The sequence below is a fragment of the Pseudomonas sp. BF-B-15 genome (assembly GCF_019946675.1).
GTDB classification, from domain to species: domain Bacteria; phylum Pseudomonadota; class Gammaproteobacteria; order Pseudomonadales; family Pseudomonadaceae; genus Aquipseudomonas; species Aquipseudomonas migulae.
The window spans coordinates 1-49602 of sequence record NZ_JAGYFZ010000040.1; the positions used below are offsets into that span (position 1 = coordinate 1).

Genomic DNA, 49602 nt, shown 5'->3' on the forward strand with positions numbered 1-49602 from the left:
CCCCCACCCCCATAAAAAAAATCTCACGCGTGAGCTATTGAGCACAGCGAAAATTGCCTGTAGTGTTTCTCACGCGTGAGTTTTTCACAACGAGGTCAGCACCATGAACAGCAGCTCTCCATCAGATCCGCCTTCCGGGTCTGTGAACGATTCAGCAAGCCGCAAGGGAGAGCGCTCGAAACCGTCCGCGAAAAAACCGTCGAGCTTCTACATGAAGCAGATGCGCGCGGGCCTGGGTGCCGCCGGTTATGTAAAACACGAGACTTGGGTGCTTCCCGAAAACCGAAGCCTGCTCAAGCAGATGGAGAAACAGCTACGCCAACCGATCCTGGCTGGCTCATTCATGTCGGAGAATTACATGAGCGCAGGTAACAACTGGAACATCGATCGCCTCTACAGCGCCCTTCAAGCCCTGGACGAAGTGGTCTCGAACGACATCACCCTCTCCCTCGTCCAAGGCTCCGAATCCAGCATCAAGCTGGAAATGAACGACTTCGGTGGCTTGCCGATTTACATCGCGGTTGTGGGCGACCAGATCATCGTCGATACCGTGCTGGTCGACGTCGAGTCGATCAAGGACGTGCCGGCCTTCAATGATGCCGTGCTGCGCAGCCGGGAAATGTTCCCGCTGTCGTCGATCGGCATCGAGTCCATGCCTAACGGGCAGGTCGTTTACAACATGTTCGGCGCACTCAGCTCCGACTCGAGCCTGACCAACGTCGTGACCGAGGTCAAAACCCTCGTCGACAACGTGCAGCGCGCCAGCGAAGCCTTCGAACGTTTTTTCAATTAATTATTCGGGAATCAGGGAAAATCCAATGACTCAGTCCATCTGGAGCAAATTGTTCACCGCACTGCGTGGCGGTGCCAATGAAGTCGGCGAATCGATCGTCGACCAACAGGCCCTGCGCATCCTCGACCAGGAAATTCGCGATGCCGACAGCGCGCTGGCCAACGCCAAGCGTGAGCTGGTCACCATCATGGCCAAGCACAAACTGTCTGCTGATCGCGTCAGCGAGTACAACGCCAAGATCAAGGACCTGGAATCCAAGGCGCTGGCCGCCATTCAGGCCAACCGCGAAGACCTGGCACTGGAAGTGGCCGAAGCCATTTCGACCCTGACCAACGAGCTGGATGTCGAGCAGAAGCAGGCCACCGAATTCGGCGGTTATGCGGACAACATGCGCAAAGACATCACCAAGGCTGAAAGCCGCATCAAGAGCCTGCGTCAGCAAGTAGACATGGCCAAGGCCCGCGAAAGCGTACAGAAAGCCCAGGTCAGCGCGTCCATCGCCAGCGGCGGCGCCAACGGCAAACTGGAAACCGCAGTCGGCACGCTGAACCGCTTGCAAGCCAAGCAGCAGCAACGCGCCGCTGAACTGGAAGCCCAGGACCAACTGGCCGATCAATCGACTGGCACCGACCTGGAGCGCAAACTGCGCGAAGCCGGCATCACGCCGGACGCGGGCAGCGCCAACGCGATCCTGGAGCGCCTGAAGCAGAAATCGGCTGAGTAACCCACTCAGTCGCAGATGCATAACCTGTGGGAGCTAGCCTGCCAGCGATTACGGTTTGTCAGGCGACATTAATGTTGACTGACACTCCCTCTTCGCGAGCAGGCTCGCTCCCACATTGGATATGCGTTTCAGTTTTTCGTTGAATCGAGGTCAAGGATGGATGCCCTGAAGGGTTTCAAGACAATCGCCAGCCTCGCCATTTTCATGGTGGCGCTGCAACTGCTCAACGTTGCGACCGGCTACAGCCTTGTGGCATTCGGCCTGGTGCCGAGAACAGCCCACGGACTGGTCGGTATCATCACCTCGCCTTTTTTACACGCGTCCTTTGCGCACCTCAGCGCCAACCTGATTCCCTTCCTGATTCTGGGCACCCTGGTCATTGTCGACGGGCTCAACCGGTTCCTGGCCGTCAGCGCGATCATCATTCTGCTGGGCGGCGCACTGGTCTGGCTGTTCGGGTTTTCCGGCGTGCACATTGGCGCCAGCGGCTGGGTATTCGGGCTGTGGGCCTACCTCCTGTCCCGCGCCTGGTTTCACCGCAGCTGGGGCAACCTGATCACGGCCAGCGTCGTGGCGCTGCTCTATGGCGGCCTGGTCTTTGGCTTCCTTCCGCGTCAGGGTGTGTCCTTCGAAGGACATCTCTTTGGGGCGCTCGCCGGATTTATTGCAGCCAAGGTACTTTTCTCTGCGCCGCGCAGCAGGTTTAATGCCGCCGGTTAACCGCACTTGAGCATTCAGACGCCGAGGCGATAACGTCGCCAGGAATGAGTACCCACGGAGTCAGGGACGAAATGTCGATTTTCCTTTTATTGCGCATGTATGCCTCGTCCCTCTTCCACCGATTCGGTTGGGCGGGACTGGTCATCGCCTTGGCCGTGCACCTGACCACGGCGTATCTGGGCCTGGTGTTGCTGGGCGAACAGCACCTCACCGCCCCCGCCACGTTTACCTACTTCTATCTCACCACCACGCTTACCGTAGGCTATGGCGATCTCGCGCCACAGACATCGGCGGGGCGCATTTTCGTGGCCACCTGGGTCATGCTCGGCGGCATTGCGCTGCTGACGGCAGCCATCGGCAAAACCACCAGCAGCGTTATCGATGTATGGAGAAAAAGCATGAAGGGCAAAGGTGACTACACCGGCAATGTCGGGCATACGGTGCTCATCGGCTGGGAAGGTGCATCCAGCGAACGGGTCGTTGAGTTGTTGCTTCAGGATGAAACCTCCAACGACAACCTGATCGTCATTTGCGATTGCACCCTTGAAGAAAACCCCATGCCTGGCCAAGCGTCCTTCATCAAGGGCGAAAGCCTGTCCTCGGTGGCGCTGCTACTGCGCGCTGGCGTTCCCGGTGCCGAACGCGTTCTGGTGCGAACCCATTCAGACGACCTGACCCTGGCCACCGTGCTGGCGGTCAATCAACTGAAGCCTGTCGGGCATGTGGTCGCCCACTTCAATGACAGTGAAATCGCCTCGCTCGCCAGCGCCTACGCCCCCAGCCTGGAATGCACATCAAGCATGGCCATCGAGATGCTTGTGCGCGCGTCCCAGGACCCCGGCTCGTCCGTGGTCATCAACGAATTGCTGTGCGTGGGCCAGGGCGCGACCCAATACCTGATGAAACTGCCCGATACGTTTAACGCGACCTTCGGCGATCTGTACACGCAGATGAAAGAACGTCACAACGCCACCCTCATCGGCTACCGCGCCAAGGGCGCCCGACAACCATCGATCAACCCGCCTGGCGCCACACGCGTCGAGGGCGGCGAGCTCTTCTACATCGCCTCCACTCGCCTCAAGGAAATCTCCAATGGGATGGTTTAAACAGTTGTTGGGGCTTGAGGCCCCGAACGCGAATTCAGAATCGAAATGGACCGCCAGCGAAACCCAACCGGCCGCCGGCCCGCTGGGTCTGGCACTGGGCAAAGGCGTGATGTTCGACAGCACGCTGCAATTGTTGCTCGACGAAAAAACTGCCGTGGCCATTCCCGGCTCGCAGCAGATCTGGAGCAACGGCACCATTGACCTCGGGCAGTCGACCTGGCTGTCGCGCTACTACATGAACGACGAAGACTACTGGCTGCAAGTGCACACCACCGGCGACATCGCCGGCCAGGTCGAGTCGGTGATCCTGTTCAACTACCTCAGCTACATCACCATCAGCAGCGAAGCGGAGCTGCGTCGTCTGGCCGGCCCGAATAGCCTGATCGGGCTGCCGACCTACACCCACAACGGCGTCGAATACACCCGCGAATGGGGCACCGAGAATGGCCAGACTGAATTGGTGGCGTTGAGCGAACAGCTGAAAAACCCGGATGAGTCCTACAGCGTCGAGCACCGTTCGATGCTGTACGCCCGCGAAACCGGCCTGACCGACCGCCGCGAATTCCTGCTGTTTTCTGTCGAAGAAGACGCCGAAGGCACGATCAGCTTGAGCACTTCGCTGGGCATTTCGCTGTACACCACCGACCTGAACACTTTTTAAAAAGGAAGAAACCCCATGCTAGAAGCGCTCTCCGTCTCCCTGAACAAAGCCGCCGTGCTCGGGTTTGTTGCGTACATCCTCGGCGCCGCCGTGCTGTTCGCGCTGTTCCAGTTCATCTACACCCGCATCACCCCGCACAAGGAATTCGAGCTGATCCGTTCGGGCAACGTCGCGGCTGCAATCGCCCTGGGCGGTGCGGTCATCGGTTTCGCGATTCCGGCCAGCAACGTGATCGCCTACTCGGTCAGCCTCCTCGACTTCGTGGTCTGGGCAGTCATCGCCGCGTTCGTGCAATTGTTGGCGTTCCTGATGACCAGCCTGGTGCTCAAGGGCACCTCCGAGCGCATCAAGAAAGGTGAAATCGCCGCCGGCATCTACGTGGCAGCCGTGGCCATCAGCGTCGGCATGTTGAACGCCGCCTGCATGACCCCTTCCTCGAACTGATCGCGCACGGAGCTCCCGATGAAACGAAGCAAGTACGTTCAGCTGTCGCTGGCAGCCTCGGTCGCGATGGCGATTTCGGGCTGCGGGCCGACGGAAAAAACCTACTCGATGCAGAAAAAGTACAACTTCCAGTCCGTGCAGCAATGCGCCGATGAAAAACTTCCGGTGGACGTCTGCTCGGACGCCTTCATGACCGCCATGGCCGAACATCGACGCATTGCACCGGTGTACGACAACCAGGCCGATTGCGAAGCCGACTTCGTCGCCGACTGGTGCCAGCAGGACTCCGCCGGCAAGTTCATCCCCAAGCTCGGCGGCTTCGAACTGACCGCCAATGGCGAGGTGACGCAATCCCAGGTGGACGCCGCCAAAGCGCAATTGCCTGCCTCGGAAGCGAACAGTGGCGGTTCGGGATTCTCCGGCACCAGCCTGCTGACCGGCCTGCTGATCGGCAACATGCTGAGCAACAACCGCAACAGCTACTATTCCGAGCCGGTGTACCGCTACCGCGACGACCGTGGCAGCTATTCGTCTTCGACACTCGGCCAGCGGATTTCGAAAGGTTCGACCTTTACCAAATCCAATCAGGCGCGATACGGCAGCAGCAACTACGCCGACTCGATTCGTTCCGCCAGCAAACCGGTGTCCGTTGCCTCCTCCACTTCCCGTGGCGGCTTCGGCAGCAAAGCCAGTGCGCGCAGCGGCTGGGGTGGCGGCGGGTCGAGCAGTTAAGGAAACAGGGCCATGAAGAAAATCCTCTGCGCAGAGCGTCATGACTGGAAACAGACCGCCGAAAACCTCGGCTTTCTGTTCCACACCATCGACGACGAACCCTATTGGGACGAGAGCGCGTACTACCAGTTCACACTCAAGCAGATCGAGAACGATCTCGAAGACCCGACCACCGAGATCCATGAGATGTGCATGGACCTGGTGGCTCGCGTGGTGCAGAGCGAGGAGTTGCTGGAACGCCTGAGCATTCCGGCAGCGTTCTACGACCTGGTTCGTACGTCATGGCTCGAAGGTCATCCGCATCTGTACGGGCGCATGGACTTTTCCTACAACGGCAACGGCCCGGCCAAGCTGCTGGAGCTCAACTACGACACGCCGACCAGCCTCTACGAAGCGGCGGCGTTCCAGTGGGGCTGGCTGGAGCAGTGCATTGAGCGTGGTTTGTTGCCCAAGAACGCCGACCAGTTCAACAGCATCGACACCAAGCTGCATCAGGCCTTTGCTCAACTGCAGATCACGCAGCCCTTCTATTTCGCCTCGATGAAAGACTCGGTCGAGGACAAGGGCACCACCGATTACCTGCGGCTGGTTGCGGAAAAAGTCGGCATCGAATCCCGTCACATCGACATCGAAGACATTGGCCTCACCAGTGACGGACGTTTCGTCGATCTTGAAGATCGCTGGATTCCTCACCTGTTCAAACTGCACGCCTGGGAGTTCATCTTCCACGAGCCCTTTGGTGCAGCGATTGCCCAGAGCGATACGCAGTTTTTCGAACCGGCCTGGAAATCCATCATCTCCAACAAAGGCATCCTGCCGCTGCTGTGGGAATTCAACAAAGGCCATCCGAACCTGCTCGCCGCCCACCTGGATACCGCCCCGAACAAAGCGGTGCCCAAGGGTTGGGTGCGCAAGCCATTCTTCTCGCGGGAAGGCGCCAACATCGAGCTGCAAACAACGGACGGTCTGATCGTGAAAGAGGATGGGCCCTACACGGATGCGCCGTTTATCCTTCAGGAGTTCGCGCCGCTGCCGAAGTTTGGCGATAGCTACACGTTGATCGGCTCCTGGGTGATCGGCGATCAAGCCGCGGGCATCGGTGTGCGCGAGGACAACAGCCTGATTACCAAGGATTCCAGCCGATTCTTGCCGCACCTGATACTCGACTGAACATTTACCGTCAGTGAAAAAGCCCGTTGCCATGCATCGGGCGTCGGGGTGAAACAGGTGTAAACCCGATCAAGGACCCGACAACCACAAGACTTACCGCTGAAAAGCCGGATAATGGCGGCCAAATCGTCTAGCCCGTTATTCTGGTACCCCCCCATGGAAATCAAGGTCAACTTTCTCGACAACCTTCGGCTTGAAGCCAAGTTCGACGACTTCACGGTGGTGGCCGACCAACCAATCCGCTACAAGGGCGATGGCTCGGCACCCGGTCCGTTCGACTACTTCCTGGCTTCGTCGGCGTTGTGTGCGGCGTATTTCGTGAAGTTGTACTGCAGCACACGCAATATCCCCACGGATAACATCCGCCTGTCGCAGAACAACATTGTTGACCCGGAAAACCGCTACAACCAGATTTTCAAGATCCAGGTCGAGTTGCCGGCGGACATCTCCGACAAGGACCGCCAGGGCATCCTGCGTTCCATCGACCGTTGCACCGTGAAAAAAGTGGTGCAGGCCGGGCCTGAGTTTGTGATCGAAGAAGTGGAAAACCTCGACGCCGATGCCCAGGCGCTGTTGATGCCTGCTTCCAGCTCAGAGGCGAGCACTTACATTGCCGGCAAGGATCTGCCGCTGGAACAAACCATCGCCAACATGTCGGCCATCCTGGCGGACCTGGGCATGAAGATTGAAATCGCCTCGTGGCGCAATATCGTGCCCAATGTGTGGTCGCTGCATATCCGCGATGCGCACTCGCCGATGTGCTTCACCAACGGCAAGGGTGCGACCAAGGAAGGCGCACTGGCGTCGGCGTTGGGCGAGTTTATCGAGCGGCTCAACTGCAACTTCTTCTACAACGACCAGTTCTGGGGCGAAGACATCGCCAACGCGGAATTTGTGCATTATCCGGACGAGCGCTGGTTCAAGCCTGGCCGCAAAGACGCGCTGCCGACCGAGATTCTCGACGAGTACTGCCTGAAGATTTACAACCGCGACGGCGAGCTGCGCGGCTCCCATCTGATCGACACCAACTCGGGCAATGAAGAGCGCGGTATCTGCTCGCTGCCGTACGTGCGCCAGTCGGACGGTGAGGTGGTGTATTTCCCGTCCAACCTGATTGAAAACCTGTACCTGAGCAACGGCATGAGTGCCGGCAACACGCTGGCCGAAGCGCAGGTGCAGTGCCTGTCGGAGATCTTCGAGCGCGCGGTAAAACGCGAAATCATCGAAGGTGAATTTGCACTGCCGGATGTGCCGGCCCACGTGCTGGCAAAGTACCCTGGGATCCTCGCCGGCATTCAGGCGCTGGAAGAACAGGGTTTCCCGGTGTTGGTGAAGGATGCGTCTCTGGGCGGTGAATTCCCGGTGATGTGCGTTACGTTGATGAACCCGCGTACCGGCGGTGTGTTCGCCTCGTTCGGCGCGCACCCAAGCCTTGAAGTGGCACTGGAACGCAGCCTCACCGAGTTGCTGCAAGGCCGCAGCTTCGAAGGCCTCAACGACCTGCCCCAGCCGACGTTTGAAGGTCATGCGGTGACCGAGCCGAACAACTTCGTCGAGCACTTCATCGACTCGAGCGGCGTTGTGTCGTGGCGCTTCTTCAGTTCGAAGTCGGATTACGAATTCGTGGAGTGGGACTTCTCCGGCCAGGGTGAAAACTCGAATACCGAGGAAGCCGCGACCTTGTTCGGCATTCTCGAAGGCATGGGCAAGGAAGTGTACATGGCGGTCTACGAGCATATCGGCGCGACGGCCTGCCGCATCCTGGTGCCGGACTATTCGGAAATTTATCCGGTAGACGATCTGATCTGGGATAACACCAACAAAGCGCTGTTCTTCCGCGAAGACATCCTGAACCTGCATCGCCTGGACGAAGAAGAACTGCGAGCGCTGGTCGAGCACCTGGTGGAAAGTGAGTTGGACGACTACACCGACATCACCAGCTTGATCGGCATCGAATTTGACGACAATACCGCTTGGGGTCAGTTGACGATCCTGGAGTTGAAGCTGCTGATTTACCTCGCCCTGCAACAATTTGAAGAGGCGAAAGAAGCAGTGGAAATGTTCCTGCAGTACAACGACAACACGGTTGAGCGCGGCTTGTTCTACCAGGCTGTCAATGTGGTGCTGGAGATGAAACTGGACGAAGACCTGGAACTGGAAGACTACGAGGCCAATTTCCGCCGGATGTTTGGCAGCGAGCGGACGGACGCAGCAATCGGCTCGGTGGACGGGACCGTACGCTTCCATGGCTTGACGCCGACCAGCATGAAACTGGAGGGGCTCGACAGGCACCTGCGCCTGATCGACAGCTACAAAAAACTGCACACGGCGCGGGCCAACGTGACCACATCATCCCGTTAACCACAAATCTGTAGGAGCCGGCTTGCCGGCGATGGCGGAGGTTCAGTCAACCTGCTTATTGACTGGATGGACGCCATCGCCAGCAAGCTGGCTCCTACAAATTAATGTGCAAAAGAAAACCCCCGACCAGTCCAGAGGACCGATCGGGGGTTTCGAGGCTAAACCTTACAAAGGCCTAAGCCATATCCTAGAACGGGATATCGTCATCAAAGCTGTCGAAATCCGGAGCCGGCTGAGGAGCGGCCTGCTGTGGAGCCGGACGCGACTGTTGCGGTGCCGACTGCTGCGGACGCGGCGCCTGCTGCTGGCGTGGAGCCGGAGCGGACTGCTGGTAGTTGTTGCCCCCGCCTTGTTGGTCGCCCTGCTGTGGACGGCCGCCCAGCAGTTGCATGGTGCCTTGCATGTCGACCACGATTTCAGTGGTGTAACGCTTGATACCGTCTTTTTCCCACTCGCGGGTCTGCAGCTTGCCTTCGATGTAGACCTGCGAACCTTTACGCAGGTATTCGCCGGCGATTTCCGCCACTTTGCCGAACATCGACACACGGTGCCATTCGGTCTTCTCGACCTTCTGACCGGTCTGCTTGTCGGTCCACTGTTCGCTGGTCGCCAGACTCAGGTTGGTCACGGCGTTACCGTTAGGCAAGTAGCGAACTTCGGGATCCTGGCCGCAAGTGCCGACCAATATGACTTTGTTAACCCCACGGGCCATAACGTTCTCCTAGGCTACGCACGCTGCCTCGGGCGGGTTGTTCACCAGACGCTCGAGGGTAGTGCGATCCAATAGTTCTGTGTCCAATTTGATGTAAATCGCTGCTTCATCAGCAACGATTACCGCATCTGTTACCCCTACGACGGCCTTCAGGCGCTCAACCAGACCCGCTTCGCGGATCGCCTCGGGCGACAACGGCAAGCGCAGGCTCGTGACATAAGGTGGTTCGCGCATGGTAACAGCAAAGGCCAGCCAGAGGGCAGCCAGGCCGGCGCATCCGAGGAAGACAACCGACAGACCGCCATGCTGGAACATCCAGCCGCCGAGGATCCCGCCCAGTGCCGATCCGAGGAACTGACTGGTGGAATAAACCCCCATCGCCGTGCCCTTGCCGCCCGCCGGTGAAACCTTGCTGATCAGCGATGGCAACGAAGCTTCCAGCAAGTTGAACGCGGTAAAGAACACCACCGTCCCGATCACCAGGGCCCGCAAGCTATCGCCGAACTGCCAGAAGAATAGCTCAGTGAGCATCAGCGTCAGCACTGCGCCCAATAAAACTCGTTTCATTTTGCGTTTCTTCTCGCCGTAGATAATGAACGGGATCATGGCGAAGAAGGAAATCAGCAGCGCGGTCAGGTAGACCCACCAGTGCTGCTCTTTGGGCAGCCCGGCTTTTTCGACCAGGGCCAGCGGCAATGCAACGAAGCTCGACATCAACATCGCGTGCAACACAAAAATACCCAGGTCCAGGCGCAGCAGGTCCGGGTGCTTGAGCGTCGGCATCAGTGCCTGGCGCGCGACGCCGGATTCACGGTGCTGCAACGGCCCGGTGGAGCGCGGCACCATGAACATCACGATCACGATACCCACCAGCGCCATGCCACCGGTGGCGAGGAACAACCCGGACAGCCCAAAGGCACGAGTCAGCAACGGTCCTACCACCATGGCGACCGCGAACGACAGACCAATCGTCATGCCGATCATGGCCATGGCTTTGGTCCGATGCTGTTCGCGGGTCAGGTCTGACAGCAACGCCATCACTGCTGCGGAAATCGCCCCGGCGCCTTGCAGGATTCGTCCGGCGATAACGCCCCAGATCGAATCAGCGTTGGCCGCCAGCACACTGCCGAGGGCGAACACGATCAGCCCCAGGTAAATCACCGGGCGGCGCCCGATGCGGTCGGAAATGAAGCCGAACGGAATCTGAAATATCGCCTGGGTCAGGCCGTAAGCGCCAATCGCCAGCCCGATGAGGGCCGGGGTCGCTCCTGCCAGATCCATCCCATAGGTCGCCAGTACCGGCAACACCATGAACATGCCAAGCATACGGAACGCGAACACGAGGGCCAGACCGCTTGCTGCGCGGGTCTCACTGCCACTCATGCGTTCGCTGTGGGGATCGTGCATGGAAAAACCTCATGTGAACCGGCGGCGATTCTACCAGTCCCATCGATTGACAGGGTATATCGCGACGCTTTGACGCGTTCCGCTGACAGACTCTTCATGTACGACAGTAAACCACTCGTTTGATAGTGTGCATCCATCCAGTATTTGACCGTATACTCCTACGTTTTCGACGCCCGCCGAGCGAGGCCACTTTGGACAAGATCCTGATTCGTGGGGCCCGAACCCACAACCTGAAGAACATCGACCTGACCCTGCCACGGGACAAACTGATCGTCATCACCGGCTTGTCCGGATCCGGCAAATCGTCCCTGGCGTTCGACACGCTGTACGCCGAAGGCCAGCGCCGCTATGTCGAGTCGCTGTCGGCCTATGCCCGGCAGTTTTTGTCGATGATGGAAAAGCCTGACGTCGACACCATTGAAGGTTTGTCGCCAGCCATTTCCATTGAGCAGAAGTCGACCTCGCACAACCCGCGTTCGACGGTCGGCACCATCACCGAAATCTACGACTATCTGCGCCTGCTCTACGCTCGCGTCGGTATTCCGCGCTGCCCGGATCACGACATTCCGCTGGAAGCGCAGACCGTCAGCCAGATGGTCGACCTGGTCCTCGCCCAACCGGAGGGCAGCAAACTGATGCTGCTGGCGCCGGTGATTCGCGAGCGCAAAGGCGAACACCTTTCGGTCTTCGAAGAACTGCGCGCCCAGGGCTTTGTCCGGGCCCGGGTCAACGGCAGGATCTGCGAACTGGACGAACTGCCGAAGCTGGACAAGCAGAAGAAGCATTCGATTGACGTCATCGTCGACCGCTTCAAGGTCCGCGCCGATCTGCAACAGCGTCTGGCCGAATCCTTCGAGACTGCGCTGAAACTGGCGGACGGCATTGCCCTGGTCGCACCGATGGACGACGAACCCGGCGAAGAGATCATCTTCTCCGCGCGCTTCGCCTGCCCGATCTGCGGTCACGCGATCAGCGAGCTGGAACCCAAGCTGTTCTCCTTCAACAACCCGGCCGGCGCCTGCCCGACGTGCGATGGTCTGGGCGTGAAGCAATTCTTCGACATCAAGCGACTGGTCAATGGCGAACTGACTCTGGCCGAAGGTGCGATTCGCGGCTGGGACAGGCGTAACGTCTATTACTTCCAGATGCTCGGGTCGCTGGCGGCGCACTACAAGTTCAGCCTCGAAGTACCGTTCAACGAACTGCCGGCCGAGCAGCAGAAATTCATCCTGCACGGCAGCGGCTCCCAGAACGTCGATTTCAAATACCTGAATGACCGTGGCGACATCGTCAAACGTTCGCACCCGTTCGAAGGCATCGTGCCAAACCTGGAACGTCGCTACCGCGAAACCGAATCGGCATCGGTGCGCGAAGAGCTGGCCAAGTTCCTCAGCACCCAGCATTGCCCGGATTGCCGTGGCACCCGCCTGCGTCGCGAGGCGCGGCATGTCTGGGTCGGCGAGAAGACGCTGCCGGCGGTAACCAATCTGCCGATTGGCGATGCATGCGAATACTTCGGCGTGCTGAAGCTGACCGGGCGTCGCGGTGAAATTGCCGACAAGATCCTCAAGGAAATCCGCGAGCGCCTGCAGTTCCTGGTCAACGTCGGCCTCGATTATCTGTCGCTGGATCGCAGTGCCGACACGTTGTCCGGTGGCGAGGCGCAGCGGATTCGTCTGGCCAGTCAGATTGGTGCCGGTCTGGTGGGCGTTCTATACATCCTCGATGAACCGTCGATTGGTCTGCACCAGCGCGACAACGACCGTTTGCTCGGCACGCTCAAGCACCTGCGCGACATCGGCAACACGGTGATCGTGGTCGAACACGATGAAGATGCCATTCGCCTGGCTGACTATGTCGTGGATATCGGCCCGGGTGCCGGCGTGCACGGGGGGCATATCGTCGCCGAAGGCACGCCAGCGGAAGTCATGGCTCACCCTGACTCGCTGACCGGCAAGTACTTGTCGGGTCGGGTGAAGATTGCCGTTCCAGCCAAACGCACGCCGCGTAACAAGAAGTTGTCGCTGTCCCTCAAGGGCGCTCGCGGCAACAACTTGCGCAACGTCGATCTGGAGATCCCGATTGGCCTGCTGACCTGCGTAACCGGCGTGTCCGGTTCGGGCAAGTCGACGCTGATCAACAACACACTGTTTCCCTTGAGCGCTACGGCACTCAACGGTGCGACAACGCTTGAGGCTGCGGCTCACGACAGCATCAAAGGGCTGGAACACCTGGACAAGGTCGTCGACATCGACCAGAGCCCGATCGGCCGCACGCCACGCTCCAACCCGGCGACGTACACCGGGCTGTTCACGCCGATTCGCGAACTGTTCGCCGGCGTGCCGGAATCCCGTTCCCGCGGTTACGGGCCGGGACGTTTCTCCTTCAACGTGAAGGGCGGACGCTGCGAAGCCTGCCAGGGCGATGGCCTGATCAAGGTTGAAATGCACTTCCTGCCGGACATCTATGTTCCGTGCGACGTCTGCAAGAGCAAGCGCTACAACCGCGAAACGCTGGAGATCAAGTACAAGGGCAAGAGCATCCACGAAACCCTCGAGATGACCATCGAGGAAGCCCGGGTGTTCTTCGACGCGGTGCCGGCACTGGCACGCAAGCTTCAGACGCTGATGGATGTCGGACTGTCGTACATCAAGCTGGGGCAATCGGCGACCACCCTGTCTGGTGGTGAAGCGCAGCGGGTGAAGCTGTCCCGCGAGCTGTCCAAGCGCGATACCGGCAAGACGCTGTACATCCTCGATGAGCCAACCACTGGTTTGCACTTCGCGGATATCCAGCAACTGCTCGACGTGCTGCATCGACTGCGCGACCACGGCAACACCGTGGTGGTGATCGAGCACAACCTGGACGTGATCAAGACCGCTGACTGGTTGGTGGATCTGGGGCCGGAAGGTGGTTCCAAAGGCGGGCAGATCATTGCCGTCGGTACGCCGGAAGAAGTCTCCGAGATGAAGCAGTCTCACACCGGTTTCTATCTCAAACCGCTGCTGGCTCGCGACAGGGACTGAATCAAGCCCATGAAAAAGCCCCTGTCACTTTGTCGGTGACAGGGGCTTTTTCGTTGACACTGTAGGAGCACAGCTTGCTGGCGATGGCGATATCAAGGAAGCCTTCGCCAGCAAGCTGTGCTCCTACGGTTCAATGTCAGGTGTGAGATTGCAGGTAATTTTCCAGACCGATCAACTTGATCAGACCCAACTGCTTCTCGAGCCAGTAGGTGTGGTCTTCTTCGGTATCGTTCAGTTGAATGCGCAGCATCTCGCGGCTGACGTAGTCTTTGTGCTGCTCGCAGAGTTCGATGCCCTTGCAGAGCGCGGCGCGGACTTTGTATTCCAGTCGCAGGTCGGCAGCTAGCATGTCAGGAACCGTGGTGCCGACATCAAGATCGTCCGGACGCATGCGTGGCGTGCCTTCGAGCATCAGAATTCGGCGCATCAGCGCATCGGCGTGCCCCGCTTCCTCTTCCATCTCGTGGTTGATTCGTTCGTAGAGCTTGGTGAATCCCCAGTCCTCATACATCCGCGAGTGAACGAAATATTGATCACGCGCGGCCAGTTCGCCGGTCAGCAACGTGTTGAGGTAATCGATTACGTCTGGGTGGCCTTGCATCGCCCTACATCTCCCTGCTTGAAAGTCTGTAGTTTGAACCACAGCGACTGTTTGGTCACTTGGTTTGCGCGATAAAAGCGAAGATATTCTGAGAAAAGTAGTTTAAATAGCGCAAAAACCGCCCTAATGAGGGCGGTTCTGCTTCTCGTTTAGACTTCGTTAATCTGTACGTTGAGCGCCTTTGCGATTGCGTCTCCATAAGCCGGGTCGGCCTTGAAGAAATGCTGCAACTGGCGATCCACTACATCAGCGGAGACCCCTGCCATCGCGCCCGCAATATTGTTGGTCAGCAGGTTTTTCTGCTCATCACTCATCAAACGGAACAACGCACCTGCGTGGCTGTAGTAGTCCGTGTCTTCGCGATGATCGTAACGATCAGCCGCACCGCTCAATGCCAAAGCAGGCTCAGCATAACGAGGCGCCTGTTTTGGCGACTCTACGTAACTGTTCGGCTCGTAGTTCGGCGCTGCACCGCCATTGCTGCCAAATGCCATGGAGCCATCACGCTGGTAGCTGTTGACCGGGCTGCGCGGCGCATTCACCGGCAGTTGCTGATGGTTGGTACCAACACGGTAGCGGTGCGCATCGGCGTAAGCGAACACTCGCCCTTGCAGCATGCGGTCTGGCGACAGGCCGACACCTGGCACCATATTGCTCGGACCGAACGCCGCTTGTTCAACTTCCGCGAAGTAGTTCTGCGGATTGCGGTTGAGCTCGAGCTCACCCACTTCGATCAGTGGGAACTCTTTCTGCGACCAGGTCTTGGTCACATCGAAAGGGTTCTCGTAATGCGCCGCAGCCTGGGCCTCGGTCATGATCTGAATGCATACACGCCATTTTGGGAAGTCGCCGCGCTCAATCGCTTCGAACAAGTCGCGCTGTGCGTAATCCGGATCGGTGCCCGCCAGGCGAGCAGCTTCTGCCGGCGCCAGGTTCTTGATCCCTTGCTGGGTCTTGTAATGCCACTTCACCCAGTGACGCTCGCCGCTGGCACTGATCAGGCTGTAAGTGTGGCTGCCGAAGCCGTGCATGTGACGGTAGCCGTCAGGGATGCCACGGTCCGAAAACAGGATGGTGACCTGGTGCAGCGCCTCAGGCGAGTGCGACCAGAAGTCCCACATCATCTGCGCACTTTTCAGGTTGCTTTGCGGCAGGCGTTTTTGGGTATGGATAAAGTCCGGAAACTTGAGCGGATCACGAATGAAAAACACAGGGGTGTTGTTGCCAACGATGTCCCAGTTGCCTTCTTCGGTATAGAACTTCAGGGCAAAGCCACGTGGATCGCGTTCTGTGTCAGCCGAGCCGCGCTCACCGCCCACGGTGGAAAACCGCAGAAACGTTGGGGTCTGCTTGCCGACCGATTCGAACAGCTTGGCGCTGGTGTACTCAGTGATGTCACGCGTCACGGTGAACGTGCCGTAAGCACCCGAGCCCTTGGCGTGTACGCGGCGCTCAGGAATATTTTCACGGTTGAAGTGGGCAAGCTTCTCGATCAGGTGGAAGTCGTCGAGCAGCAATGGGCCACGAGGGCCGGCGGAGCGGGAATTCTGGTTGTCGGCGACAGGAGCGCCACTGGCGGTGGTAAGTATTTTATTTTGGCTCATGCGATCTCTTCCTCTGTCAGTCTAGAACTGCCGGCTAATCGGCTGAGAGGAAGTATTGATCACCAACGTTACACCTACAAATTCATTAACTTGTAAGTGTCGATAGAAAATTACTAACGAAGAGCCTACTTTTCAGACGCCCACAAAAAACCGGGCACTAGGCCCGGTTCTTCGTTTCAGACTGACGTCTTACTCAGCGGATACAGCTTCACCGCCGGTAGCACGATCAACCAACTCGACGTACGCCATAGGCGCGTTGTCGCCAGTGCGGAAGCCGCACTTGAGGATGCGCAGGTAGCCACCCTCACGGGTAGCGTAACGCTTGCCCAGGTCGTTGAAGAGCTTACCAACGATAGCTTTCGAACGAGTACGGTCGAAAGCCAGACGGCGGTTAGCCAGGCTGTCTGTCTTGGCCAAAGTGATCAGCGGCTCAGCAACGCGACGCAGTTCTTTAGCTTTCGGCAGTGTAGTTTTGATCAGCTCGTGCTCGAACAGCGACACTGCCATGTTTTGGAACATGGCCTTGCGGTGCGAGCTAGTGCGGCTCAGGTGACGACCACTTTTACGATGACGCATGGTTCATTCCTTACCAAACACGACGTTCGGTGATTACGACGATCAGGCAGTCGCCTTGTCGTCCTTCTTAAGACTTGCAGGCGGCCAGTTGTCGAGGCGCATGCCGAGGGACAGACCGCGGGAGGCCAGAACGTCCTTGATTTCAGTCAAGGATTTCTTGCCAAGGTTCGGAGTCTTCAACAGCTCTACTTCGGTACGCTGAATCAGGTCACCGATGTAGTAGATGTTTTCCGCCTTAAGGCAGTTAGCCGAACGTACAGTCAGTTCCAGATCGTCAACCGGGCGAAGCAGGATCGGATCGATCTCGTCTTCCTGCTCGACAACCACTGGCTCACTGTCACCTTTGAGGTCGACGAACGCAGCCAACTGCTGTTGCAGAATGGTTGCAGCGCGACGGATAGCCTCTTCAGGATCCAGAGTACCGTTGGTTTCCAGATCAATAACCAGCTTGTCCAGGTTAGTACGCTGTTCGACACGGGCGTTTTCCACCACGTATGCGATACGGCGAACCGGGCTGAACGAAGAGTCAAGCTGCAAGCGACCGATGCTGCGGCTTTCGTCTTCATCGCTCTGACGCGAGTCTGCCGGTTCATAACCACGACCACGAGCTACGGTGAGCTTCATGTTCAGGGCGCCGTTAGACGCCAGGTTAGCGATTACGTGATCGGGGTTAACGATCTCGACATCATGATCCAGCTGAATATCGGCAGCGGTAACCACCCCCGAACCCTTCTTCGACAAGGTCAGCGTAACTTCGTCACGACCGTGCAGCTTGATAGCCAGACCTTTAAGGTTCAACAGGATTTCAATTACGTCTTCCTGTACGCCTTCGATTGCGCTGTACTCATGGAGTACACCGTCAATCTCGGCCTCGACTACTGCACAGCCGGGCATTGAGGACAACAGGATGCGGCGCAGCGCGTTGCCCAGGGTGTGGCCGAAACCACGCTCGAGAGGCTCGAGAGTGATCTTGGCGCGGGTTGGACTGACAACCTGCACATCAATATGGCGGGGTGTCAGGAACTCATTTACCGAAATCTGCATGGATGCACCTATTTTCTAGCCCTTACTTGGAGTAGAGCTCGACAATCAGGCTTTCGTTGATGTCGGCGGACAGATCACTGCGAGCTGGAACGTTCTTGAAAACGCCCGACTTCTTCTCAGTGTCTACTTCTACCCATTCTACGCGGCCACGTTGGGCACACAGATCGAGAGCTTGGACAATGCGAAGTTGGTTCTTTGCTTTCTCGCGAATCGCGACCACGTCACCAGCACGAACCTGGTAAGACGGTACGTTTACGGTCTGACCGTTAACGCTGACGGATTTGTGCGATACCAGCTGACGGGATTCGGCACGAGTAGAGCCAAAACCCATACGGTATACAACGTTGTCCAGACGGCATTCGAGCAGTTGCAGCAGGTTTTCACCGGTTGCACCTTTCTTGCCAGCAGCTTCTTTGTAGTAGCCGCTGAATTGACGCTCGAGAACGCCGTAGATACGACGGACCTTCTGCTTTTCACGCAGTTGGGTGCCGTAATCGGACTGGCGACCGCGGCGTTGGCCGTGGATACCAGGTGCTGCTTCAATGTTGCACTTCGATTCGATCGCGCGCACGCCGCTCTTCAGAAAGAGATCGGTGCCTTCGCGACGAGCGAGTTTGCATTTTGGACCAATGTAACGAGCCATTCTTTACAATCTCCTGGATTACACGCGGCGCTTCTTCGGCGGACGGCACCCGTTGTGCGGGATTGGCGTCACGTCGGTGATGCTGGCGATCTTGTAGCCACAGCCGTTCAAAGCGCGGACTGCAGATTCACGACCTGGGCCTGGACCTTTGACGTTAACGTCGAGGTTTTTCAGACCGTATTCCAGCGCAGCTTGACCAGCACGTTCAGCAGCTACTTGAGCAGCAAACGGGGTGGACTTGCGGGAACCGCGGAAACCCGAACCACCGGAGGTAGCCCAGGAAAGAGCGTTGCCTTGACGGTCGGTGATGGTCACGATTGTGTTGTTAAAAGAAGCATGGATGTGGGCGATGCCATCAACCACTGTCTTTTTAACTTTTTTACGAGGACGAGCAGCAGGTTTAGCCATGATTAATTTCCTGTCGATTCGCTGGGGCGATTACTTGCGGATCGGCTTACGCGGACCTTTACGGGTACGCGCGTTAGTCTTGGTACGCTGACCGCGTACTGGAAGACCACGACGATGACGCAGACCGCGATAGCAACCGAGGTCCATCAAACGCTTGATTTTCATGTTGATTTCGCGACGCAGGTCACCTTCAGTGGTGAACTTCGCCACTTCGCCACGCAGCTGTTCAATCTGCTCGTCGCTCAGATCCTTGATCTTTGCGGCTGGGTTTACCCCAGTCACTGCACAGATCTTCTGTGCAGTAGTGCGACCAACACCATAGATGTAGGTCAGCGAGATAACAGTATGCTTGTTATCTGGAATGTTAACGCCTGCAATACGGGCCATTCAGTGGGACTCCAATTGACAGCTACCTACGCCCCGGAAGCCAAGAAATAGGGCGCGAGATAATATCGCTGTAATAACAAATAATCAACCCGGTAGCGCACTAGCTACCGGGCTTGAAGCACAATCACACTCAGCCTTGGCGCTGTTTGTGACGCGGTTCCGCGCTGCAAATTACTCGAACAACACCTTCGCGGCGAATAATCTTGCAGTTACGGCACAGCTTTTTCACCGATGCACGAACTTTCATCACCAACTCCTCGAACCTTATGGGTACTCAGCGCAACATGCCGCTGCCGTAACCCTTCAGGTTGGCTTTCTTCATCAGGGATTCGTACTGGTGCGAAACGAGGTGCGATTGTACTTGGGACATGAAGTCCATCACAACCACGACGACGATCAGCAACGAGGTCCCGCCAAGGTAGAACGGTACGTTTGCCGCAACCACCAGGAACTGGGGAAGCAGACACACGGCCGTCATGTAAAGAGCACCGAACATGGTCAAGCGAGTCAGAACGCCATCAATGTAGCGCGCAGACTGCTCACCTGGACGGATGCCCGGAATAAAGGCACCGGACTTCTTCAGGTTTTCCGCTACGTCTTTCGGATTGAACATCAACGCCGTATAGAAGAAGCAGAAGAAAATAATCCCTGCACTAAACAGCAGAATATTCAACGGCTGACCAGGAGCGATCGACTGCGAGATGTCCTGCAACCAGCCCATACCTTCAGACTGGCCGAACCAGGCACCCAACGAAGCCGGGAACAGCAAAATGCTGCTCGCGAAAATGGCCGGAATAACACCGGCCATGTTCACCTTCAGCGGCAAGTGGCTAGTCTGCGCAGCGAAGACCTTACGGCCCTGCTGACGCTTGGCGTAGTGAACAGCAATACGACGCTGACCACGCTCAATGAACACCACGAAACCGATAATCGCTACTGCCAGCAAACCGATGGCAACCAGGGCGAAGATGTTGATATCACCTTGACGTGCAGACTCGAAAGACTGCCCGATCGCTCTCGGAAGACCGGCGACGATACCCGAAAAAATCAACATCGAGATACCGTTGCCAACACCACGCTCAGTAATCTGCTCACCCAGCCACATCATGAACATCGCACCAGCCACAAATGTGGATACCGCGACGAAATGGAAGCCAAAGTCACCAGTGAACGCAACGCCCTGCCCTGCCAGACCAATGGACATGCCAATTGCCTGAACAAGAGCGAGGACGACAGTGCCGTAGCGGGTGTACTGGCTGATCTTGCGACGGCCAGCTTCACCTTCCTTCTTCAACTGCTCCAGCTGCGGGCTGACGGCGGTCATCAGCTGCATGATGATCGATGCCGAAATGTACGGCATGATCCCCAATGCAAAGATGCTCATCCGTTCCAGCGCGCCGCCGGAAAACATGTTGAACAAGCTAAGAATGGTCCCCTCATTCTGTCGAAACAGGTCCGCGAGTCGGTCCGGGTTGATACCTGGAACCGGGATGTGTGCGCCTATTCGGTAGACGATAATCGCCAGGAACAGAAAACGCAGACGAGCCCAGAGTTCAGACATACCGCCTTTGCCGAGCGCAGAGAGAGCACCTTGCTTAGCCATTTATTCCTCGAACTTGCCGCCAGCTGCTTCGATAGCCGCACGCGCACCTTTGGTGGCGCCGATTCCCTTTCCGATGGTAACAGCGCGAGTCACTTCACCGGACAGCATGATTTTCACACGCTGTACGTTGACGTTGATCACGTTGGCATCTTTCAAGGACTGCACGGTGACGATGTCGCCTTCCACTTTAGCCAGCTCGGACAAACGCACTTCTGCGCGATCCATGGCTTTCAGGGAAACGAAACCGAACTTCGGCAGGCGACGATGCAGCGGCTGTTGACCGCCTTCAAAGCCTGGAGCAATGGTGCCACCGGAGCGGGAGGACTGACCTTTGTGGCCACGGCCACCGGTCTTACCCAAACCACTACCGATACCACGGCCCGGACGATGCTTTTCGCGACGGGAACCCGGCGCTGGACTCAGATCATTGAGTTTCATCGATTAACCCTCGACACGCAGCATGTAGTAAGCCTTGTTGATCATCCCGCGATTCTCGGGAGTATCAAGTACTTCTACAGTGTGACCGATGCGACGCAGACCCAGACCCTTAACGCACAGTTTGTGGTTAGGGATGCGGCCGGTCATGCTTTTGATCAGCGTAACTTTAACGGTAGCCATGATCAGAAGATCTCCTTGACGCTTTTGCCACGCTTGGCGGCAATGGATTCAGGAGACTGCATAGCTTTCAAACCTTTGAAAGTGGCGTGAACCACGTTTACCGGGTTAGTCGAGCCGTAGCACTTGGCCAGAACGTTCTGAACGCCAGCAACTTCGAGGACAGCACGCATAGCGCCGCCAGCGATGATACCGGTACCTTCAGAAGCAGGCTGCATGTACACCTTCGAAGCGCCGTGACCGGACTTCATTGCGTACTGCAGAGTGGTGCCGTTCAGGTCAACTTGGATCATGTTGCGGCGAGCAGCTTCCATTGCCTTCTGGATCGCAGCAGGCACTTCACGTGACTTGCCACGGCCGAAGCCAACACGCCCTTTACCATCACCAACCACGGTCAACGCGGTGAAAGTGAAGATACGGCCGCCTTTAACGGTTTTGGCTACGCGGTTAACTTGAACCAGCTTCTCGATGTAGCCTTCGTCGCGCTTTTGGTCGTTATTTGACATAACTTAGAACTCCAGCCCAGCTTCACGAGCAGCATCAGCCAGCGCCTTGACGCGGCCGTGGTACTTGAAGCCAGAGCGGTCGAAAGCCACCTGCGAGACGCCAGCGGCTTTAGCACGCGTAGCGACCAGCTGGCCAACCTTAGTGGCCGCGTCGATGTTGCCAGTGGCGCCATCACGCAGTTCTTTATCCAAAGTCGAGGCAGATGCCAGGACTTTGTTGCCGTCGGCCGAAATGACCTGGGCGTAGATGTGCTGCGACGAGCGGAACACGCAGAGACGCACGACTTCGAGTTCGTGCATTTTCAGGCGTGCTTTGCGAGCGCGACGCAGTCGAGTAACTTTTTTGTCGGTCATTTGCTATGCCCTACTTCTTCTTGGCTTCTTTACGACGGACGACTTCGTCCGCGTAGCGCACACCTTTGCCTTTGTACGGCTCTGGTGGACGGAAGTCGCGGATCTCGGCGGCCACTTGACCTACCAGCTGCTTATCGATGCCCTTGATCAGGATATCGGTCTGGCTAGGAGTCTCAGCGGTGATGCCTTCCGGCAGTTCATAATCCACTGGGTGCGAGAAGCCAAGAGCCAGGTTCAGCACTGTGCCTTTTGCTTGCGCTTTGTAACCAACACCGACCAGCTGGAGCTTACGCTCGAAGCCTTGGCTTACGCCTTGGACCATGTTGTTTACCAACGCACGAGTGGTACCAGCCATTGCGCGAGTTTGTTGATCGCCATTGCGAGCAGCGAAACGCAGCTCACCAGCTTCTTCAACGATCTCAACGGACGAATGGATGTTCAGTTCGAGAGTGCCCTTGGCACCCTTCACCGAAAGCTGTTGGCCTGCGAATTTGACTTCGACGCCGGCTGGCAGCTTAACGGGGTTCTTAGCGACGCGTGACATGCTTATCCCCCCTTAGAACACAGTGCAAAGAACTTCGCCGCCGACACCGGCAGCGCGCGCAGCACGATCCGTCATCACACCTTTGTTGGTGGAGACGATAGACACACCGAGACCGCCACGAACTTTTGGCAGATCATCGACGGACTTGTACTGACGCAGGCCTGGACGGCTAACGCGCTTCACTTCCTCGATGACCGGACGGCCTTCGAAGTACTTCAGCTCGATGGACAGCAGTGGCTTGATTTCGCTGCTGATCTGATAACCCGCAATGTAACCTTCGTCCTTCAGGACTTTGGCAACAGCTACCTTCAAAGTAGAAGATGGCATGCTTACGACGGACTTTTCAGCCATCTGGGCATTACGGATTCGAGTTAGCATGTCCGCTAACGGGTCCTGCATACTCATGGGCTAGACGCTCCTAATACACAAAAAATTAGCCTTGCGGCTACTACGTGTCGCCGAGGACATCCATGCAAAAAAAGCACGGGCTCAGGCGAGCCGGGTATTCTAGACACACCCCACAAATGAATCAAGCCCCAAAAGGGGCTTGATTCAAGTTCAAGGTCACCGGCGGTCAGGATCTTGCGATCCCGAACACCGAGACTTTGATAGTGCTTACCAGCTGGCTTTAACCAGACCAGGTACGTCACCACGCATTGCAGCTTCACGCAGTTTGTTACGGCCAAGGCCGAACTTGCGGTAAACGCCGTGTGGACGACCGGTCAGGCGGCAGCGGTTACGCATGCGCGAAGCGCTTGCGTCACGTGGCTGCTTTTGCAGAGCTACTGTAGCTTCCCAACGCGCTTCTGGACTTGCGTTCAGATCAACGATGATAGCTTTCAGTGCTGCACGCTTTTTGGCGTACTTGGCAACCGTGAGCTGACGCTTCAGCTCGCGGTTTTTCATGCTCATCTTGGCCATTTTCCTACTCCAATCAGTTGCGGAACGGGAATTTGAAAGCACGCAACAGGGCGCGACCTTCATCATCGTTCTTGGCAGTGGTGGTCAGGGTAATGTCCAGACCGCGGAGAGCATCGATCTTGTCGTAGTCGATTTCCGGGAAGATGATCTGCTCTTTAACGCCCATGCTGTAGTTACCACGACCATCGAAGGACTTGGCATTCAGGCCGCGGAAGTCGCGAACCCGAGGCAGGGAGATCGACAGCAGACGATCCAGGAACTCGTACATACGCTCACGGCGCAGGGTCACTTTGACGCCGATCGGCCAACCTTCACGGACTTTAAAGCCAGCGATGGATTTCCGAGCGTAAGTCACAACGACTTTCTGGCCGGTGATCTTTTCCAGGTCAGCAACAGCGTGCTCGATGACTTTTTTGTCACCGACTGCTTCGCCCAGACCCATGTTCAGGGTGATTTTGGTAACGCGTGGAACTTCCATCACGTTCGAAAGCTTAAGTTCTTCCTTAAGCTTCGGTGCGATTTCTTTCCAGTAAATCTCTTTTAGTCGTGCCATGGTCTCATCTACCTAGCAGTGTTCAAGCATCAACCGCTTTTTGGGTCGACTTGAAGACACGAATTTTCTTGCCGTCTTCTACTTTGAAACCAACGCGATCAGCCTTGTTGGTTTCGCCGTTGAAAATGGCTACGTTAGAAGCGTCCAGTGGAGCTTCTTTCTCGACGATACCGCCTTGTACGCCCGACATCGGGTTAGGCTTGGTATGACGCTTGACCAGGTTCAGACCACCGATAACCAGACGGTTATTAGCGAGAACCTTAAGCACCTTACCGCGCTTACCTTTGTCTTTGCCGGCGATCACGATGATCTCGTCGTCACGACGAATCTTTTGCATGTCGGATCTCCTTACAGCACTTCTGGGGCGAGCGAGACGATCTTCATGAACTTCTCAGTACGAAGTTCACGGGTCACTGGCCCAAAGATACGGGTGCCGATCGGCTCTTGCTTGTTGTTCAGAAGAACAGCAGCGTTGCCATCAAAGCGGATAATGGAGCCATCAGCACGACGAACGCCGTGACGAGTGCGGACTACAACAGCAGTCATCACTTGGCCTTTTTTCACTTTACCGCGAGGAATTGCTTCCTTCACGGTAACTTTGATGATGTCACCGATACCAGCGTAACGACGATGGGAGCCACCCAGCACCTTGATGCACATAACGCGGCGAGCGCCGCTGTTATCGGCCACATCGAGCATGGATTGAGTCTGAATCATATAATTTCTCCGACCCCTAGTCCTTAGACTTCCACAGCGCGTTCGAGAACATCAACCAGCGCCCAAGACTTGGTCTTGGCCAAAGGACGAGTTTCACGAATAGTGACTTTGTCGCCGATGTGGCACTGATTGGTTTCGTCGTGCGCGTGCAGCTTAGTCGAACGCTTAACGTATTTACCGTAGATCGGGTGCTTAACGCGACGCTCGATCAGAACGGTGATGGTCTTGTCCATTTTGTCGCTGACAACACGGCCAGTCAGCGTACGGACGGTTTTTTCGGCTTCAGCCATGATTACTTACCTGCCTGCTGTTTGAGCACAGTCTTCACGCGAGCGATGTCACGCTTAACTTGCCGGAGCAGGTGAGACTGCCCCAACTGGCCAGTTGCTTTCTGCATGCGCAGATTGAACTGGTCGCGCAGCAGGCCGAGCAGTTGCTCGTTAAGCTGCGGCGCGTCTTTTTCACGAAGTTCGTTCGCTTTCATCACATCACCGTCCGTTTAACGAAGGCAGTGGCGAGCGGCAGCTTTGCAGCAGCCAGGGCAAATGCCTCACGCGCCAGCTCTTCAGAAACACCCTCGATTTCATACAGGACTTTGCCTGGCTGAATCTGGGCAACCCAGTATTCCACGCTACCTTTACCTTTACCCATCCGAACTTCGAGTGGCTTCTTGGAAATAGGCTTGTCCGGGAATACACGGATCCAGATCTTGCCGCCACGTTTAACGTGACGGGTCAGAGCACGACGCGCTGACTCGATCTGACGAGCGGTGAGACGACCACGAGCTACAGACTTCAGCGCGAACTCGCCGAAGCTGACTTTGCTACCGCGCAATGCCAGGCCACGGTTGTGACCAGTCATCTGCTTGCGGAACTTCGTACGCTTTGGTTGCAACATTTGGCGTACCCCTTACTTAGCAGCTTTTTTACGAGGCGCTGGTGCTTGTGGTTTCAGTTCTTCTTGGCGACCACCAATTACTTCGCCTTTGAAGATCCAAACCTTTACACCGATCACACCGTAAGTGGTGTGAGCTTCGTAGTTGGCATAGTCGATGTCGGCACGCAGGGTGTGCAGTGGCACACGACCTTCGCGATACCATTCAGTACGTGCGATTTCAGCACCGCCGAGACGACCGCTCACTTGGATTTTGATGCCTTTGGCACCAATGCGCATGGCGTTCTGTACAGCGCGCTTCATAGCGCGACGGAACATTACGCGACGCTCCAGCTGCTGAGCTACGCTCTGCGCAACCAACATACCGTCGAGTTCCGGCTTGCGGATTTCTTCGATATTGATGTGCACAGGCACACCCATTTGCTTGGTCAGGTCCTGACGCAGTTTCTCAACATCTTCACCTTTCTTCCCGATAACGATACCTGGACGAGCGGTGTGGATGGTGATACGTGCAGTTTGGGCCGGACGATGGATATCGATACGGCTTACGGACGCGCTTTTTAGTTTGTCTTGGAGATACTCACGCACCTTCAGATCAGCGAACAAATAGTCCGCATAAGTCCGACCGTCTGCGTACCAGACGGAGGTGTGCTCCTTGACGATTCCCAGGCGAATGCCAATGGGATGTACTTTCTGACCCATCTCTTCGACTCCGTTACTTGTCAGCAACCTTGACAGTGATATGGCAAGACCGCTTGACGATGCGATCAGCACGGCCTTTGGCACGTGGCATGATTCGCTTCAGCGAACGCCCTTCGTTGACGAAAACGGTGCTGACTTTAAGGTCATCAACGTCTGCGCCTTCGTTATGCTCGGCGTTGGCTACGGCCGACTCCAGCACTTTCTTCATGATCTCGGCGGCTTTCTTACTGCTGAAAGCCAACAAGTTGAGCGCTTCGCCCACCTTCTTCCCGCGGATCTGGTCGGCGACCAAGCGGGCTTTCTGGGCGGAGATTCGAGCGCCCGACAACTTAGCGGCTACTTCCATTTCCTAACCCCTTAACGCTTGGCTTTCTTGTCAGCCACGTGCCCACGATAAGTGCGGGTACCGGCGAACTCGCCCAGTTTGTGGCCGACCATGTCTTCGTTCACGAGAACTGGCACATGTTGACGACCGTTGTGTACTGCGATGGTCAGACCGACCATTTGTGGCAGGATCATCGAACGGCGCGACCAGGTTTTAACTGGTTTGCGATCGTTCTTTTCCGCCGCCACTTCGATCTTCTTCAGTAGGTGAAGATCGATAAAAGGACCTTTTTTCAGAGAACGTGGCACTGTCGTATCCCTCTATTTACTTGCGACGACGGACGATCATTTTGTCGGTACGCTTATTACCACGAGTCTTCGCGCCCTTAGTCGGGAAGCCCCATGGCGATACCGGATGACGACCACCAGAGGTACGACCTTCACCACCACCATGTGGGTGGTCAACCGGGTTCATGGCAACACCACGAACGGTTGGGCGAACGCCACGCCAGCGTTTGGCACCAGCTTTACCCAGCGAACGCAGGCTGTGCTCGGAGTTCGAGACTTCGCCCAGGGTCGCGCGGCATTCAGCCAGCACTTTACGCATCTCACCAGAACGCAGACGCAGGGTCACATAGACACCTTCACGAGCGATCAGCTGAGCCGAAGCACCAGCGGAACGAGCGATTTGCGCGCCTTTACCTGGCTTCAATTCGATGCCGTGTACGGTACTACCAACTGGAATGCTGCGCAGTTGCAACTGGTTGCCCGGCTTGATCGGAGCCAAAGCACCCGAAATCAGCTGGTCACCAGCGTTCACGCCTTTAGGGGCGATGATGTAACGGCGTTCGCCGTCTGCGTACAACATAAGAGCAATGTGAGCAGTACGGTTTGGATCGTATTCGATACGCTCGACAGTGGCTGGAATGCCATCTTTGTCGTTGCGACGGAAATCGACCAGACGATAATGCTGCTTATGGCCACCACCGATGTGACGAGTGGTAATACGACCATTGTTGTTACGACCACCAGACTTCGATTTCTTCTCGAGCAGCGGTGCGTGAGGAGCGCCTTTATGCAGCTCCTGGTTGACCACCTTGACCACATGACGGCGGCCAGGGGAAGTCGGTTTGCATTTAACGATTGCCATGATGCACCCCTTCCTTACTCAGCACTGCTGCTGAAATCGAGATCTTGGCCTGGCTGAAGGGAGATAACTGCCTTCTTCCAGTCATTACGCTTGCCCAGACCGCGAGCAGTGCGCTTGCTCTTACCCAGAACATTCAGGGTAGTAACACGCTCTACTTTCACGCTGAACAGGCTTTCGACGGCCTTCTTGATTTCCAGCTTGGTTGCGTCAGTGGCAACCTTGAAAACGAACTGGCCTTTCTTGTCTGCCAGAACCGTAGCCTTCTCGGAAACGTGCGGGCCAAGCAGAACTTTAAATACGCGTTCCTGGTTCATCCCAGCAGCTCCTCGAATTTCTTCACGGCCGACACGGTGATCAACACCTTGTCGTATGCGATCAGACTAACTGGATCGGAACCTTGCACATCACGTACATCTACGTGCGGCAGGTTGCGAGCAGCCAGGTACAGGTTCTGATCAACAGCGTCCGACACGATCAGAACGTCGGTCAGGCTCATGTTGTTCAGTTTGCCCAGCAGGTCTTTGGTTTTCGGCGTTTCAACGGCGAAATCCTGAACCACGACCAGACGATCAGTACGCACCAGCTCAGCAAGGATGGAACGCATTGCTGCGCGATACATCTTCTTGTTCAGCTTCTGGGAGTGATCCTGAGGACGAGCTGCGAAAGTGGTACCGCCGCCACGCCAGATTGGGCTACGGATAGTACCGGCACGAGCACGGCCAGTACCTTTCTGACGCCATGGGCGCTTACCGCCACCACGAACGTCGGAACGGGTCTTTTGCTGCTTGCTACCTTGACGGCCGCCGGCCATGTAGGCCACGACTGCTTGGTGAACCAGCGTCTCGTTGAATTCGCCGCCAAATGTCAGTTCGGAAACTTCGATCGCTTGAGCGTCATTTACATTTAATTGCATGTCAGCTTCCCCTTAACCGCGAGCCTTGGCTGCTGGACGTACAACCAAGTTGCCGCCAGTAGCGCCAGGAACAGCGCCCTTGACCAACAACAGATTGCGTTCAGCGTCCACGCGCACTACTTCGAGGGACTGCACGGTCACGCGCTCAGCGCCCATATGACCGGACATTTTTTTGCCCTTGAATACACGACCAGGAGTCTGGCACTGGCCGATAGAGCCTGGAACGCGGTGGGACACGGAGTTACCGTGGGTATTATCTTGCCCGCGGAAGTTCCAACGCTTGATCGTACCCTGGAAGCCTTTACCTTTGGACTGACCGGTTACATCAACCAGTTGACCAGCGGCGAAGATTTCAGCGTTGATCAGATCGCCGGCCTGGTACTCGCCTTCTTCAAGACGGAATTCCATTACGGTACGACCAGCGGCAACGTTCGCTTTAGCGAAGTGGCCAGCCTGAGCGGCTGTAACACGCGAAGCACGACGCTCGCCTACAGTGACTTGCACTGCACGATAGCCATCGGTCTCTTCAGTTTTGAACTGGGTGACGCGATTCGGCTCGATCTCAATGACCGTGACCGGAATGGAGACACCTTCTTCGGTGAAAATACGGGTCATACCGCATTTACGACCGACTACACCAATAGTCATGTTGTAAACCTCATGAGTGTACGGGGCTTTCACCCGCTATGGCCGCCCATTTCAGAGCGTTACACGACTAAGACCGAGTCTTAGCCGAGGCTGATCTGCACTTCCACACCGGCCGCAAGATCAAGCTTCATAAGAGCATCAACGGTTTTATCCGTTGGCTGGACGATGTCCAGAACGCGCTTATGAGTACGGATCTCGTACTGGTCACGCGCGTCTTTGTTGACGTGCGGGGAGACCAGAACGGTGAACCGCTCTTTACGGGTAGGCAGTGGAATTGGACCACGCACTTGAGCACCAGTACGTTTCGCGGTTTCCACGATTTCCTGGGTGGATTGGTCGATCAGGCGATGGTCAAAAGCCTTCAACCTGATACGGATTTGCTGATTTTGCATTGGATTTCAGACTCCGGCTGCTATTCCCACCGGGCGCAATACGCCCGTTAAAAGGAGGCGCAATTCTATAGACGCCCCAGATAGGTGTCAACCCAATAAAAAAGCCCCCGCTAAGCGGGGGCTTTTTCAACTCATCAAAGCTTACTCAAAAAGAGCTTACTCGATGATTTTGGCTACGACGCCAGCGCCGACGGTACGACCGCCTTCACGGATAGCGAAACGCAGACCGTCTTCCATTGCGATGGTTTTGATCAGGGTAACAGTCATCTGAATGTTGTCACCTGGCATTACCATTTCAACGCCTTCTGGCAGCTCGCAGTTACCAGTCACGTCAGTAGTACGGAAGTAGAACTGTGGACGGTAGCCTTTGAAGAACGGAGTATGACGACCGCCTTCTTCCTTGCTCAGAACGTAAACTTCTGCGGTGAACTTGGTGTGCGGCTTAACCGAACCTGGCTTAACCAGAACCTGGCCACGCTCAACGTCGTCACGCTTGGTACCACGCAGCAGAACGCCGCAGTTCTCGCCAGCACGACCTTCGTCGAGCAGTTTGCGGAACATTTCAACACCGGTGCAGGTGGTGACGGTGGTGTCACGCAGACCAACGATTTCCAGTGGATCCTGAACGCGAACGATACCGCGCTCGATACGGCCAGTCACAACAGTACCACGACCCGAGATCGAGAATACGTCTTCGATTGGCATCAGGAACGGCTTGTCGGTCAGACGAACTGGCTCTGGGATGTAGCTGTCCAGAGTTTCAACCAGTTTACGAACGGCAGTGGTGCCCATTTCGTTTTCGTCGTTGCCTTCCAGAGCCATACGAGCAGAACCGATGATGATCGGAGTGTCGTCACCTGGGAAGTCGTAAGTGCTGAGCAGGTCGCGAACTTCCATCTCAACCAGTTCCAGCAGCTCTGCGTCGTCTACCAGGTCAGCCTTGTTCAGGAAAACCACGATGTACGGAACGCCTACCTGACGGGACAGCAGGATGTGCTCACGGGTTTGTGGCATCGGACCATCAGCGGCCGAGCAAACCAGGATAGCGCCGTCCATCTGAGCAGCACCGGTGATCATGTTCTTCACATAGTCAGCGTGACCTGGGCAGTCAACGTGAGCGTAGTGACGGATCAGCGAGTTGTATTCAACGTGCGCGGTGTTGATGGTGATACCACGAGCTTTCTCTTCTGGTGCGCTGTCGATCTTGTCGAAGTCAACACGAGCCGAACCGAAAACTTCGGAGCAGACGCGAGTCAGAGCAGCAGTCAGAGTGGTTTTACCGTGGTCAACGTGACCGATGGTGCCAACGTTGACGTGCGGAAGGGAACGATCAAATTTTTCTTTAGCCACGACAATTAACTCCTAGCCTAAAGGACTGAATCAGCCTTGTTTTTTGGTTACAGTTTCGACGATGTGCGACGGAGCTGTATTGTATTTTTTGAATTCCATAGAGTAGCTTGCGCGACCTTGGGACATGGAACGAACGTCGGTCGCATAACCGAACATCTCGCCCAACGGAACCTCGGCACGAATTACTTTACCGGAAACCGTATCTTCCATACCCAGGATCATGCCGCGACGACGGTTAAGGTCGCCCATCACGTCACCCATATAGTCTTCAGGTGTAACAACCTCTACAGCCATGATCGGCTCGAGCAACTCACCACCGCCCTTCTGGGCCAGTTGCTTGGTCGCCATGGAAGCAGCCACCTTAAACGCCATCTCGTTCGAGTCGACGTCATGGTAGGAACCATCAAACACGGTAGCCTTCAGGCCGATCAGCGGATAGCCGGCAACAACGCCGTTCTTCATCTGCTCTTCGATACCCTTCTGGATAGCCGGGATGTATTCCTTAGGAACCACACCACCCACTACTTCGTTCAGGAATTGCAGACCTTCCTGACCTTCGTCAGCAGGAGCAAAGCGAATCCAGCAATGACCGAACTGGCCACGACCGCCGGACTGACGAACGAACTTGCCTTCGATTTCGCAGCTCTTCGTGATGCGCTCACGGTACGAAACTTGAGGCTTACCGATGTTGGCTTCGACGTTGAACTCACGGCGCATCCGGTCAACCAGGATGTCCAGGTGCAACTCGCCCATGCCGGAGATGATCGTTTGACCAGTCTCTTCATCAGTCTTGACGCGGAAAGACGGGTCTTCCTGAGCAAGTTTGCCCAGAGCGATACCCATTTTTTCCTGGTCATCCTTGGTCTTAGGCTCTACGGCAACCGAAATAACCGGCTCCGGGAAGTCCATGCGAACCAGGATGATTGGCTTGTCAGCGTTGCACAAAGTCTCACCAGTGGTGACGTCCTTCATGCCGATCAAGGCCGCGATGTCACCAGCGCGAACTTCCTTGATCTCTTCGCGGGCGTTTGCGTGCATTTGCACCATACGACCCACTCGCTCTTTCTTGCCTTTAACCGAGTTGATCACGCCGTCGCCGGAGGCCAACACGCCCGAGTAAACTCGAACAAAGGTCAAGGTACCCACGAATGGGTCGGTAGCGATCTTGAACGCCAGAGCCGAGAACGGCTCGCTGTCGTCTGCGTGACGCTCCATTTCCTTGGTCTCGTCATCCGGGTCAGTACCCTTGATGGCAGGAATGTCGGTAGGAGCAGGCAGGTAGTCGATAACGGCGTCGAGAACCAGGGGAACGCCCTTGTTCTTGAAGGAAGAACCGCAAACAGCCAGAACGATCTCGCCAGCAATAGTACGCTGACGCAGAGCGGCCTTGATTTCCGCGTTGGTGAGTTCTTCACCTTCGAGGTACTTGTTCATCAGCTCTTCGCTGGCTTCGGCCGCAGCTTCAATCATGTTGCTGCGCCACTCGTCAGCCAATTCCTGCAATTCAGCAGGGATAGGCTCGCGACGTGGAGTCATGCCTTTGTCAGCGTCATTCCAGTAAACAGCTTCCATGGACATCAGATCGATCTGACCCTGGAAGTTGTCTTCGGAACCGATAGCCAACTGGATTGGCACCGGAGTGTGACCCAGACGCTGCTTGATCTGACCGATCACGCGCAGGAAGTTTGCACCAGCACGGTCCATCTTGTTTACGTAAACAAGACGTGGAACGCCGTACTTGTTGGCCTGACGCCATACGGTTTCCGACTGAGGCTCAACACCCGAGGTACCGCAGAACACAACGACCGCGCCGTCGAGAACACGCAGGGAACGTTCAACTTCAATAGTGAAGTCAACGTGGCCCGGGGTGTCGATGACGTTGAAGCGATACTGATCTTTGTGCTGCTTCTCGGAACCCTGCCAGAAGGCGGTAATAGCAGCAGAAGTAATGGTAATACCACGCTCCTGCTCCTGCACCATCCAGTCTGTGGTCGCGGCGCCGTCATGCACCTCGCCCATTTTGTGACTTTTGCCAGTGTAAAAAAGGACGCGCTCGGTGGTGGTGGTTTTACCAGCATCCACGTGAGCAACGATACCAATGTTACGGTAGCGATTAATCGGTGTAGTACGAGCCATAAAGCCCTCGCAAAATTAGTGACGCTAAAATTAGAAGCGGTAGTGCGAGAAAGCCTTGTTGGCTTCAGCCATACGGTGCACGTCTTCACGCTTCTTAACTGCAGCACCTTTGCCTTCAGCAGCGTCCAACAGTTCGCCAGCCAAACGCAGAGCCATAGACTTCTCGCCGCGCTTACGGGCGAAGTCTACCAACCAGCGCATTGCCAGAGCGTTACGACGGGACGGACGAACTTCGACCGGAACCTGGTAAGTAGCACCGCCTACACGGCGCGACTTTACTTCGACCAGCGGAGCGATGGCGTCGAGAGCTTTCTCGAAGATTTCCAGGGGGTCGCTGTTCTTGCGTTCTTTAACCTTCTCCAGCGCGCCATAAACGATACGCTCGGCAACGGCTTTCTTGCCGCTTTCCATCACGTGGTTCATGAACTTGGCCAGAATTTGGCTTCCGTATTTTGGATCGTCAAGCACTTCGCGCTTGGCTGCTACGCGTCTTCTTGGCATGGATAAGCCCTCAAACGGTCTTCAGGTTCGCTCGGAATCAGTGCCCTTTCGGGACGCCTCCGACCTTACTCTTATCGACTCAGAAAAATAGATGATTCAGTTTTTACAAAAAGCCACTACTACTTAGGCTTCTTGGTACCGTACTTCGAACGACCTTGGTTACGACCTTTAACGCCGGAAGTATCCAAAGAGCCGCGAACGGTGTGGTAACGAACACCTGGCAAGTCTTTTACACGACCGCCGCGGATCAGTACCACGCTGTGCTCTTGCAGGTTGTGGCCTTCACCGCCGATGTACGAGGAAACCTCGAAACCGTTGGTCAGACGCACACGGCATACTTTACGCAGTGCCGAGTTAGGTTTTTTCGGCGTGGTGGTATACACACGGGTGCATACGCCACGACGTTGCGGGCAGTTCTGCAGCGCAGGCACGTCGGATTTCTCGACGATACGCTTACGCGGCTGACGTACCAGCTGGTTGATAGTTGCCATCTACTAGCTCCACTGTTGTCTTGCGACGCTATTGTCTTGCAAGAAAAGCAAAATGGCAGGAACGAATTCCCGCCAAATTTAGGGGTACAAGAGTCTAAAGAGGATCTTGTCCCCAGTCAAGACAAGGCCCCGACCTTCCCGCTTATCCAACCTCGACAAAATGTCTTGATTCGATGAACGGAACGATCAGGGCCTTGGCTCATTTATCGCAGAACTCAGTTACCGCTCGAGTTCAGCGCTTCGGTCAGTGCAGCTTCCACTTCACTGGCGCTTACGCGCAACGGTTTGTCAGCATCACGACGGCGTTTACGCTCGCTGTGATAAGCCAGACCGGTACCAGCCGGGATCAGACGACCCACGACCACGTTTTCTTTCAGGCCGCGCAGGTAATCGCGCTTGCCGGTTACCGCCGCTTCGGTCAGTACGCGAGTGGTTTCCTGGAAGGAAGCCGCCGAGATGAACGATTCGGTGGACAACGACGCCTTGGTGATACCCAGCAGCACGCGAGTGAACTTGGAAACGAATTTCTCGTCGTTCGCCAGGCGCTCGTTTTCTACCAGTACGTGAGTCAATTCCATCTGGTCGCCCTTGATGAAACTGGAATCGCCGGATTCAGCGATTTCAACTTTACGCAGCATCTGACGCAGGATGGTCTCGATGTGCTTGTCGTTGATCTTCACGCCTTGCAGACGGTAAACGTCCTGGATCTCGTTCACGATGTACTTGGCCAGCGCACTTACACCCAGCAGACGCAGGATGTCGTGTGGATCGCTCGGGCCGTCGGAGATAACTTCGCCGCGGTTTACCTGTTCGCCTTCGAAGACGTTCAGGTGACGCCACTTCGGAATCAGCTCTTCGTACGGATCGCTACCGTCGTTCGGAGTGATGACCAGACGACGCTTGCCTTTGGTCTCTTTACCGAACGCGATGGTGCCGCTGACTTCAGCCAGAATCGAGGCTTCTTTCGGACGACGGGCTTCGAACAAGTCGGCAACACGCGGCAGACCACCGGTGATGTCACGGGTCTTCGAAGTCTCTTGCGGAATACGAGCGATAACATCACCGATCGCGATTTTCGCACCGTCCGCAACACCGACCAGGGCGTTGGCTGGCAGGAAGTACTGAGCGATAACGTCAGTGCCTGGCAGCAACAGATCCTTGCCGTTGTCATCAACCATCTTCACAGCAGGACGGATATCTTTACCGGCAGCTGGACGGTCTTTGGCGTCGAGGACTTCAATGTTGGTCATACCGGTCAATTCGTCAGTCTGACGCTTGATCGTGATGCCTTCTTCCATGCCCACGTAGGTCACGGTACCTTTCATTTCGGTAACGATTGGGTGAGTGTGCGGATCCCACTTGGCCACGATTGCGCCAGCGTCGACCTTGTCACCTTCTTTAACCGAAATCACAGCACCGTATGGCAGCTTGTAACGCTCGCGCTCACGACCGAAGTCATCAGCGATTGCCAGCTCACCGGAACGGGACACAGCAACCAGGCAACCATCCACTCGCTCAACGTGCTTCAGGTTGTGCAGACGGACGGTACCGCCATTCTTCACCTGAACGCTGTCAGCTGCGGAGGTCCGGCTTGCCGCACCACCGATGTGGAACGTACGCATGGTCAGCTGGGTACCCGGCTCACCGATGGACTGGGCAGCGATAACGCCGACCGCTTCACCGATGTTCACCTGGTGACCACGAGCCAAGTCACGGCCGTAGCACTTGGCGCAAATGCCATAGCGGGTTTCGCAGCTGATCGGCGAACGCACGATCACTTCGTCGATGCTGTTCAGCTCGATGAACTCGACCCACTTCTCGTCTACCAGAGTGCCGGCAGGAACGATAACTTCCTCGGTACCTGGCTTGAATACGTCACGGGCAATGACACGACCCAATACGCGCTCACCCAACGGCTCAACAACGTCACCGCCTTCAATGTGCGGAGTCATTACCAGGCCATGTTCGGTGCCGCAATCGATCTCGGTCACAACCAGATCCTGCGCCACGTCTACCAGACGACGAGTCAGGTAACCGGAGTTCGCAGTTTTCAACGCGGTATCCGCCAAACCTTTACGAGCACCGTGAGTCGAGATGAAGTACTGAAGTACGCTCAAACCTTCACGGAAGTTCGCAGTAATCGGCGTTTCGATGATGGAACCGTCCGGCTTGGCCATCAGGCCACGCATACCGGCGAGCTGACGGATCTGAGCAGCAGAACCCCGTGCGCCCGAGTCGGCCATCATGTACATCGAGTTGAAGGACTCTTGGTCGACTTCGACGCCATGACGGTCGATGACTTTCTCCTTCGAGAGGTTGGCCATCATCGCCTTGGAAACTTCGTCGTTCGCCTTGGACCAAAGGTCGATTACTTTGTTGTACTTCTCGCCCTGGGTTACCAGGCCGGAGGCGTACTGACTTTCGATCTCTTTCACTTCGTCGGTAGCAGCACCGATGATGCGGGCTTTTTCATCCGGGATAACGAAGTCGTTAACACCGATGGAAACGCCGGAAATAGTCGAATAGGCAAAACCGGTGTACATCAACTGGTCAGCGAAGATCACGGTCTCTTTCAAACCAACCACGCGGTAGCACTGGTTGATCAGCTTGGAGATCGCCTTTTTCTTCATCGGCAGGTTGACGACGTCGTACGACAGACCTTTTGGTACAACCTGGAACAACAGCGCACGGCCGACAGTGGTGTCGACGATACGAGTGTTGGTCACGCTGCCGCCATCACGGTCATTGACGGTTTCGTTGATCCGCACTTTGACTTTTGCGTGCAGTGCGGCTTCGCCGGCACGGAACACACGGTCAACTTCTTGCAGATCCGCGAACACACGACCTTCGCCCTTGGCGTTGATCGCTTCACGAGTCATGTAGTACAGACCCAATACAACGTCCTGCGACGGAACGATGATTGGCTCACCGTTGGCTGGCGACAGAATGTTGTTGGTCGACATCATCAACGCACGCGCTTCCAACTGGGCTTCCAGTGTCAGCGGTACGTGCACGGCCATTTGGTCGCCGTCGAAGTCGGCGTTGTACGCAGCACAGACCAGAGGGTGCAGCTGGATAGCCTTACCTTCGATCAGTACTGGTTCAAACGCCTGGATACCCAGACGGTGAAGGGTCGGTGCACGGTTGAGAAGCACTGGGTGTTCGCGGATAACTTCAGCGAGAACGTCCCAAACTTCCGGCAGCTCGCGCTCAACCATCTTCTTCGCAGCTTTGATGGTGGTAGCGAGACCACGCATTTCCAGCTTGCCGAAAATGAACGGTTTGAACAGCTCGAGAGCCATTTTCTTCGGCAGACCGCACTGGTGCAGACGCAGGGTCGGACCTACGGTAATTACCGAACGACCCGAGTAGTCAACACGCTTACCGAGCAAGTTCTGACGGAAACGACCTTGCTTACCCTTGATCATGTCAGCCAGGGATTTCAGAGGACGCTTGTTGGAACCGGTGATAGCGCGGCCACGACGACCGTTGTCGAGCAGTGCATCGACGGCTTCCTGCAACATACGCTTTTCGTTACGCACGATGATGTCCGGAGCGGACAGATCGAGCAGACGCTTCAAGCGGTTGTTACGGTTGATCACTCGACGATACAGATCGTTGAGGTCGGAAGTCGCGAAGCGACCGCCATCCAGCGGGACCAGTGGACGCAGATCTGGCGGCAGAACCGGCAGAACGGTCAGCACCATCCATTCTGGAAGGTTGCCGGAACCCTGGAAGGCTTCCATCAACTTCAGACGCTTGGACAGCTTCTTGATTTTGGTTTCGGAGTTGGTTTGCGGAATTTCTTCACGCAGACGGCCAATCTCGTGTTCCAAGTCGATAGCGTGCAGCAGTTCGCGCACAGCTTCGGCACCCATGCGGGCATCGAAATCGTCGCCGAACTCTTCCAGCGCTTCGAAGTACTGCTCATCGTTCAGCAGCTGACCTTTTTCAAGGGTGGTCATGCCTGGATCGATAACGACATAGCTCTCGAAATAGAGAACACGTTCGATATCACGCAGGGTCATGTCCATCAGCAAGCCGATACGCGACGGCAGCGATTTCAGGAACCAGATGTGGGCAACTGGCGAGGCCAGTTCGATGTGCGCCATGCGCTCACGACGAACTTTAGCCAGCGCGACTTCAACGCCGCACTTCTCGCAGATCACACCACGGTGCTTCAAGCGCTTGTACTTACCGCACAGGCACTCGTAATCCTTTACCGGGCCAAAGATCTTGGCGCAGAACAGGCCGTCACGCTCAGGTTTGAACGTACGGTAGTTGATGGTTTCCGGCTTTTTAACTTCACCGAACGACCACGAACGGATCATCTCAGGCGATGCCAATCCAATACGGATGGCGTCGAACTCTTCGACTTGACCCTGGTTTTTCAGCAAATTCAGTAGGTCTTTCAAGGCCTTTCCTCCTGGCGGAGCAGAGAGCGGGCAATCCTGCCCCGCTCTCGATTCGCGTCACGTGTTATTCGGTTTCCAGATCGATATCGATGCCGAGGGAACGAATTTCCTTGATCAACACGTTGAAGGACTCGGGCATGCCCGGCTCCATACGGTGATCGCCATCCACGATGTTTTTGTACATCTTGGTACGGCCGTTCACATCGTCCGACTTCACTGTGAGCATTTCTTGCAGAGTGTAAGCGGCACCGTATGCTTCCAGTGCCCAGACCTCCATCTCCCCGAAACGCTGACCACCGAACTGTGCCTTACCACCCAGCGGCTGCTGGGTAACCAGGCTGTACGAACCGGTAGAACGAGCGTGCATCTTGTCGTCTACCAAGTGGTTCAGCTTCAGCATGTACATGTAGCCAACAGTAACCGGGCGCTCGAACTTGTTGCCGGTACGGCCGTCGGTCAGCTGCATCTGGCCGCTTTCTGGCAGGTCTGCCAGTTTCAGCATGGCCTTGATTTCGCTTTCCTTGGCGCCGTCGAACACTGGAGTGGCCATTGGAACGCCGCCACGCAGGTTCTTCGCCAGATCCAGGATTTCCTGATCGGAGAAGCTATCCAGATCTTCGTTACGACCGCCGATCTCGTTGTAGATCTCGTGCAGGAACTTGCGAAGCTCGGCGACTTTGCGCTGCTCTTCGATCATCCGGTTGATCTTCTCGCCCAGACCTTTGGCTGCGAGGCCCAGGTGGGTTTCAAGGATCTGACCAACGTTCATACGCGAAGGTACGCCCAACGGGTTGAGGACGACGTCGACCGGGGTGCCATTGGCATCGTGCGGCATGTCTTCAACCGGCATGATCACGGAGACCACACCTTTGTTACCGTGACGACCGGCCATCTTGTCGCCCGGCTGGATGCGGCGACGGATTGCCAGGTAAACCTTGACGATTTTCAGCACGCCTGGAGCCAGGTCATCGCCCTGCTGCAGTTTGCGCTTCTTGTCTTCGAACTTGTCGTCCAGCAGACGGCGGCGATCAACGATGTAGGCCTGAGCCTTCTCGAGCTGCTCGTTCAGAGCATCTTCAGCCATGCGCAGTTTGAACCACTGACCATGCTCAAGACCGTCGAGAACTTCGTCAGTGATGTCCTGACCTTTCTTCAGACCGGCGCCGCCTTCGGCTTTATGGCCGACCAGAGCGGAACGCAGACGTTCGAAAGTGGCGCCTTCAACGATACGGAACTCTTCGTTCAGATCCTTGCGGATCTCGTCGAGCTGAGTCTTCTCGATCGACAGTGCACGAGCATCACGCTCAACGCCGTCGCGGGTGAAGACCTGTACGTCGATGACAGTACCCTTGGTACCGGTAGGTACACGCAGGGAGGTGTCTTTAACGTCGCTGGCTTTTTCACCGAAGATGGCACGCAGCAGCTTCTCTTCCGGAGTCAGTTGAGTCTCGCCTTTCGGAGTGACCTTACCGACCAGAATGTCGCCTGCGCCAACTTCAGCACCTACGTAAACGATACCGGCTTCGTCCAGTTTGTTCAGTGCAGCTTCACCCACGTTAGGGATGTCCGCAGTGATTTCCTCAGGCCCAAGCTTGGTGTCACGCGCCACACAGGTCAGTTCCTGAATGTGGATCGTGGTGAAGCGATCTTCCTGAACAACACGCTCGGACAGGCAGATGGAGTCTTCGAAGTTGAAGCCGTTCCATGCCATGAACGCGATGCGCATGTTCTGACCCAGAGCCAGCTCACCCATGTCGGTGGACGGACCGTCGGCCATGATGTCGCTGCGCTGGACCCGATCACCTTTACGCACCAGCGGACGCTGGTTGATGCAGGTGTTCTGGTTAGAGCGGGTGTATTTGGTCAGGTTGTAGATGTCGACACCAGCTTCGCCGGTTTCAACTTCGTCATCAGCAACACGAACCACGATACGGCTGGCGTCCACGGAATCGATAACGCCGCCACGACGAGCCACGACGCAAACGCCGGAGTCACGAGCTACGTTACGCTCCATGCCGGTACCGACCAGCGGCTTGTCAGCGCGCAGGGTTGGTACAGCTTGACGCTGCATGTTCGAACCCATCAACGCACGGTTGGCGTCGTCGTGCTCGAGGAACGGGATCAGCGACGCTGCAACCGAAACTACCTGCTTCGGCGATACGTCCATCAAGGTGACGTCTTCCGGCGCCTTGACGGTGAACTCGTTCAAGTGACGAACAGCTACCAGCTCGTCGACCAGGACTTTCTTGTCGTTCATCGTGGCCGAAGCCTGAGCGATCACATGATCAGCTTCTTCGATGGCGGACAGGAACACGATCTCGTCGGTGACCAGAGCGTCTTTCACCACACGGTACGGGCTCTCGAGGAAGCCGTACTGGTTGGTGCGCGCATAGGCGGCCAGGGAGTTGATCAGACCGATGTTCGGACCTTCCGGCGTTTCGATCGGGCATACACGACCGTAGTGAGTCGGGTGTACGTCACGAACTTCAAAGCCGGCACGCTCACGAGTCAAACCGCCAGGACCGAGTGCAGACACACGACGCTTGTGGGTGATCTCGGACAGCGGGTTGTTCTGGTCCATGAACTGGGACAGCTGGCTGGAACCGAAGAACTCTTTCACCGCCGCAGCCACTGGCTTGGCGTTGATCAGGTCTTGCGGCATCAGGCCTTCGCTTTCAGCCATCGACAGACGCTCTTTGACCGCACGCTCAACACGTACCAGGCCAACGCGGAACTGGTTCTCGGCCATTTCGCCTACGCAGCGAACACGACGGTTACCCAGGTGGTCGATGTCATCGACGATGCCTTTACCGTTACGGATGTCGACCAGAGTCTTCAGCACCGCGACGATGTCTTCTTTGCACAACACGCCCGAACCTTCGATTTCGGTACGACCGATACGACGGTTGAACTTCATCCGGCCGACCGCAGACAGGTCATAGCGCTCAGGGCTGAAGAACAGGTTGTTGAACAGAGTCTCGGCAGCGTCTTTGGTTGGCGGCTCGCCTGGACGCATCATGCGATAGATCTCGACCAGCGCTTCCAATTGGTTGCTGGTGGAGTCGATCTTCAGGGTGTCGGAGACGAACGGACCGCAGTCGATATCGTTGGTGTACAGAGTTTCGATGCGGACAACTTGAGCCTTGGCGATTTTCGCCAGGATTTCGGTGTTCAGCTCGGTGTTGCACTCTGCCAGGATTTCGCCGGTTGCCGGATGCACGATGACCTTGGCGGTAGTGCGACCCAGGACGTAGTCCAGAGGCACTTGCAGCTCTTTGATCCCGGCTTTTTCCAGCTGGTTGATGTGGCGAGCGGTGATACGACGACCTTGCTCGACAATAACCTTGCCTTTGTCATCCAGGATATCCAGGACAGCAATTTCACCACGCAGGCGCTGAGGCACCAGTTCCAGGCTGAGGTTTTCACCTTGCACGTGGAAGACGTTGGTGGTGTAGAACGCGTCGAGCACTTCTTCGGTGGTATAGCCGAGCGCGCGCAGCAGTACCGATGCAGGCAGCTTGCGACGACGGTCGATACGCACGAACACGCAGTCTTTCGGATCGAACTCGAAGTCCAACCACGAACCGCGGTAAGGAATGATGCGCGCGGAGTACAGCAGTTTGCCGGAGCTGTGCGTCTTGCCACGGTCGTGGTCGAAGAACACGCCCGGGGAACGGTGCAGCTGGGAAACGATTACACGCTCGGTACCGTTGATTACGAAGGTACCGTTCTCAGTCATCAGTGGGATTTCACCCATGTAGACTTCTTGCTCTTTGATGTCCTTGATCGCTTTGTTCGACGATTCTTTGTCGAAAATGATCAGGCGCACTTTTACCCGCAAAGGTACGGCATAAGTTACACCGCGCAATACGCATTCTTTGACATCAAATGCCGGTTCGCCCAGGCGATAACCGACGTACTCCAGCGCAGCATTGCCGGAGTAGCTGATGATCGGGAAAACGGATTTGAAGGCCGCATGCAGGCCCACGTCGCGGAACTGATCTTTAGTCGCTCCCGCTTGCAAGAATTCACGATACGAATCCAGCTGGATGGCCAGGAGGTACGGCACATCCATGACGTCCGGCAACTTGCTAAAGTCCTTGCGGATACGTTTTTTCTCAGTATATGAGTAAGCCATCAGCGTTCCCCAGCTTGGTCACCTGCTTGTTTGGCCCCTCCCGACGGGAGCAGCCAGAAAATCGTGCAAACCCCATGGTTTGCGCCACCGCATCGGGTGGTTACAACTCGTTATCAGCACCGACCCAGTCGGCTGCCAATAACGGAAAAAGGCCGGTGGCAAGAGCCACCAGCCATCAGCCTTTCGCTTAACGCTCGGGCTGGAGGAGCAAAGTCGATGCTTACTTCAGCTCGACTTTAGCGCCTGCTTCTTCCAGTACTGCTTTGGCTTTGTCAGCTGCGTCTTTGGCAACAGCTTCCAGAACCATGGCAGGAGCGCCGTCAACTACAGCCTTGGCTTCTTTCAGGCCCAGACCGGTCAGTTCACGTACAGCCTTGATCACGTTAACTTTCTTCTCGCCAGCTTCGGTCAGCATGACGTTGAATTCAGTTTGCTCTTCAACAACAGCGGCAGCAGCAGCTGGACCAGCCGATGCAGCAGCAGCGGTAACGCCGAATTTTTCTTCGAAAGCTTTGATCAGCTCAACAACTTCCATTACGGACATGTTGCCAACTGCTTCAAGGATATCGTTCTGAGAGATAGACATGAATCTAATTCCTGATATTGGGGACGGCCTACGCGACCATCGAAATAAACAAAAAACGCGAGAAGGAGACGAGCCTTAGGCTGCGGCAGCTTCTTTTTGGTCGCGAACTGCCGCCAGAGTACGAGCCAACTTGCTGGTAGCGCCTTGAATCACGCTCATCAGCTGAGAAATAGCTTCGTTACGGGTCGGCAGGGTTGCCAGTACGTCGATCTGATTAGCTGCGAGGAACTTGCCCTCGAACGCAGCTGCCTTGATCTCGAACTTATCCTGACCTTTTGCGAACTCTTTGAAGATACGAGCAGCGGCGCCCGGATGTTCTTTGGAGAATGCAATCAAGGTAGGGCCGGTGAACACGTCGTTGAGAACACTGTATTCAGTGTCGGCAACGGCGCGCTTGAGCAGGGTGTTACGTACAACACGTACGTAAACGCCAGCTTCACGAGCCTCTTTACGGAGTCCGGTCATTGCGCCTACTGTTACGCCACGGGCATCAGCCACGACAGCGGACAGAGCGACTTTGGCAGCCTCGTTGACTTCAGCGACGATGGCCTTCTTGTCTTCGAGTTTAATTGCCACGGGTTTAACTCCTGCTTGTTACCGTTTCATCCAACCGGAGCCGGATGTCGTTTTGGTGTCTGATTCGGTAAGGAACCGGGAGCACCATCTGCGTAGGCTTGAGGTTTAAGACTTGCGTCGCCTACGGTCTTGGATAGCCCCCGCCAGGCAGGGACCCCAATCTTTCAATTGGCGCAATCGCTTACGCCAACCTGTGTCTTACGCGTCGAGCGAGCTTTGGTCGATGACCAGACCTGGGCCCATAGTGGTGCTCAGGGTAACGCGCTTGACGTAAATGCCTTTCGAGGAAGCTGGCTTGATACGCTTCAGATCAGCGATCAGGGCTTCAACGTTTTCCTTCAGCTTGACGGCGTCGAAGCCAATCTTGCCAACGGAAGTGTGGATGATGCCGTTTTTGTCGGTGCGATAACGAACCTGACCAGCCTTGGCGTTTTTAACCGCGGTAGCTACGTCTGGAGTTACGGTGCCGACTTTAGGGTTAGGCATCAGGCCACGTGGACCGAGGATCTGACCCAACTGACCTACAACGCGCATTGCATCCGGGGATGCGATAACTACGTCATAGTTCAGGTCGCCGCCTTTCATTTCGGCAGCCAGGTCGTCCATACCTACACGGTCAGCGCCGGCAGCCAGAGCGGCCTCAGCAGCTGGACCCTGGGTGAACACAGCAACGCGAACAGTCTTGCCAGTGCCGTGCGGCAGCACAGTAGCGCTACGAACGACCTGGTCGGATTTACGCGGGTCAACACCCAGGTTCACAGCAACGTCGAACGACTCGCTGAACTTGACAGTCGACAGCTCAGCCAGCAGAGCAGCAGCGTCTACAAAGTTGTAGGACTTGCCTGCTTCGATTTTGCCGGCGATAGCCTTTTGACGCTTGGTCAACTTAGCCATTACACACCCTCCACGTTAAGGCCCATGCTACGAGCAGAACCGGCGATGGTACGCACGGCTGCTTCCATATCAGCTGCAGTCAGATCCGCGTTTTTAACTTTCGCGATTTCTTCCAGCTGAGCACGAGTCACAGTGCCAACCTTAACGGTGTTCGGACGAGCGGAACCGCTAGTCAGACCAGCCGCCTTCTTCAGCAGAACCGAAGCAGGGGTGGATTTGGTTTCGAAAGTGAAGCTACGGTCGCTGTAGACAGTGATGATCACTGGAGTCGGCAGACCTGGCTCAATACCCTGAGTACGGGCGTTGAAAGCCTTGCAGAATTCCATGATGTTCACGCCGTGCTGACCCAGAGCAGGACCAACAGGTGGGCTTGGGTTAGCCTGAGCGGCCTTCACTTGCAGCTTGATGTAAGCGGTAATCTTCTTGGCCATGAGGCACTCCAATTACGGGTTCGAACGCCTCGAAAGGCTCCCCGGTTACTTGCGCGTTTATCCCAGTGACGACAAAACCCCACAGCCTAGGGCTGCGGGGTTGGGATGCTTGCTCAGCTAGACTTTTTCGACCTGGCTGAACTCTAGCTCTACCGGAGTAGAGCGACCGAAAATGAGCACTGCCACTTGGATCCGGCTCTTTTCGTAGTTAACTTCTTCAACCGTGCCGGTAAAGTCGGCAAACGGCCCGTCATTGACACGCACCGACTCGCCAGGCTCGAACAACGTCTTCGGCTTCGGCTTATCGCTACCATCAGCGACACGACGCAGAATCGCTTCTGCCTCTTTGTCTGTGATTGGTGCTGGCTTATCAGCGGTACCGCCGATGAAACCCATCACCCGAGGAGTATCCTTGACCAAGTGCCAAGTACCCTCGTTCATGTCCATCTGAACCAGCACATAACCCGGGAAGAACTTACGCTCGCTTTTGCGTTTCTGGCCATTACGCATTTCAACCACTTCTTCAGTGGGAACCAGAATCTCGCCAAAGCCATCTTCCATGCCAGCCAGCTTTACGCGCTCTACTAACGAGCGCATGACATGCTTCTCGTAACCGGAGTAAGCATGCACAACGTACCAACGCTTAGCCACGGGACACCCTTAGCCGACAATCAAGGAAACAAGCCAGCCGAGCAGGGAATCAAGACCCCACAACAGCAACGCCATAACCAACACAACAGCGACAACGATCAACGTGGTCTGCGTGGTTTCTTGGCGAGTTGGCCATACGACTTTACGAATCTCGGTGCGAGCTTCCTTAACCAGTACGAAGAAAGACTTGCCCTTGACTGTTTGCAGGCCTACGAAGGCAGCCACAGCGGCGATGACAAGCAATGCAAGTACGCGGTACAGGATCGGCGAAGCAGAGTAATACTGATTACCAACAACGCCAACAACCACCAAAGCGACTACTACTAGCCACTTGAGCAGATCGAAGCGAGAGCCTTGAGCTTCAGCTTTAGGAGTCATCTATGAAGATCCTGTGAAAAGAAAGCCAGACACACCAGGTGAATCTGGCAGGTCAGGAGGGAATCGAACCCCCAACCTACGGTTTTGGAGACCGTCGCTCTGCCAATTGAGCTACTGACCTAAAACAAAATCAGGCCGACCATTATGCCGACCCGAAAAAGACATTACAACACCTTACTCGACAGCCTCGACCCTAAGACCAAAGCCACCCGCGCAACCAGCCAACAAAAAACAACAAGGCCTGATCGCAACCCTTAAAACAAAGGCAGATATTTTCATATCTGCCTTGTTATATGGAGCTCTTGAGCGGATTTGAACCGCTGACCTCACCCTTACCAAGGGTGTGCTCTACCAACTGAGCTACAAGAGCGTAACACTTTGCAGGACCTGCAAACTTGGAGCGGGTAGCGGGAATCGAACCCGCATCATCAGCTTGGAAGGCTGAGGTTCTACCACTAAACTATACCCGCGAGGCTTGCAGCTCTCGCTAAAAATGGTGGAGGGGGAAGGATTCGAACCTTCGAAGTCGTAGACGTCAGATTTACAGTCTGATCCCTTTGGCCGCTCGGGAACCCCTCCTAAGCGAGCCGGCATTCTATATCATGCCAGCCTTCTGTCAAGCATTTTCTCATTAAAAACCTGAGGTTAGCTGCGTTGACATCGCTTCGTTGTGTTTGCCGTTAAAGGCGTTCACTGCGAAGCGGGCGCCATTCTATTCAAACTATTCAGCGGGTGCAACCCCCTCGCACGGCATTATTTTATGTTTTAACTCATTGAATTCTCTAGAAAGGTTTTGCAGCTGAACCTCGCCCAGCCAACGCCGGCTTTCAGGGGCGATCCGAACCCAATAACCCGCGAATTCAAGATGATCCTTTGGCAGGAGCTGATACTTGATTTCCATGCCATTCAAGCGCCGCTCAACTGCCTGAACCGCTTCTTGACGAACAAAACCACCCAAGTACAAACAGCTATTGTCCGGCAGAGCGGCCTTCCCCTTATCAAGGACCGGATCAGCCGCCTCGCTCAACAAGCGAATATCCTGCTGCCCTCCCCTATACAAACTGAGAGGAGTGACATCCTTCGCGCGCAGAGGAGCCTCTTGTTGGTGCCAGATGTAATAGAACACATTCAAAACAAGCAGCAGCAGAAACAACCAACGCATAAGAACCTCAGGACAAAGGACATGCCATAGCCAAACCCACAAATACCAGGTCCGGAACCACTCTAGCCTCTGGCACAATCTCAGAAACCAACGCTGCATCCCCACCGGTCAGAAACACGGAGAAATCCGCCCCCCAGTAGCTACGCGCAAGCTCCAGCTGGGTCAGAACAAAGCCTCTAAGCATCAACGAGCACCCCCGCTCAACCGCTTCGACGGTTGTGCGACCTGGAACGAGACTCTCCATGGCGCGCTCAGCTGCCAGATCCCCATAACGAATTTTACGGGTATGGGTGCGCAATTGATTTCGCATCAATGGCATTCCCGGACAAATAAACCCCCCGAGATGCTCTCCATCACCGGCAACGAAATCCGCAGTGACAGCAGTACCAAAATCAAGCACCAGGCATGCACCCGACGCTAATTGGAACCCCCCAAGCATCGCCAGCCAGCGGTCGAGCCCCAGGCGTTCGAACTCTTCATAGCCATTGCGAACCCCCGACATTTCGCGAGCGGGCGCAGCGCAAACTACTGACACTCCAAAAGTGTCGGTCAGCAGAGTAATCAATGCACCGGTCTCTTCTGCCGTTCGGACACTGACCAATCGGCAAAACTTGAGGGCGAGCCCATTGAGCGCGCTCAAACTCTCCAGCAATGCAAGATTGGAGTCGACGACGCCCTCGCCAACCGTCTGGCGAGCATCAGCTTCAAGCACTCGCCACTTGATAAAACTGTTTCCGCAGTCGAGCTCAAGAATCATCACGCAACCTCAAGCTGAGCTCACCACCACTAAAGACTTTTTCCACACCGCCCACCTTCAAGCGCAGAGCACCCTGACTATCAATACCCAGTACCTCGCCATCTATATGGTTAACTCCGGCGATCAACGACACCGCCCGACCCTGCCACAGATGATTCTGCTCCCACTCAGCCTGGATAGCGGAAAATCCGCCGACTTGATGTCGACTCAAATATACCTGGAGCATCTGCCCCAACCGCGCGACCAAGTGATTGCGATCGAATGTCCGCCCCGACTCGAGCCGCAAGGACGTCCACTGCTGATCAACCTCTTCGGTCATCTGCATGTTCACATTGATCCCGACACCCAGAACCACATGACACACATCAGCAGGATCGCCTACCAACTCAAGCAGTATCCCCGCGAGCTTTTTTTGACCAACCAGAACATCATTGGGCCACTTCAAGCCTGCATCTGATACGCCCAGCGCTCGCAAGGTTTGCAAGACAGCAAGCCCAACAACAAGACTCAAGCCTTCCAACTGGCGCATGCCACCTTCAATACGCAGCACCAGACTGTAATAGATATTTTCCGCGAAAGGACTCGCCCACTTACGCCCGCGGCGCCCACGGCCAGACGTCTGCCGCTCGGCAAGCACAAGAAATGGCGCTACCTGACCGCGCTCTATTGCACGCAGCGCCTCGGCGTTAGTGGAGTCAATTGAATCGAAAACCAGAATGGGCCAATTACAAGAAGGCGCCTGCTCTGCTATTGCGACAGAGTCGAGCAGTGTCAACGGCGAGGCCAATTGATAACCACGCCCCCGCACCTTGTGAATGGACAAGCCAAGCTCAGCCTCGAGCAGCTGAAGCTGCTTCCACACAGCACTGCGACTGACACCTAAAGCGGTGCCCAGGGCCTGGCCTGAATGGAAACGGCCATCCTTAAGAAGCTTTAACAACGTCAGCATGCAAGTCCCGCCTCACAATGAGGCCCGCATGATAGCCATGCCTTGAGCCGTTGCATAGAAACCGTACTGGGCAGATTTTCTTGCGGACAAAACAAAACCCCAACCGCTTTCGCAATTGGGGTTTCGGAATTTAATCTTGACGATGACCTACTCTCACATGGGGAAACCCCACACTACCATCGGCGATGCATCGTTTCACTGCTGAGTTCGGGATGGGATCAGGTGGTTCCAA

57 protein-coding genes, 4 tRNA genes and 1 rRNA gene are annotated in these 49602 nt (G+C 56.0%); 10 read left to right on the forward strand and 52 right to left on the reverse strand.

The window, feature by feature from the left end; all coding sequences use genetic code 11:
- The first annotated feature begins 211 nt into the window (after nucleotides 1-211).
- From KGA97_RS14750 to KGA97_RS14790, 9 genes are all read left to right on the forward strand, one after another.
- Nucleotides 212-793 carry a YjfI family protein gene (locus tag KGA97_RS14750; RefSeq protein WP_085988408.1) on the forward strand — a complete coding sequence of 194 codons (582 nt, stop codon included), beginning with the start codon at nucleotides 212-214 and terminating at the stop codon, nucleotides 791-793.
- A 25-nt stretch (nucleotides 794-818) separates the two neighbouring features.
- Nucleotides 819-1517 carry a PspA/IM30 family protein gene (locus KGA97_RS14755; RefSeq protein ID WP_223436541.1) on the forward strand — a complete coding sequence of 233 codons (699 nt, stop codon included), beginning with the start codon at nucleotides 819-821 and terminating at the stop codon, nucleotides 1515-1517.
- Nucleotides 1518-1673: 156 nt separating this feature from the next.
- A complete protein-coding gene (locus KGA97_RS14760) occupies nucleotides 1674-2237 on the forward strand; it encodes a rhomboid family intramembrane serine protease (RefSeq protein WP_008041319.1) in 564 nt (187 codons plus the stop codon).
- A 71-nt stretch (nucleotides 2238-2308) separates the two neighbouring features.
- Nucleotides 2309-3343, forward strand: coding sequence for an ion channel (locus tag KGA97_RS14765; RefSeq protein WP_008041318.1), 1035 nt, complete (start codon nucleotides 2309-2311; stop codon nucleotides 3341-3343).
- Nucleotides 3330-4004 carry a DUF2491 family protein gene (locus KGA97_RS14770; RefSeq protein WP_192228086.1) on the forward strand — a complete coding sequence of 225 codons (675 nt, stop codon included), beginning with the start codon at nucleotides 3330-3332 and terminating at the stop codon, nucleotides 4002-4004. Before KGA97_RS14765 ends, KGA97_RS14770 begins: the two co-directional genes overlap by 14 nt.
- A gap of 15 nt (nucleotides 4005-4019) precedes the next feature.
- The gene (locus KGA97_RS14775) at nucleotides 4020-4448 is read left to right on the forward strand and encodes a DUF350 domain-containing protein (RefSeq protein ID WP_008030949.1); all 429 of its coding nucleotides are present in this window, start codon (nucleotides 4020-4022) and stop codon (nucleotides 4446-4448) included.
- A gap of 18 nt (nucleotides 4449-4466) precedes the next feature.
- On the forward strand, nucleotides 4467-5180 hold the full coding sequence (locus KGA97_RS14780; RefSeq protein ID WP_192228087.1) for a DUF1190 domain-containing protein: 714 nt from the start codon (nucleotides 4467-4469) through the stop codon (nucleotides 5178-5180).
- 12 nt (nucleotides 5181-5192) lie between these two features.
- Entirely contained in the window at nucleotides 5193-6350 is a 1158-nt protein-coding gene (locus tag KGA97_RS14785) for a glutathionylspermidine synthase family protein (protein WP_223481009.1), read from the forward strand.
- Between the two features lie 156 nt (nucleotides 6351-6506).
- Entirely contained in the window at nucleotides 6507-8711 is a 2205-nt protein-coding gene (locus tag KGA97_RS14790) for an OsmC domain/YcaO domain-containing protein (protein ID WP_223481010.1), read from the forward strand.
- A gap of 187 nt (nucleotides 8712-8898) precedes the next feature.
- Here KGA97_RS14790 and KGA97_RS14795 read toward each other — a convergent pair whose 3' ends face one another.
- Nucleotides 8899-9423 carry a single-stranded DNA-binding protein gene (locus tag KGA97_RS14795; protein ID WP_008041307.1) on the reverse strand — a complete coding sequence of 175 codons (525 nt, stop codon included), beginning with the start codon at nucleotides 9421-9423 and terminating at the stop codon, nucleotides 8899-8901.
- Nucleotides 9424-9432: 9 nt separating this feature from the next.
- Complete coding sequence (locus KGA97_RS14800; RefSeq protein WP_008030907.1) at nucleotides 9433-10830, reverse strand: MFS transporter; 1398 nt, start codon at nucleotides 10828-10830, stop codon at nucleotides 9433-9435.
- A gap of 191 nt (nucleotides 10831-11021) precedes the next feature.
- Here KGA97_RS14800 and uvrA point away from each other — a divergent pair, with 191 nt between their 5' ends.
- Complete coding sequence (gene uvrA / locus KGA97_RS14805; RefSeq protein WP_223481011.1) at nucleotides 11022-13856, forward strand: excinuclease ABC subunit UvrA; 2835 nt, start codon at nucleotides 11022-11024, stop codon at nucleotides 13854-13856.
- Nucleotides 13857-13992: 136 nt separating this feature from the next.
- On the opposite strand, the gene bfr is transcribed toward uvrA, so the two are convergent.
- The 50 genes from bfr to rrf all read right to left on the reverse strand — a co-directional run.
- Nucleotides 13993-14457: a bacterioferritin gene (bfr, locus tag KGA97_RS14810; RefSeq protein WP_008030905.1), complete on the reverse strand. Its 465-nt coding sequence runs from the start codon at nucleotides 14455-14457 to the stop codon at nucleotides 13993-13995.
- Nucleotides 14458-14606: 149 nt separating this feature from the next.
- Nucleotides 14607-16061 carry a catalase gene (locus KGA97_RS14815; protein ID WP_192420659.1) on the reverse strand — a complete coding sequence of 485 codons (1455 nt, stop codon included), beginning with the start codon at nucleotides 16059-16061 and terminating at the stop codon, nucleotides 14607-14609.
- Between the two features lie 189 nt (nucleotides 16062-16250).
- Nucleotides 16251-16637 carry a 50S ribosomal protein L17 gene (gene rplQ / locus KGA97_RS14820; protein ID WP_007943777.1) on the reverse strand — a complete coding sequence of 129 codons (387 nt, stop codon included), beginning with the start codon at nucleotides 16635-16637 and terminating at the stop codon, nucleotides 16251-16253.
- A 42-nt stretch (nucleotides 16638-16679) separates the two neighbouring features.
- On the reverse strand, nucleotides 16680-17681 hold the full coding sequence (locus tag KGA97_RS14825) for a DNA-directed RNA polymerase subunit alpha (protein WP_003186012.1): 1002 nt from the start codon (nucleotides 17679-17681) through the stop codon (nucleotides 16680-16682).
- Between the two features lie 22 nt (nucleotides 17682-17703).
- Nucleotides 17704-18324: a 30S ribosomal protein S4 gene (gene rpsD / locus KGA97_RS14830; RefSeq protein ID WP_003210056.1), complete on the reverse strand. Its 621-nt coding sequence runs from the start codon at nucleotides 18322-18324 to the stop codon at nucleotides 17704-17706.
- An 18-nt stretch (nucleotides 18325-18342) separates the two neighbouring features.
- Nucleotides 18343-18732 (reverse strand): 30S ribosomal protein S11, encoded by a 390-nt coding sequence (gene rpsK, locus KGA97_RS14835; RefSeq protein WP_002555466.1) that lies wholly within the window; start codon nucleotides 18730-18732, stop codon nucleotides 18343-18345.
- A 30-nt stretch (nucleotides 18733-18762) separates the two neighbouring features.
- Nucleotides 18763-19119: a 30S ribosomal protein S13 gene (rpsM, locus tag KGA97_RS14840; RefSeq protein WP_003186020.1), complete on the reverse strand. Its 357-nt coding sequence runs from the start codon at nucleotides 19117-19119 to the stop codon at nucleotides 18763-18765.
- A 130-nt stretch (nucleotides 19120-19249) separates the two neighbouring features.
- Nucleotides 19250-19366 (reverse strand): 50S ribosomal protein L36, encoded by a 117-nt coding sequence (gene rpmJ, locus KGA97_RS14845; RefSeq protein ID WP_002555468.1) that lies wholly within the window; start codon nucleotides 19364-19366, stop codon nucleotides 19250-19252.
- Nucleotides 19367-19393: 27 nt separating this feature from the next.
- On the reverse strand, nucleotides 19394-20722 hold the full coding sequence (gene secY / locus KGA97_RS14850; RefSeq protein WP_003228718.1) for a preprotein translocase subunit SecY: 1329 nt from the start codon (nucleotides 20720-20722) through the stop codon (nucleotides 19394-19396).
- Nucleotides 20723-21160 (reverse strand): 50S ribosomal protein L15, encoded by a 438-nt coding sequence (gene rplO, locus KGA97_RS14855; protein ID WP_007896782.1) that lies wholly within the window; start codon nucleotides 21158-21160, stop codon nucleotides 20723-20725.
- A gap of 3 nt (nucleotides 21161-21163) precedes the next feature.
- Nucleotides 21164-21340, reverse strand: coding sequence for a 50S ribosomal protein L30 (gene rpmD, locus KGA97_RS14860; RefSeq protein WP_003186033.1), 177 nt, complete (start codon nucleotides 21338-21340; stop codon nucleotides 21164-21166).
- A gap of 2 nt (nucleotides 21341-21342) precedes the next feature.
- Nucleotides 21343-21843 (reverse strand): 30S ribosomal protein S5, encoded by a 501-nt coding sequence (gene rpsE / locus KGA97_RS14865; protein ID WP_007943782.1) that lies wholly within the window; start codon nucleotides 21841-21843, stop codon nucleotides 21343-21345.
- 3 nt (nucleotides 21844-21846) lie between these two features.
- On the reverse strand, nucleotides 21847-22197 hold the full coding sequence (gene rplR, locus KGA97_RS14870) for a 50S ribosomal protein L18 (RefSeq protein WP_003186037.1): 351 nt from the start codon (nucleotides 22195-22197) through the stop codon (nucleotides 21847-21849).
- Nucleotides 22198-22207: 10 nt separating this feature from the next.
- The gene (gene rplF, locus KGA97_RS14875) at nucleotides 22208-22741 is read right to left on the reverse strand and encodes a 50S ribosomal protein L6 (RefSeq protein WP_003176412.1); all 534 of its coding nucleotides are present in this window, start codon (nucleotides 22739-22741) and stop codon (nucleotides 22208-22210) included.
- Nucleotides 22742-22753: 12 nt separating this feature from the next.
- The gene (gene rpsH, locus KGA97_RS14880; RefSeq protein ID WP_003186040.1) at nucleotides 22754-23146 is read right to left on the reverse strand and encodes a 30S ribosomal protein S8; all 393 of its coding nucleotides are present in this window, start codon (nucleotides 23144-23146) and stop codon (nucleotides 22754-22756) included.
- 210 nt (nucleotides 23147-23356) lie between these two features.
- Complete coding sequence (rpsN, locus tag KGA97_RS14885; protein ID WP_003176414.1) at nucleotides 23357-23662, reverse strand: 30S ribosomal protein S14; 306 nt, start codon at nucleotides 23660-23662, stop codon at nucleotides 23357-23359.
- A gap of 13 nt (nucleotides 23663-23675) precedes the next feature.
- The gene (gene rplE / locus KGA97_RS14890) at nucleotides 23676-24215 is read right to left on the reverse strand and encodes a 50S ribosomal protein L5 (RefSeq protein ID WP_003176415.1); all 540 of its coding nucleotides are present in this window, start codon (nucleotides 24213-24215) and stop codon (nucleotides 23676-23678) included.
- A gap of 22 nt (nucleotides 24216-24237) precedes the next feature.
- On the reverse strand, nucleotides 24238-24552 hold the full coding sequence (gene rplX, locus KGA97_RS14895) for a 50S ribosomal protein L24 (RefSeq protein WP_003176416.1): 315 nt from the start codon (nucleotides 24550-24552) through the stop codon (nucleotides 24238-24240).
- 11 nt (nucleotides 24553-24563) lie between these two features.
- Nucleotides 24564-24932, reverse strand: a complete 369-nt coding sequence (gene rplN, locus KGA97_RS14900; RefSeq protein WP_002555479.1) for a 50S ribosomal protein L14 — start codon at nucleotides 24930-24932, stop codon at nucleotides 24564-24566.
- A gap of 23 nt (nucleotides 24933-24955) precedes the next feature.
- Nucleotides 24956-25222 carry a 30S ribosomal protein S17 gene (gene rpsQ, locus KGA97_RS14905; RefSeq protein WP_003176419.1) on the reverse strand — a complete coding sequence of 89 codons (267 nt, stop codon included), beginning with the start codon at nucleotides 25220-25222 and terminating at the stop codon, nucleotides 24956-24958.
- A gap of 2 nt (nucleotides 25223-25224) precedes the next feature.
- Complete coding sequence (gene rpmC, locus KGA97_RS14910; RefSeq protein ID WP_008030901.1) at nucleotides 25225-25416, reverse strand: 50S ribosomal protein L29; 192 nt, start codon at nucleotides 25414-25416, stop codon at nucleotides 25225-25227.
- On the reverse strand, nucleotides 25416-25829 hold the full coding sequence (gene rplP, locus KGA97_RS14915) for a 50S ribosomal protein L16 (protein ID WP_008030899.1): 414 nt from the start codon (nucleotides 25827-25829) through the stop codon (nucleotides 25416-25418). Before rplP ends, rpmC begins: the two co-directional genes overlap by 1 nt.
- Nucleotides 25830-25841: 12 nt before the next feature.
- Nucleotides 25842-26528 (reverse strand): 30S ribosomal protein S3, encoded by a 687-nt coding sequence (gene rpsC, locus KGA97_RS14920; protein WP_003176422.1) that lies wholly within the window; start codon nucleotides 26526-26528, stop codon nucleotides 25842-25844.
- A 13-nt stretch (nucleotides 26529-26541) separates the two neighbouring features.
- Nucleotides 26542-26874 carry a 50S ribosomal protein L22 gene (rplV, locus tag KGA97_RS14925; RefSeq protein ID WP_003103908.1) on the reverse strand — a complete coding sequence of 111 codons (333 nt, stop codon included), beginning with the start codon at nucleotides 26872-26874 and terminating at the stop codon, nucleotides 26542-26544.
- Between the two features lie 11 nt (nucleotides 26875-26885).
- Nucleotides 26886-27161 carry a 30S ribosomal protein S19 gene (rpsS, locus tag KGA97_RS14930; RefSeq protein ID WP_002555486.1) on the reverse strand — a complete coding sequence of 92 codons (276 nt, stop codon included), beginning with the start codon at nucleotides 27159-27161 and terminating at the stop codon, nucleotides 26886-26888.
- A 16-nt stretch (nucleotides 27162-27177) separates the two neighbouring features.
- Nucleotides 27178-28002, reverse strand: a complete 825-nt coding sequence (gene rplB / locus KGA97_RS14935; protein WP_008030897.1) for a 50S ribosomal protein L2 — start codon at nucleotides 28000-28002, stop codon at nucleotides 27178-27180.
- 14 nt (nucleotides 28003-28016) lie between these two features.
- Nucleotides 28017-28316 (reverse strand): 50S ribosomal protein L23, encoded by a 300-nt coding sequence (gene rplW / locus KGA97_RS14940; protein ID WP_002555488.1) that lies wholly within the window; start codon nucleotides 28314-28316, stop codon nucleotides 28017-28019.
- A complete protein-coding gene (rplD, locus tag KGA97_RS14945) occupies nucleotides 28313-28915 on the reverse strand; it encodes a 50S ribosomal protein L4 (RefSeq protein WP_003228735.1) in 603 nt (200 codons plus the stop codon). Before rplD ends, rplW begins: the two co-directional genes overlap by 4 nt.
- Before the next feature lie 12 nt (nucleotides 28916-28927).
- On the reverse strand, nucleotides 28928-29563 hold the full coding sequence (gene rplC / locus KGA97_RS14950) for a 50S ribosomal protein L3 (protein WP_003186059.1): 636 nt from the start codon (nucleotides 29561-29563) through the stop codon (nucleotides 28928-28930).
- 80 nt (nucleotides 29564-29643) lie between these two features.
- On the reverse strand, nucleotides 29644-29955 hold the full coding sequence (gene rpsJ / locus KGA97_RS14955) for a 30S ribosomal protein S10 (RefSeq protein ID WP_003186070.1): 312 nt from the start codon (nucleotides 29953-29955) through the stop codon (nucleotides 29644-29646).
- Between the two features lie 156 nt (nucleotides 29956-30111).
- On the reverse strand, nucleotides 30112-31305 hold the full coding sequence (gene tuf, locus KGA97_RS14960; protein ID WP_008030895.1) for an elongation factor Tu: 1194 nt from the start codon (nucleotides 31303-31305) through the stop codon (nucleotides 30112-30114).
- Between the two features lie 30 nt (nucleotides 31306-31335).
- Complete coding sequence (fusA, locus tag KGA97_RS14965) at nucleotides 31336-33441, reverse strand: elongation factor G (protein WP_008030893.1); 2106 nt, start codon at nucleotides 33439-33441, stop codon at nucleotides 31336-31338.
- Nucleotides 33442-33471: 30 nt separating this feature from the next.
- Nucleotides 33472-33942 (reverse strand): 30S ribosomal protein S7, encoded by a 471-nt coding sequence (rpsG, locus tag KGA97_RS14970; RefSeq protein WP_002555493.1) that lies wholly within the window; start codon nucleotides 33940-33942, stop codon nucleotides 33472-33474.
- 119 nt (nucleotides 33943-34061) lie between these two features.
- Nucleotides 34062-34433 carry a 30S ribosomal protein S12 gene (rpsL, locus tag KGA97_RS14975; RefSeq protein WP_002555494.1) on the reverse strand — a complete coding sequence of 124 codons (372 nt, stop codon included), beginning with the start codon at nucleotides 34431-34433 and terminating at the stop codon, nucleotides 34062-34064.
- Nucleotides 34434-34648: 215 nt separating this feature from the next.
- The gene (rpoC, locus tag KGA97_RS14980) at nucleotides 34649-38848 is read right to left on the reverse strand and encodes a DNA-directed RNA polymerase subunit beta' (RefSeq protein ID WP_008030891.1); all 4200 of its coding nucleotides are present in this window, start codon (nucleotides 38846-38848) and stop codon (nucleotides 34649-34651) included.
- Nucleotides 38849-38912: 64 nt separating this feature from the next.
- Nucleotides 38913-42986 (reverse strand): DNA-directed RNA polymerase subunit beta, encoded by a 4074-nt coding sequence (gene rpoB, locus KGA97_RS14985; RefSeq protein WP_223481012.1) that lies wholly within the window; start codon nucleotides 42984-42986, stop codon nucleotides 38913-38915.
- Nucleotides 42987-43206: 220 nt separating this feature from the next.
- Nucleotides 43207-43572, reverse strand: coding sequence for a 50S ribosomal protein L7/L12 (gene rplL, locus KGA97_RS14990; protein ID WP_008030886.1), 366 nt, complete (start codon nucleotides 43570-43572; stop codon nucleotides 43207-43209).
- Nucleotides 43573-43647: 75 nt separating this feature from the next.
- The gene (gene rplJ, locus KGA97_RS14995; RefSeq protein ID WP_008030884.1) at nucleotides 43648-44148 is read right to left on the reverse strand and encodes a 50S ribosomal protein L10; all 501 of its coding nucleotides are present in this window, start codon (nucleotides 44146-44148) and stop codon (nucleotides 43648-43650) included.
- A 198-nt stretch (nucleotides 44149-44346) separates the two neighbouring features.
- Nucleotides 44347-45042 carry a 50S ribosomal protein L1 gene (rplA, locus tag KGA97_RS15000; protein ID WP_008041297.1) on the reverse strand — a complete coding sequence of 232 codons (696 nt, stop codon included), beginning with the start codon at nucleotides 45040-45042 and terminating at the stop codon, nucleotides 44347-44349.
- Complete coding sequence (rplK, locus tag KGA97_RS15005; protein WP_008030880.1) at nucleotides 45042-45473, reverse strand: 50S ribosomal protein L11; 432 nt, start codon at nucleotides 45471-45473, stop codon at nucleotides 45042-45044. Before rplK ends, rplA begins: the two co-directional genes overlap by 1 nt.
- Before the next feature lie 117 nt (nucleotides 45474-45590).
- The gene (gene nusG, locus KGA97_RS15010) at nucleotides 45591-46124 is read right to left on the reverse strand and encodes a transcription termination/antitermination protein NusG (protein WP_007896622.1); all 534 of its coding nucleotides are present in this window, start codon (nucleotides 46122-46124) and stop codon (nucleotides 45591-45593) included.
- Between the two features lie 9 nt (nucleotides 46125-46133).
- Entirely contained in the window at nucleotides 46134-46502 is a 369-nt protein-coding gene (gene secE, locus KGA97_RS15015) for a preprotein translocase subunit SecE (protein WP_007896620.1), read from the reverse strand.
- A 45-nt stretch (nucleotides 46503-46547) separates the two neighbouring features.
- A tRNA-Trp gene (locus KGA97_RS15020) sits at nucleotides 46548-46623 on the reverse strand.
- Nucleotides 46624-46796: 173 nt separating this feature from the next.
- Nucleotides 46797-46872: transfer RNA gene (locus tag KGA97_RS15025), tRNA-Thr, on the reverse strand.
- Between the two features lie 26 nt (nucleotides 46873-46898).
- Nucleotides 46899-46972, reverse strand: a tRNA-Gly gene (locus KGA97_RS15030).
- A 24-nt stretch (nucleotides 46973-46996) separates the two neighbouring features.
- Nucleotides 46997-47081, reverse strand: a tRNA-Tyr gene (locus KGA97_RS15035).
- A gap of 142 nt (nucleotides 47082-47223) precedes the next feature.
- Nucleotides 47224-47664, reverse strand: a complete 441-nt coding sequence (locus tag KGA97_RS15040; RefSeq protein WP_008041291.1) for a hypothetical protein — start codon at nucleotides 47662-47664, stop codon at nucleotides 47224-47226.
- A gap of 7 nt (nucleotides 47665-47671) precedes the next feature.
- Nucleotides 47672-48421, reverse strand: coding sequence for a pantothenate kinase (locus tag KGA97_RS15045; protein WP_223481013.1), 750 nt, complete (start codon nucleotides 48419-48421; stop codon nucleotides 47672-47674).
- On the reverse strand, nucleotides 48411-49370 hold the full coding sequence (gene birA, locus KGA97_RS15050) for a bifunctional biotin--[acetyl-CoA-carboxylase] ligase/biotin operon repressor BirA (protein WP_223481014.1): 960 nt from the start codon (nucleotides 49368-49370) through the stop codon (nucleotides 48411-48413). The genes KGA97_RS15045 and birA overlap by 11 nt, the downstream gene beginning before the upstream one ends.
- 134 nt (nucleotides 49371-49504) lie before the next feature.
- Nucleotides 49505-49602, reverse strand: a 5S ribosomal RNA gene (gene rrf / locus KGA97_RS15055); the annotation flags it as partial.

What these genes read in the sequence shown, in the direction of transcription:
- KGA97_RS14780 (WP_192228087.1), top strand. Translation starts at nt 4,467, where the DNA reads ATGAAACGAAGCAAGTACGTTCAGCTGTCGCTGGCAGCCTCGGTCGCG.
- rpsE (WP_007943782.1), bottom strand. Translation starts at nt 21,843, where the DNA reads ATGTCAAATAACGACCAAAAGCGCGACGAAGGCTACATCGAGAAGCTG.
- KGA97_RS14795 (WP_008041307.1), bottom strand. Translation starts at nt 9,423, where the DNA reads ATGGCCCGTGGGGTTAACAAAGTCATATTGGTCGGCACTTGCGGCCAG.
- rpsD (WP_003210056.1), bottom strand. Translation starts at nt 18,324, where the DNA reads ATGGCTCGTTACATTGGTCCAAAATGCAAACTCGCTCGTCGCGAAGGC.
- KGA97_RS14750 (WP_085988408.1), top strand. Translation starts at nt 212, where the DNA reads ATGAAGCAGATGCGCGCGGGCCTGGGTGCCGCCGGTTATGTAAAACAC.
- rpsJ (WP_003186070.1), bottom strand. Translation starts at nt 29,955, where the DNA reads ATGCAAAATCAGCAAATCCGTATCAGGTTGAAGGCTTTTGACCATCGC.
- rplL (WP_008030886.1), bottom strand. Translation starts at nt 43,572, where the DNA reads ATGTCTATCTCTCAGAACGATATCCTTGAAGCAGTTGGCAACATGTCC.
- rplD (WP_003228735.1), bottom strand. Translation starts at nt 28,915, where the DNA reads ATGCAATTAAATGTAAATGACGCTCAAGCGATCGAAGTTTCCGAACTG.
- bfr (WP_008030905.1), bottom strand. Translation starts at nt 14,457, where the DNA reads ATGCAAGGCCACCCAGACGTAATCGATTACCTCAACACGTTGCTGACC.
- rplN (WP_002555479.1), bottom strand. Translation starts at nt 24,932, where the DNA reads ATGATTCAGACTCAATCCATGCTCGATGTGGCCGATAACAGCGGCGCT.
- rplK (WP_008030880.1), bottom strand. Translation starts at nt 45,473, where the DNA reads ATGGCCAAGAAGATTACCGCTTACATCAAGCTGCAAGTGAAGGCCGCT.
- rpsM (WP_003186020.1), bottom strand. Translation starts at nt 19,119, where the DNA reads ATGGCCCGTATTGCAGGCGTTAACATTCCAGATAACAAGCATACTGTT.
- rplP (WP_008030899.1), bottom strand. Translation starts at nt 25,829, where the DNA reads ATGTTGCAACCAAAGCGTACGAAGTTCCGCAAGCAGATGACTGGTCAC.
- KGA97_RS14790 (WP_223481010.1), top strand. Translation starts at nt 6,507, where the DNA reads ATGGAAATCAAGGTCAACTTTCTCGACAACCTTCGGCTTGAAGCCAAG.
- KGA97_RS15045 (WP_223481013.1), bottom strand. Translation starts at nt 48,421, where the DNA reads ATGATTCTTGAGCTCGACTGCGGAAACAGTTTTATCAAGTGGCGAGTG.
- fusA (WP_008030893.1), bottom strand. Translation starts at nt 33,441, where the DNA reads ATGGCTCGTACTACACCGATTAATCGCTACCGTAACATTGGTATCGTT.
- KGA97_RS14775 (WP_008030949.1), top strand. Translation starts at nt 4,020, where the DNA reads ATGCTAGAAGCGCTCTCCGTCTCCCTGAACAAAGCCGCCGTGCTCGGG.
- rpsK (WP_002555466.1), bottom strand. Translation starts at nt 18,732, where the DNA reads ATGGCTAAACCTGCTGCTCGTCCTCGTAAAAAAGTTAAAAAGACAGTG.
- rpsQ (WP_003176419.1), bottom strand. Translation starts at nt 25,222, where the DNA reads ATGGCTGAAGCCGAAAAAACCGTCCGTACGCTGACTGGCCGTGTTGTC.
- rplC (WP_003186059.1), bottom strand. Translation starts at nt 29,563, where the DNA reads ATGACTATTGGTGTAGTCGGTCGTAAATGCGGTATGACCCGTATTTTC.
- rplA (WP_008041297.1), bottom strand. Translation starts at nt 45,042, where the DNA reads ATGGCTAAGTTGACCAAGCGTCAAAAGGCTATCGCCGGCAAAATCGAA.
- KGA97_RS14785 (WP_223481009.1), top strand. Translation starts at nt 5,193, where the DNA reads ATGAAGAAAATCCTCTGCGCAGAGCGTCATGACTGGAAACAGACCGCC.
- rplB (WP_008030897.1), bottom strand. Translation starts at nt 28,002, where the DNA reads ATGGCAATCGTTAAATGCAAACCGACTTCCCCTGGCCGCCGTCATGTG.
- KGA97_RS15040 (WP_008041291.1), bottom strand. Translation starts at nt 47,664, where the DNA reads ATGCGTTGGTTGTTTCTGCTGCTGCTTGTTTTGAATGTGTTCTATTAC.
- KGA97_RS14815 (WP_192420659.1), bottom strand. Translation starts at nt 16,061, where the DNA reads ATGAGCCAAAATAAAATACTTACCACCGCCAGTGGCGCTCCTGTCGCC.
- rpsG (WP_002555493.1), bottom strand. Translation starts at nt 33,942, where the DNA reads ATGCCAAGAAGACGCGTAGCAGCCAAGCGCGAAGTGCTTGACGATCCA.
- rplF (WP_003176412.1), bottom strand. Translation starts at nt 22,741, where the DNA reads ATGTCACGCGTCGCTAAGAACCCCGTTAAGCTGCCAGCCGGCGTCGAA.
- rplV (WP_003103908.1), bottom strand. Translation starts at nt 26,874, where the DNA reads ATGGAAGTAGCCGCTAAGTTGTCGGGCGCTCGAATCTCCGCCCAGAAA.
- KGA97_RS14825 (WP_003186012.1), bottom strand. Translation starts at nt 17,681, where the DNA reads ATGCAGATTTCGGTAAATGAGTTCCTGACACCCCGCCATATTGATGTG.
- rpmJ (WP_002555468.1), bottom strand. Translation starts at nt 19,366, where the DNA reads ATGAAAGTTCGTGCATCGGTGAAAAAGCTGTGCCGTAACTGCAAGATT.
- rplX (WP_003176416.1), bottom strand. Translation starts at nt 24,552, where the DNA reads ATGCAAAAGATTCGTCGTGACGACGAGATCATCGTGATCGCCGGCAAA.
- KGA97_RS14765 (WP_008041318.1), top strand. Translation starts at nt 2,309, where the DNA reads ATGTCGATTTTCCTTTTATTGCGCATGTATGCCTCGTCCCTCTTCCAC.
- KGA97_RS14760 (WP_008041319.1), top strand. Translation starts at nt 1,674, where the DNA reads ATGGATGCCCTGAAGGGTTTCAAGACAATCGCCAGCCTCGCCATTTTC.
- rplR (WP_003186037.1), bottom strand. Translation starts at nt 22,197, where the DNA reads ATGACCGACAAAAAAGTTACTCGACTGCGTCGCGCTCGCAAAGCACGC.
- secE (WP_007896620.1), bottom strand. Translation starts at nt 46,502, where the DNA reads ATGACTCCTAAAGCTGAAGCTCAAGGCTCTCGCTTCGATCTGCTCAAG.
- rpsL (WP_002555494.1), bottom strand. Translation starts at nt 34,433, where the DNA reads ATGGCAACTATCAACCAGCTGGTACGTCAGCCGCGTAAGCGTATCGTC.
- rplE (WP_003176415.1), bottom strand. Translation starts at nt 24,215, where the DNA reads ATGGCACGACTAAAAGAGATTTACTGGAAAGAAATCGCACCGAAGCTT.
- rpsC (WP_003176422.1), bottom strand. Translation starts at nt 26,528, where the DNA reads ATGGGTCAGAAAGTACATCCCATTGGCATTCGCCTGGGAATCGTCAAG.
- KGA97_RS14755 (WP_223436541.1), top strand. Translation starts at nt 819, where the DNA reads ATGACTCAGTCCATCTGGAGCAAATTGTTCACCGCACTGCGTGGCGGT.
- birA (WP_223481014.1), bottom strand. Translation starts at nt 49,370, where the DNA reads ATGCTGACGTTGTTAAAGCTTCTTAAGGATGGCCGTTTCCATTCAGGC.
- KGA97_RS14770 (WP_192228086.1), top strand. Translation starts at nt 3,330, where the DNA reads ATGGGATGGTTTAAACAGTTGTTGGGGCTTGAGGCCCCGAACGCGAAT.
- rplW (WP_002555488.1), bottom strand. Translation starts at nt 28,316, where the DNA reads ATGAACCAGGAACGCGTATTTAAAGTTCTGCTTGGCCCGCACGTTTCC.
- rpsN (WP_003176414.1), bottom strand. Translation starts at nt 23,662, where the DNA reads ATGGCCAAGATGAGCATGAAAAACCGCGAGCTGAAGCGTCAGCTCACG.
- rpmD (WP_003186033.1), bottom strand. Translation starts at nt 21,340, where the DNA reads ATGGCTACCGTTAAAGTTACGCTGATCAAAAGCATGACCGGCCGCATC.
- rpmC (WP_008030901.1), bottom strand. Translation starts at nt 25,416, where the DNA reads ATGAAAGCGAACGAACTTCGTGAAAAAGACGCGCCGCAGCTTAACGAG.
- KGA97_RS14800 (WP_008030907.1), bottom strand. Translation starts at nt 10,830, where the DNA reads ATGCACGATCCCCACAGCGAACGCATGAGTGGCAGTGAGACCCGCGCA.
- rpsH (WP_003186040.1), bottom strand. Translation starts at nt 23,146, where the DNA reads ATGAGTATGCAGGACCCGTTAGCGGACATGCTAACTCGAATCCGTAAT.
- rplQ (WP_007943777.1), bottom strand. Translation starts at nt 16,637, where the DNA reads ATGCGTCATCGTAAAAGTGGTCGTCACCTGAGCCGCACTAGCTCGCAC.
- secY (WP_003228718.1), bottom strand. Translation starts at nt 20,722, where the DNA reads ATGGCTAAGCAAGGTGCTCTCTCTGCGCTCGGCAAAGGCGGTATGTCT.
- rplO (WP_007896782.1), bottom strand. Translation starts at nt 21,160, where the DNA reads ATGAAACTCAATGATCTGAGTCCAGCGCCGGGTTCCCGTCGCGAAAAG.
- rpoB (WP_223481012.1), bottom strand. Translation starts at nt 42,986, where the DNA reads ATGGCTTACTCATATACTGAGAAAAAACGTATCCGCAAGGACTTTAGC.